Source organism: Ectobacillus ponti (assembly GCF_024294785.1).
Lineage (GTDB): Bacteria > Bacillota > Bacilli > Bacillales > Bacillaceae_G > Ectobacillus > Ectobacillus ponti.
Genome location: NZ_JANCLT010000001.1, coordinates 618479 through 675246, shown reverse-complemented (window position 1 = coordinate 675246; position 56768 = coordinate 618479). Strand labels below are relative to the sequence as shown.

Sequence of the window (56768 nt, the reverse complement as noted above, 5' to 3'; positions counted from 1 at the left end):
TTTATGTCGAAACACTCTGTTATATGTACACTTTGTGAAGTAAAACCGTATGTTTTTATAATTCAACAAGGATTTATATGTCTTTTGTAGAATAGTATTAAGTGAGTTGAAATTCTGTGTATTTGTGAGGTGAAAATTGTGGTTGTAACCCATCCTACAGATTATGAGTTGCATCTGTTCCATGAAGGCAGCTTGTATGAAAGCTATCAAACCTTTGGCGCACATGTAACAACAGAAGATGGAGTCAAGGGCACTCGTTTTTCTGTTTGGGCTCCCCATGCAGTGTCAGTCAGCATTGTCGGCAACTTTAATGCATGGAATGGTGAACAGCATATGATGCAGCGCCTGGAGGACCATGGCAGCTGGACTCTGTTCATTCCAGGGATTCAGGAAGGTGAACTGTACAAGTATGAAATCCATACGCAGAGCGGAAGCAGGCTCTTAAAGGCAGATCCGTACGCGCGATTTGCAGAACTGAGGCCGCACACCGCTTCTGTTGTATATGATATCACCAGCTACAAGTGGAACGATCAAAAATGGATGCGCAACAAAAAGCGGAAGAGTGTATACGAGGAGCCGCTGGCAATTTATGAATTGCATTTTGGTTCCTGGAAGAAGAAAGAAGATGGCTCATTTTATTCCTACCGGGAAATGGCCGATGAACTTATTCCTTATATTTTACAGCATCACTTTACCCATATTGAAGTTATGCCGCTGATTGAGCATCCATATGACCGTTCCTGGGGCTATCAGGGAACAGGCTACTATGCACCGACGAGCCGTTACGGCACGCCGGAAGATTTCATGTACTTTGTAGACCAGTGCCATCAGTATGGCATCGGTGTCTTGCTGGACTGGGTGCCGGGCCACTATTGCAAAGATGCACACGGCCTGTACCTGTTTGACGGCGAACCGGTTTATGAATATCAAGACTTGGCCGTGCGTGAGAACCCGGTGTGGGGAACGGCCAACTTTGACCTTGGCAAGCCGGAAGTGTGCAGCTTCCTCATTTCCAATGCGCTGTTTTGGATGAAGTATTATCACATTGACGGGTTCCGCGTGGATGCAGTAGCAAACATGCTGTACTGGAGCCCCGGCGGCGTATTCCAAAAGAATGGGCATGCAGTTGCCTTTTTGCAGAAGCTGAATGAAGCTGTGTTTGCTGCAGACCCGCAGGTCCTTATGATTGCCGAGGATTCTACGGATTGGCCGCTGGTCACAGCCCCTGCATATGAGGGCGGACTGGGCTTCAATTATAAGTGGAACATGGGATGGATGAATGACGTGCTGAAGTACATGGAATGCGCTCCTGAGTACCGCAAGCACATTCATGACAAAATTACATTTTCTCTGCTGTATGCCCATTCCGAGAACTTTGTCCTGCCGCTTTCTCACGATGAGGTGGTCCATGGCAAGAAATCGCTGTTGAACAAAATGCCGGGCGACTATTGGCGCAAGTTTGCCCAATTGCGCCTGTTATATGGCTATCTGATGGCGCATCCGGGCAAGAAGCTCTTGTTCATGGGCGGAGAGTTCGGCCAGTTTGATGAATGGAAGGATATGGAGCAGCTGGATTGGGGACTGCAAGAGTTTGAGATGCACCGGCTTATGCAGGAATACTTTCAGGAACTGTCCGCTCTGTATAAGCGCTTAAAGCCGCTGTGGCAGCTGGATCACAGCACGGAAGGCTTCCAATGGATTGATGCCGACAATCATCATCAGAGCATTTTCTCCTTTATCCGGAGAGGCAAGCAGGAGGATGATTTGCTTATTGTGGTGTGCAATTTCACCGAGCATGTCTATCACGGCTACAAAGTCGGGGTGCCGACCTGCAGCACATATACTGAAATTCTGAATAGTGACGCTGCTGTGTACGGCGGTTCCGGCCAGGTGAACAAGAAGCGGCTGATGGCAACCAATGAGCCGTACCATAATCAGCCTTCATATGTGGAAATGACAATACCGCCGTTTGGCGTCAGCATCCTAAGACCAGTGAAAACGCGAAAGGGGAACAAGACAAATGGGGAAGAAAAAGTGCGTAGCAATGCTGCTGGCCGGGGGAAAAGGGAGCCGTCTCAGCTCATTAACGAAGAATCTGGCAAAGCCGGCGGTGCCGTTCGGGGGTAAGTACCGCATCATTGATTTTGCGCTCAGCAATTGCACAAACTCCGGAATTGAAACGGTCGGCGTACTGACACAATATGAGCCGCTTGTACTGAACTCCTATATCGGAATCGGGAGCGCATGGGATCTGGACCGTAAAAATGGAGGTGTAACAGTATTGCCGCCATATGCGGAGTCTTCCGGTTTGAAGTGGTATACAGGAACAGCCAGCGCCATTTATCAGAACATGAGTTATTTACGGCAATATGACCCGGAATACGTATTGATTCTTTCCGGCGACCATATTTATAAGATGGACTATGCTGACATGCTTGATTATCACATTGAACGGGATGCTGACGTGTCCATCTCTGTCATTGAGGTGCCATGGGAGGAAGCAAGCCGCTTTGGCATTATGAATACAAATGAGGATATGGATATTGTGGAATTTGATGAGAAGCCGCAATTCCCAAAAAGCAATCTTGCATCCATGGGAATTTACATCTTCAAATGGTCCATCCTTAAGGAATTCCTGGAGATGGATGCGCGGAATCCAGAGTCCAGCAATGACTTCGGCAAGGATGTTATTCCTATGCTGCTGGAGGAGAACAAAAAGCTTGTGGCTTATCCGTTCCAGGGATATTGGAAGGATGTCGGCACAGTGAAGAGCCTGTGGGAAGCGAACATGGATTTGCTGAAGGATGACTCTACACTGGATATGTATGACCGGGAATGGCGCATCTATTCCGTGAATCCGAATCAGCCGCCGCAATACATTGCACCTTGCGCGGAGGTGGAGGAATCATTAATCAACGAAGGCTGCATTGTAGAAGGACGGGTGCAGCACTCTGTACTGTTCCAAGGGGTATCAGTCGGGGAAGGAACCGTTATTAAAGATTCGGTGGTCATGCCAGATGCGCGAATTGGTAAGAATGTCACCATCGAACGGGCTATTGTGGCTTCCGGGATGGTCATTGAAGACGGTGCGGTTGTACGTCCGTTGAAACACTATGAAGATGTCATTCTCGTTGCTGAGGAAAATTAAAAAGGGGAGTAAAGAGATATGAATGAGTCCATGCTGGGGATTATTAACGCAACAAATGATTTTACTTCTTTGGGAAATGTAACGGCGCACCGTTCACTGGCTGCGCTCCCGTTCGGCGGCCGCTACCGTCTCATCGACTTTATGCTGTCAAACATGGTTCACTCTGGCATTCAGAGCGTGGCAATCTTCACCGGTTATGAAAACCGCTCATTAATGGACCATCTCGGCTCCGGCAAGCAATGGGACTTGGACCGCAAGCGCGATGGATTATTTGTCTTTACCCCGAACTGCCAGCTCGAGGAGGAGGAGTTTGGCTCCTTCAGTCATCTTGCGAGAAACTATGATTATTTTAAACGCAGCCGCCAGGAATATGTGGTGGTTACGAATGCAAATATCATAGTGGCCATGAATTTCAAACCGATTCTGCACCGCCACATCGCTACGGGTGCGGATATTACGGAAGTACAGCATGCGGGGCGTTCCCTGCAAACATACATTTTGAAAAAGCAGCTGCTTATGAGTCTGTTCGAGCAGTATAAAGATCAGGGCTATTATAAGCTGTGCGATATTATTATGGAGAAGCGTCATGAAATGCATATCCATTCTTACGAGTTCACCGGCTATACGGCTGTCATTGACTCCATTGACAGCTACTATTCCAGAAGCATGGATTTGCTGCGGCCGGAGGTGTGGCAGCAGGTATTTCAGCCGCAGGCGCCTGTGTTCACGAAGGTCAAGGATGAACCGCCAGCACGCTACCGGAGCTGCTCCAAGGTGCGGAATGCGATAATCGCCAATGGCAGCATCATTGAGGGGACAGTGGAGGGCAGTATTGTATTCCGGGCGGTAAAGGTTGGTGCCGGTACAGTCATTCGCGGCAGCATCGTTATGCAAAAGAGTCAAATTGGGAATAACTGTATACTGGAGCACGTGATTTTGGATAAAGATGTGAAGATTGAGGATGGCACAGTGCTGATTGGAACACCAGAAGCACCATACGTTGTTCAAAAAGGAATGGTACAAGGAGCGCTGATGAAATCGTGAATATTTTATTTGCAGTTTCGGAATGTGTGCCGTTCATTAAGTCCGGCGGCTTGGCGGACGTGGCGGGCGCACTCCCGAAGGAACTGAAGCGGCTTGGACTCGAGGTCCGGGTTATGCTTCCGAAATATGCATTGATCCCTGAACAATACCTGGCCGAGGCTGAGCTGCATGCGGTACTTACAGTGCCGGTTGGCTGGCGCAAGCAGTATTGCGGCATCTGGAGGCTTGAGCGTGAGGGGATTATCTACTATTTCCTTGATAACGAGTATTACTTTAAGCGGGATTCCCTGTACGGCCACTATGATGATGGAGAGCGCTTCTCCTTCTTCTCCAAGGCTGTGCTGGAGGCGATTTCCTATTTGGATTTTGTGCCGGATGTGCTGCATTGCCATGATTGGCATACAGCCATGGCCAACTACCTGCTGCGGGCACAGTATGCGCAGCATGAACCGTATGAGAATATCAAAACCGCCTTTACGATTCATAACCTGCAATTTCAGGGAATCTTCCCGCAGGAGGTTATGCATGACCTGCTGAGCCTGGGATATGAGCATTTCACCAGTGAACGGCTGGAATTTTACGATTGCGTCAACTTCATGAAGGGCGGCATCGTTGCATCAGACGCAATCACTGCCGTGAGCCCTACATATAAGGAAGAAATCCAGTATCCGTATTTTGGCGAGAAGCTGGATGGCTTGCTGCGCAAGCACAAGGATAAACTGGTCGGTATTGTCAACGGCATTGATGATACCTTCTATAATCCGCGCACAGACAAGGAAATTGAAGTGACATATGATGAGGACAGCCTGGAGCAAAAGCAGCGAAATAAGTATGCATTGCAGCGGCACTTCGGTTTGCCGGAACGCGCGGATGTGCCTGTCATTTCCATGGTCACCCGTTTGACTGCGCAAAAGGGAATTGACTTAGTACGCCATGTGTTTCACGACATTATGCAAGAGGATGTGCAGTTGGTGATCGTTGGCTCGGGTAATGCGGAGTATGAATACTTCCTACGGGAAATGGCTGACCAATATCCTGATCAGGTAAGAGTATTCATCGGCTTTAACGAAGCACTGGCTCATCAGGTATACGCAGGCTCTGACCTGTTCCTGATGCCGTCGCTGTTTGAGCCATGCGGACTGGGACAGCTGATTGCCCTGCAGTATGGAACTCTTCCGATTGTACGGGAAACCGGCGGCTTAAATGATACGGTGCAAGCCTACAATGAAGTGACAGGCGAGGGGAATGGCTTTAGCTTCACGAGCTTCAATGCGCATGACATGCTCCATACAATTCACAGGGCTGTTCAGGTATATCATGATACAGAAGCATGGGAAGCGCTTGTGCAGCGGGCCATGAAACAGGATTACAGCTGGAGGCAGTCAGCCCTGCAGTATAAAGAGTTATATGAGCAATTGACAGGAAACGCATAACACAGAGGAACGAACACGGCCAGAGGAATAGAAGGAGACCGTGTTCGTTTTTCGTAAGGGGGAAGAAGATGTTCACCAGTGTAGAGCGCTTTAAAGCGGCATTTTTGGAGAAGCTGGAGACAATGTATGGCAAGAGCTTCCGTGACTCGACCGCCCGGGACCAATACCACACTCTGGGCCATATGGTGCGGGAGCATATCAGTTCGCGTTGGATTGCAACCAATGAGAAGAACCGGACGGATAATAATAAACAGGTATACTATCTGTCTATTGAATTTCTGCTGGGGCGTCTGCTTGGCAGCAATCTGCTGAACCTGGGCATTCATGAAGTGTGCGAAGCAGGGCTGCGCGACCTTGGCATTGACCTGCAGGACTTGGAGGAAAGTGAGGCTGACGCGGGCTTGGGAAACGGCGGCCTCGGCCGCCTCGCAGCCTGCTTTTTGGATTCTCTGGCATCCTTGAGCCTGCCGGGCCATGGCTGCGGCATCCGCTACAAGCACGGCTTATTCGACCAAAAAATTGTGGACGGCTATCAGGTTGAGCTCCCGGAGCAGTGGCTGCGCCACGGCAATGTTTGGGAAGTGCGCCGGCACGACCAGGCGGTGGAGGTGCACTTTTGGGGCAGCGTAGAATCGCTTCGGTCAGGTGACCGTCTGGAATTCCGGCATATCAACAGTGAAGCCATTATGGCTGTGCCGTACGATATTCCAGTTGTCGGATACGAGGCGGTGGCAGTCAATACGCTCCGTCTTTGGAATGCAGAGCCGCTGCCCTTTCCGCCAAATCAAAAGAACGTGCTGGACTATAAGCGCGAGACGGAAGCAGTCTCCGAATTCCTGTATCCGGATGACACACATGATGAGGGGAAAATTCTGCGCCTGAAGCAGCAATATTTCCTTGTGTCCGCAAGCCTGCAAAATATTGTCAAGCAGCACCGGGAACGGAACGGCTCACTTCGCAATCTGCATGAGAAAATAGCAATCCATATCAATGACACGCATCCGGTGCTGGCCATTCCCGAGTTGATGCGCATTTTGCTCGATGAGGAAAAAATGAGCTGGGAGGATGCTTGGCATATTACAGTCCAAACCATTTCCTACACCAATCATACGACCCTGTCCGAGGCTTTGGAGAAATGGCCCATCCGCATTTTCCAGCCCCTGCTGCCGCGCATCTACATGATTGTAGAGGAAATCAATGAACGCTTTTGCCGGGAGCTTTGGGATCGTTACACATATGATTGGAAACGCATCGAGGATATGGCTATTATTGCCCACGGGCTGGTGAAAATGGCGCACCTGGCAATTGCCGGCAGCCACAGCATCAACGGGGTGGCACACATTCATACAGAGATTCTAAAGCAGCGGGAAATGCGGCTCTTTTACGAATTTTATCCAGACCGATTCAATAATAAGACAAACGGCATCACGCATCGGCGCTGGCTGTTAAAGTCAAATCCGGAATTGTCCGGGCTGATCGCGGATACGATTGGAACGGGATGGATTCATGATCCGGCAAAGCTGCAGGACTTGCTGGCATATAAGGGAGACCCGGCATTTCAAGAGCGCTTCTTCCGGGTGAAGCAATTCCGGAAAGAGCTGCTGGCCAAACGGATTGAAGAGCAAACCGGCATCCGTGTGGACACAAACTCGATTTTTGATGTGCAGGTCAAGCGTCTTCATGCGTATAAACGGCAGCTGCTCAATGTTTTGCATATCATGCACCTGTACAACCGCTTGAAGGAGGACGGGGGCTACACCATTCATCCGCGCACCTTCATCTTTGGCGCCAAGGCGTCCCCTGGCTATTATTATGCAAAAAAGATTATTAAACTCATGAATGAGCTGGCGGAGAAGGTAAACCATGATCCGCAGACGCGCGACCGGCTGAAGGTCATTTTCCTGGAAAATTACCGGGTGTCGCTGGCGGAGGAAATCTTTCCGGCCGCCGATGTGAGTGAGCAAATTTCCACGGCAAGCAAGGAAGCTTCCGGCACAGGCAATATGAAGTTCATGATGAATGGAGCCGTCACGGTTGGCACACTGGATGGCGCAAACGTGGAAATCCGGGATGAGGCAGGTGCGGAAAATGCTTTCATCTTCGGTTTGACAGCGGAGGAGGTGCTGCGGTACTACCAAAACGGCGGCTACCGCTCCAGTGATTACTACCATCATGATAAGCGCATCAAGAAGGTTGTGGATCAGCTGGTAAATGGCTTCTTTCCGAATGCGGACGCGGAAGAATTCGAAACGATTTATGATTCTCTCATTATACAAAACGATGAATATTTTGTGCTGCGCGACTTTGCGCCATATGTGGATATCCAGGAGGAGGTGGGCCGGGCCTATCAGAACCGGCAGCGCTGGCTGGAGATGAGCATTGCAAACGTGGCGAAATCCGGCTACTTCACCAGCGACCGTACGATTCAGCAGTATGCAAACGAAATCTGGGGGATCCAGCCCATACAATTGTATAGATAACAAGAAAAGGAGCGCCTGCTTAGGTGCTCCTTTTCAACTGGGCTCATCTCCATTTCTCCACCTCCGACCGGTATGTAAAAATTTCATGGTTTTTGATAATGGAGCCTTGGTTTGCCGCAAAGGTGATAACGCGGTTGACGTGGAAGTATTCCCACTGTGCTTCAATTTGTTCCAGCAGAATCTTGCGCGGAGGCAGCAGCGGAACGATATCAAACAAGTTAACCAGGCGGGTGCTGTTGGCCACCTGCAGGTTATAATAGTTGCGAAAGGCGATGTCGCCGACTTTAGGGGCGCCGAAATTGAACATAATATAATCCTTGAACTTTGTGTTCACACGAGCATCCAAAGCATGCAGGACAGCCAGGGCGCCGCCCAGGCTGTGCCCTGTAACGAGAAGTGTCTTGTCAGCGGGGAGATGAACAAGGCTTTCCATAATGGAATCCCGGCAGGATTCATAGATAGAGAGAAAGCCGTTATGTACAAATCCGCTGTTCGCAGTATATGGGTATTCGCGTTGATTGATAAGGGAGTCAGCAATCCAGTCCGGATCGGATTGTGTGCCGCGGAATGCTACAATTACGTACTGGTCCGACTCCAGGATAAAGCCGAACCAAGTAATGGTGTCGATGGCTTTCGCCTGAAAGCCCTGCACGAGACCGAAGCCGTCAGGGAGAGGGAAAATGCCGTTTTGCTGATATTGTGTATAAGCGAGGATGCAGCAGTCCGCTGAAAGCAGGGCCAGCTCTTTCGTTGTCGCCATAGGAGATCCTCCTTGGTTTTTCGTCTACCCTGCAATATATGAGGAGGAAAGCTTGATTCATGCGCCGGCGGTGTCCCCGTGCGGGCGTACGCCAAAAAAGCCCGGCGCTGGCGCCAAGCCTTATGAGAAGCTGGGAGGAAGAAACCACACTCCGACTGCCATGGAGAGGAAGGCCAAGCCGGCAATAAGCATTGTCAACCGCAGAGCGGAGGAATGGTGCTTCGGGAGCAGCAGTCTATAGAGCTTATGCAATCCCGCAAACAGCCAGCCGGCCATAATAAAGAAGCCAGTTGCATCAGCGCTTTCATTTGTTTCCCTGTAAAACTGCTCCGGCATCCTGGAGAAGGCAAAGTACAGGGCAATGGCACCCAATATGCCTGCGATGAGAGATGTTCCTATGGGCATTGAAAGATTCATACGAAGGCTCCTTTGCAAATCAGGAGCCGGCCCTTAAAAAGCCAGCTCCTGCACCTGCCATGCTTAGTCGTTGCCATCCAGAAGACGGCCGATGCCGCCGAGGATGCTGCCTTCCTCCTGCCGCACGCCTCCTGCACCGGCAATCCGCTGTGCCAAACGGCTGAGCGTCAAGGATTGAATCCAAACCGTGCCCGGTCCTGACAATGTCGCAAAGAACAAGCCTTCGCCGCCAAAGAGGGCTGTTTTGACATTGCCGACAAATTGGATGTCATAGTGCACATCCTTTGTCATGGCTACGAGGCAGCCTGTATCGACGCGGAGCCGTTCACCCGGCTGCAGCTCGCGTTTATAAATGGTGCCGCCGGCATGCATAAAGGCAAGTCCGTCACCTTCAAGCTTTTGCATGATAAAGCCTTCGCCGCCGAAGAAGCCCGCACCGAGCTTTTTCGTAAATTCCACCCCGACAGAGACACCCTTGGCGGCACAGAGGAACGCATCCTTCTGGCAAATGATTTTCTCGCCATATTCCCGCAGATCAACTGGTACGATTTTACCAGGATACGAGGCTGCAAAGGAGACATGCCGCTTTTGGCCGCTTGTGTTCGTAAATACGGTCATGAACAGGCTTTCACCGGTCACCATGCGCTTGCCGGCGCCAATCAGCTTGCCGAACAGCCCTTTCTGGCCGGCACCGTCACCAAAAATGGTTTCCATTTCAATGCCTTCCTCCATCATCATCATAGCGCCTGCTTCGGCTACTACACTTTCACCCGGATCCAGCGCCACCTCGACGAATTGCATGTCGTCGCCAAAGAGCTGGTATTCAATTTCATGCGCTTTCATAGCTTCACCCCATTTGTATGTAATGCTTCCATTATATAGGGAAAATCATTGCAGGAACATGGCGTTTCTGTCAATTTTTCCAAAGAATATGGGAAGTTTAGGTTTGACGAATCCCTTGTCTGCATGCTATAGTAAGGTTACTATTGAACTGCATATCTTGGTACGGAATAAAGCAAGTCCTTGGACGAAGTGTCTTCGCGTATGTTAGACGATCTTTATCTCCCTCTTCAGTATGTAGAGTAAATAGTTTCACTTTTTTGTTCAATATTAGGAGGTAAGACAATGCAAGCAGGTAAAGTAAAATGGTTCAACAGCGAAAAAGGATACGGCTTCATCCAAACTGAAGGTGGAAACGACGTATTCGTACACTTCTCTGCAATCCAAGGCGACGGCTTCAAAACTCTAGAAGAAGGTCAAGAAGTTACTTTCGAAGTAGTAGAAGGCAACCGCGGACCTCAAGCTGCTAACGTAGTTAAGAAGTAAGCAGATATAGAAAGACATCTCACTTGTGAGATGTCTTTTTTACTAGATAGAGAGCTTCCTAGAGATTCCGGCAGATCTGCAGAAGATCAGCAGGCTCATGGGCGATATAATCCGGTTTGGATGCTTCCACCGCCTCATGGGCATCGTAGCCCCAACTCACCCATGCAATTTGGACTCCTGCCTTCTTACATGCCGCAATATCCCGCTGCTCATCACCCACATACAAAACCTCAGAGGCCCGCAGGCCGTGTTCCTTTAAAAAACGCTTCAGCAGCCGGTCCTTGCCGAAGACAAGGCTCGACGTCAAAATCAACGGGATATCCACGCCATGCTTTTGCAGCAGCCCGCGAATGTTCTCCGGGGCATTGGAGGACAGGACGGCAACTCCGCAGCCGTGCGCTTTCAATTCCCCCAGCAGCTCCGGCATGCCCGCAAACAGCTCTACATCCTTCGCGTGCCGCCGGTACAACCGGTACAATTGCGGGATGACAAGCGGCAGCTTATGCAGCGGAAAGTCCATCTGCCTGCTGCGCTCCTGCATGGAGAGCTTGCGTAATTCCTCAAGCCTGCCCATTTCAATTTTTTGATAGCCGCGCTGCTCCGCCAGCTCGTTCCAGGCAGCAATGAATGCATGCTTGGAGTCTGCCAGCGTGCCGTCGAAGTCGAACAGTACATATTGAAGCATGCTGCACTCTTCCTTTCACTCTAAAATCCGCTATGTGACAGCAATGAAGCCTTCCTGGTTCTTGGAAAACCCGCACTGCTCTTGTCTATTGTTGTGCTACAATGAAGAGAAGTCAAGAAATAATTTCCAAAATATGTGCTGTGGAGAGAGAATATGAGACATGACAAATTGCAACAAGCGGCTGCATTGTTTGGGGGAGATCATCTGCGGCAGCAGAGCGGGGGCTTCCAAAACGAAGTATATGCTTGTGATACTGAACAGGGCAGCTGTATTTTGCGCCTTTCCCGGCATAAGGAAAAGGCAGAGCTGCAGGGTGAGCTGGCTTTTATACAAAGCCTGAAGCACGGCGGTGTACGGGTAGCTGCACCCATTCTGTCTCGGCGCGGCTTGTTGCTGGAGGAAATCTCAGAGGACGGGGGAGTCCTCTATGCTGCAGCCTTTGAAACCGCACCAGGAGGCCCTGTCAATGTACATGACAGGGGCCAGTGGAGCAGCGGGTTATTCCGCAATTGGGGGAGAACGGTTGGGCGCATGCACAGGCTGGCAACAGAGAATGCCGCCCAATATGCCAGCCTGCCACGCCCAATCTGGCAAGCTGATCATGGAAGCCATGCCACAGCCCTTCCCTATGTCAGCACGATCAGTGAAAAGGCCGGGCTGGCATATGAGGGCATCCTCCGGCGCGTTGCCGCTTTGCCGCGCACCTTCGGAACCTTTGGGCTGATCCATAATGACCTGCATCAGGGTAATTTTTTCGTGGAAAACAGCCGGGTGACTATGTTCGACTTTGATGATTGCGCCTTCAGCTGGTTTGCCCAAGACATTGCTGTTTCGTATTATCATGCCATTTGGCAGGGGATTTCGGTTCACCCTGGCGATCAGGGCTTCCCGGAGAAGTTTTTGGCGGGTTTCTTCGCAGGATACCGGGAAGAGCATACACTGACTGCCGGTATGCTGGCTCAAATTCCTTTATTTCTGAAGCTGCGCGAGGGCTTTTTATACATGCTGTTCATGCAGCATTGGGATCAAGAGAATCTGCTGGACTGGCAGGCGTATACGCTGCAGGATTTGCGGCGGCGGATTGAGTGCGGGACAGCCTATACAGCTGTGAAATTTGAAGACCTTTTGTGAGCCGGTTTTCGGAAGAACAGAGGACTGCCTTGGAGCCTCGGGCAGTCCTCTGTTCATGCTCAAGCGTTTAAGCGGTAAATGGTCCAGGATAGGAAGGTGGCGAAGGAGGTCCAAAGAAAATAGGGAAGGAGCAGGACTGCTGCAGTGGCGGACAGGCGTTTGGCCAGGATGATGAGGAAGAGGGCGGTCAGCGCAACAAACAGACAATCGACTGTGGCAAGCAGCAAATCCTTTCTGGCAAATTGGAAATAGGAATAGGCTTGGTTGAACATATAGTTGATGAAAAAGACAAGATAGAAGGATTTCGGCTCCAGGCCGTACTTCCGATACACAATGATAACAGCCAGAGCGATCAAGCCGTACAAAAAGCCCCAAATCATGCCGATGGCGCGCCCGGACGGCGTCCAAGCCGGCTTCATGAGCGCGTCGTACCAGGCGCGGTCAATCGGGAACAGCCAACTGGCGAGAAAGAAAGCCATATATATAAGGACAAACAGCAAAACCGGTGATACTCGCATGATGAACCCCTCCTTGTTGTCCAATATATGCGCTGAATGGACAAAAAGCACTCCCGTAGGAATGCTTTGTCTAGCTGTCAGCGGCGCGGATAATAGCCATTCTCGGGCAGGTCGCCGCGGTAGGCGCGCTCTTCATAATCGTCTATCATATCCTCATACAGTTCATGGTCATCACCCGGGTATACCTTCGGGTTGTTGCCGTAAATATCCGTGCCGATGAAGTTCTCAAACGGCTCTACATACCCTTGCGGATCGCCGGATTCGATATACATGGAGTTGTAATGCTTGCTGTTGCGGCGGTCCATGTCAGACGGGGTTTCGGATGTGCCGTAGTTTGCCACGTCCTGCCAGCTGTCCTCCGCATCGTAGGCCACATTTTCATGCTGATTGTCCATATCATGTTTGCCGAATGGGGCGGAATACACTTCTTCTTCCACTGGATGCACATCCATGTTGAGCTTGTTGTGGGTATGCTCCACAAGCGTTGTGGCAGTCGGCAGCGCCTCAAGGCGTTCAAGCGGAATTTCTTCGCCGCACACTTCGCAGATGCCGTATGTGCCGTTTTCAATACGCTCCAAGGCATGGTTTACGTCAGCGAGGTGCTTTTCCCGGAATTCGATGATGCCAAAGTCCTTCTCGCGCTCGTAAAGCTCTGTGGCGAGGTCAGCCGGGTGGTTATCATACATCGACAGCTCGCTTGTGGAATCCTGCTCGCCGTCGCGGGTTCCATTTTGGTGTGTTTCAATGCTTTGCTCCAGCTCCTGTTTGTCCTTCAGGAGCATCGCCTTAAAATGCTCTAATTGCTGCTGAGAAAGCATGGTGTTCACCTTCCCTTTGCGGATTGTCATTCTCCCATAGTATGAGCAAGTTCGAAGACCGTTAGCCGCAAAAATAAAAACACGGCCAAAGCCGTGTTCTACATCAAATATTGAAGCAGCAAGCCGAGTGCGAACAGGAAGCCGAAAATAGTGTTTGTCTTCGCCGTTGCAACCATCGCCGGCATCATTTCCAACGGATGCTGCTTGCCGATGAAGCCTTTTACCGCGCTTACGGCCTTTGGAATGCTAAAGAATGTCACAAGCAGCCAAGGTGAAGCGATGCCGGAAAGAATTAAACCTGTTGTCCAGGCATAGGTGATGATGAACATGCCCGCCAGCACCATGATCGCATGCTTCTGTCCCACCAAGATTGCCAGGGTTTTTCGGCCGCTCTCCCTATCGCCATCAAGGTCGCGGATGTTATTGGACAACAGAATCGCACCAATCAGGATGGAGGACGGGATGGATAGTAGGGTGACCTCCCGCGGCACAGCTCCTGTCTGAATAAAGAAGGCGATTCCGATGATGACAACGCCCATGAAAAAGCCGGCTGTCAGTTCGCCAAACGGTGTGTAGGCAATCGGCAGCGGCCCGCCTGTATACAGATAAGCGACCGCCATACAAACCAAGCCGATGGCAGCCAGCCACCAGCTGGAGTTCATGCAGATATACACGCCAAGCAAAATGGCTGCTCCGAAGAAGCTGTACGCCAGATAAAGAACAGTGTTTGGCCGCACGCCTTCGCGCACGATCGCGCCGCCGATGCCGACAGAGCCTTCATGGTCCAAGCCGCGCTTATAATCGAAGTATTCGTTAAACATGTTCGTTGCCGCTTGTATGAGAATGCAGGCAAGAAGCATGATAAGGAAAAGGGGCACATGAATAGTCCCGTATACAATCAGTGCATAGGCAGTCCCGATGAATACCGGGACAAATGCTGCGGTAAGCGTATGCGGCCGCAATAAATTCCACCAAATCCGCCGTCCCTTTTGCGGGGCCGGCTTCAGACCGGGGAAAGAGGGATTCGTTTCTGCCTTTATACCCATAAGAATCCTCCGTTCATACAAAAATCAAACAAGCCTGCATGCAGGAAAAGCGGTGTGGTGTGCCGACAGTTCTCTTCTGTGAGCCCATTCTGTTTGCAGACCATTGCTAAAGATTGACACGTGTTTTCATTGGGGTGTATCTTAAACTCAAGGGTAATATTCACCCAAAGCAAGGGAGAGATGATGATGATTCGCACAGAGCATCAGGGACTGTTGCAATCCCTCTTGGCTGCTGTACAGCGAGCGACACATGACCAGCCGGTACTTGTCAGTGCCGTCACCAAGGTAGACTGGATAGATCCATTGTTGTTCTATGCGGCAGGCCGCCGTCTTGGCTACCAAGAGAGATTATATTGGTCTGATCCGGAGCAGCGGATCGTATTTGCAGGAATCGGCTCTGTTTTTACTATAGCAAGTGATCTGCAAAAGCGCTTTCCATATGCACAAGAAACGTGGCAGCGCCTCCTTGACAATGTCATTGTAAACGGGCCTGCTTCTTTATTCGGCACTGGTCCGCTTCTGTTCGGCGGGTTCTCATTCGACCCGCTGCGTGAGAAGACAGAACTGTGGTCCGCCTTTGCGGATACAGTCTTAGTATTGCCAGCCATGCTGCTCACAATGAAGGAAGGAGAATCTTGGCTGACCATCAACCGCTTCGTACGCGCAGGAGAAGATGCGACCCATATATATAAGGAAATGACGCAATTGGAGGAACAGGCACTCGCATTTGGCAATGGCACACTGTCCGAAGCGTGTTCCGCCGTGGAGCAGGTGCGGGAGGTGCAGCCGGCCGCCTGGATGGACAGCATTCATAGAGTGAAGGAAGAAATTCGCAAAGGCCATGTACAGAAGGTCGTGCTGGCCCGTGAGCTGCAGCTGACAATGGAGCATGAGCCGGATACGGTGGCCGTACTGCAGGCGATGCGGATTGGCCAGCCGGACTGTTACATTTTTGCGTTTGACTATAACGGAGCTTGCTTCCTTGGGGCAACGCCGGAGCGGCTTGTGAAAAAGGAAGGAAACAAATTCACTTCCATGTGCCTTGCAGGCTCCATCGGCAGGGGCAAAACGCCGGAAGAGGACGAGCGAAATGCCGCCGCATTGCTGGCGGATGAGAAAAACCTTGTGGAGCACGCGTATGTGGTGGAAATGATCCGGGATGTGCTGGAGCGTCTTTGTGAAGCTGTCAACATTCCCCAGACGCCGGGTGTCATGAGGAATAAGAATCTCATTCATTTGCACACGCCGGTGGAAGCAGAAGGCGACTGCAGCCTGCTTACAATGGTCGAGCTGCTTCATCCGACGCCGGCTCTCGGAGGCACGCCGCGTGAAGAGGCGCTGCGGCTGATCCGTGAGAATGAGCAGCTGGACCGCGGCTTCTATGCCGGGCCGATCGGCTGGATCGATTATGAAGGGAATGGAGAGTTTGCGGTTGGCATACGCTCCGCTTTAGTTTCAGGAGAACAGGCATCCTTATTTGCGGGCTGCGGCATTGTCGAGGACTCTGACCCGCTCTTGGAATATGAAGAGACGAAGATGAAGTTCAAACCGATGCTGTCTGCGCTGGGAGGATACAAGAAATGAGCTATACAGAAGGATTAACATATTATCTTGGGGCATTTGCCGATGAGCTTGTCCGCCTGGGGATTCAGGACATCGTCATCAGCCCCGGGTCCCGTTCCACACCGCTGGCACTCTTGTTCGCCGAGCATGAGGGAATGCGGACCTATTTGCATGTGGATGAGCGGTCAGCGGCCTTCTTTGCCTTGGGCATTGCCAAAGCAAAGCAGCAGCCTGTGGCACTGTTATGTACATCCGGCACGGCGGCTGCCAACTACATGCCGGCAGTGAGCGAAGCCTTTCACGCCCGGGTGCCGCTTCTCGTGCTGACAGCAGACCGGCCGCATGAGCTGCGCGATGTGGGCGCCCCTCAGGCCATGAATCAAATCAATCTGTTCGGTTCGTTTGTAAAAGGCTTTGTTGAGATGGCGGTGCCGGAAGCGAGTGAAACGTTATACCGATATGTCCGCACAACTGCCGCCAGAGCAGCGGCCCTGCTTCAGGGCGCTCCGCACGGGCCTGTTCATTTGAACTTCCCGTTGCGCGAGCCGCTTGTGCCAGACTTTTCGCTGCCGAACATGTGGGATGGCGGAAGGGGTGTAAGAACCGCTTCTTATACAGCTGTCCGGCATGGTGAAGCCGGCATGGCCGACAGCTACCTGAAGGAGTTGGGCAGCCGTCTGTCCGGGCTGGAAAGAGGTCTTATTGTCTGCGGCGATCTGCCGAAGAAGGGCTTTGCCGAAGCGGTGGCAGAACTGGCGGCAGCCAGCCGGTATCCCATTTTGGCCGACCCGCTGTCACAGGTGCGCAGCGGGCCGCATGACAAGGAGCAGGTGCTCGATTGCTATGATACGGTGCTGCGCCACGAGCAGGTAAAGGAATGGAAGCCGGAAGTAATCATCCGCTTTGGGGCCATGCCGGTGTCGAAAGCGCTCACCCAATATATGCAAAAGCATGCGGATGCCCTGCATATTGTCGTTGATGAGGGAGGCAGCTGGCGGGATCCGTCCCATATTGTTGCGGAAATGGTATATGCAGAGGAAATTGCCTTCTGCCGCGCGCTTGCAGGGCAGCTGCCAAAGCGGGAGGAGTCCCCGTGGCTGCAGCGCTGGCAGCATGTGAACAGCACGGCCAAGGCAGAGCTGCGCCAGGTGGAGGCAAAGGAAGAAGCCTTTGAAGGAAGAGTCATTACAGAAGTGGCAGCGGCATTGCCGGAGCAAGCCGTGCTGTTCGTCGGCAACAGCATGCCGATTCGGGATACGGACACCTTCTACTTCAATACGGACAAATCGATGAAGGTAATGGCCAATCGCGGCGTCAATGGCATCGACGGCCTTGTTTCCACCGCGCTCGGCCTCAGTACAGCGGGGCAGCCGCTTCTGGCCGTGCTAGGCGATTTATCCTTTTACCACGATTTGAACGGCCTGTTGGCAGCCAAGCTGCACAACTTGAATGCCACCTTTGTGATTGTCAACAATGACGGGGGCGGCATCTTCTCCTTCCTGCCGCAATATGGCGAGAAGAAGCATTTTGAGTATTTGTTTGGCACACCGCTTGGCTTGGACTATGAGCATGTGGTCAAGATGTACGGCGGCTCCTTCCGCAGGGTGCAGGCATGGGAGGATTTCCGTGCAGGCATTGGGGACGCGCTTGCGGAGCAGGGGCTCAGCGTTGTGGAAATCCATACGGACCGTGAGCACAACCTGCAGGCGCACCGCGCGCTGTGGAGCAGGGTGATGACGGCCATTGACCAGCATTTGGAGGAGCAATGAAGCGGCTGATCCGCGGTGTCCAGTATGAGTATGAGGTGTGCGGAAGCGGGGAGGCGCTGCTGCTGCTGCATGGCTTCACCGGCAGCAAGGAAGCATGGCGCCGCTTTTCCGCTTCCTGGTCCCGGTCGTATCAGGTCATCATGCCGGATTTGCTGGGGCATGGGGGAACGGATTCCCCTGCGGCGGCGGAACGGTACGACATAGGGCAGGCAGCCGCCGATTTGGCAGCGCTGCTGGACCATCTGGGGATTAAGCGGGTTCATGTGCTCGGCTATTCCATGGGCGGCCGGCTGGCCATTGTGTTTTCGGCTATCTACCCCGACCGGGTTGCCTCCTTGATTTTGGAGAACTGCACGGCCGGTTTGGAGGCGGAGGCTGACCGGCAGAACCGCCGTCAGCAGGATGAACAGCTGGCAGCCTTCCTTGAACAGCAAGGGATTGCTGCATTTGTGGATAAATGGGAGCAGGTTCCGCTGTTTGCTTCGCAGGAGCAGCTGCCGCAGGAGCAGCGGGAGCAAATCCGGAAGCAGCGGCTGCAAAACAATCCAGCCGGTCTCGCAGGCAGTCTGCACGGGATGGGCACAGGAGCACAGCCGTCCTACTGGGCTGCTCTGCCCGATTTCCGTATGCCGGTCCTGCTGATAAGCGGCGAGTATGATATAAAGTTCCAGGGAATCCTGGCCCGTATGCAGAAGCAGTTGCCCCAAGCCCGGCTTGTACAAGTTTCTGGCGCCGGGCATGCAATTCATGTGGAACAACCGGAAAAGTTTGATACAATAGTAAGTGAGTTTTTGCAAACACTATAAACAAAAGGAGGATGTTACAATGGCTTTTGAATGGGTACAGCAAGGCAAGTATGAAGATATCATCTATTCTACATACAACGGCATCGCCAAAATTTCCATCAACCGTCCTGAAGTACATAATGCATTCCGTCCAAAGACGGTATCCGAAATGATTGATGCGTTTGCGCGTGCGCGTGATGATGCATCTGTGGGAGTTATTATTTTGACAGGGGAAGGCGGCAGAGCATTCTGCTCCGGCGGCGACCAGAAGGTGCGCGGCCATGGCGGCTACGTGGGCGAAGATGAAATTCCGCGTCTGAACGTGCTGGACCTGCAGCGTTTGATCCGCGTCATTCCCAAGCCGGTCATCGCGATGGTGGCAGGCTATGCAATCGGCGGCGGCCATGTGCTGCATATCGTGTGCGATCTGACCATCGCAGCGGACAACGCTGTATTCGGCCAGACTGGTCCGAAGGTGGGCAGCTTCGATGCAGGCTACGGCTCCGGCTATTTGGCACGCATCGTCGGCCATAAGAAGGCGCGTGAAATCTGGTACCTGTGCCGTCAATACAATGCACAGGAAGCCCTGGACATGGGTCTTGTCAACACAGTCGTGCCGCTTGAGCAGCTGGAAGAGGAAACAGTGAAATGGTGTGAAGAGATTCTGGAAAAGAGCCCGACAGCCATCCGCTTCCTGAAGGCAGCCTTCAACGCGGACACAGACGGTCTGGCAGGCATCCAGCAATTCGCAGGCGACGCAACGCTCTTGTACTACACAACAGACGAAGCGAAGGAAGGCCGAGATGCCTTTAAGGAGAAGCGCAAGCCTGACTTCGGCCAGTTCCCAAGATTCCCTTAAAGAAAAGCGGAGGGGAATCGCCCGGCTCACCGAAGGGTGGTTCTGACACCCAAAAGGCGCTTCTTGCCTTTTATGGTGGCTGGTTCTCCCTGGCAGTGAGCCAGTCCCCGTAGCTGGACATAAAGAAAAGCGGAACCGGCAATAAAGACTCGATGCTCACGTATCGGGTCTTTTTCCCATGGCACAAAAAAAGCCCGCCACAGGAGCGGGCGCTGCATTTCGTATAGGGTCGAGTGCAGACAATCTATATAAAGAGGGGTAGCTTTACTATAGCCCTTCGATGTGCACCTCATGTGAACAGCATGTGTTATCAGCATGAAATTTTTTGCGGAAAAAGGAGGAAGGAACATGGAGATTATGCCAAACTGGCTGCGGCAACGCGCCTTTTTGACGCCGGACCGGATCGCGCTTGAAACAGAGACGGAGCGGCTGACCTTTGGGGAACTGCATGAGCGGGCCGCAAATCTTGCGGGAGGCATGCGCGCGGCCGGGGCAACAAAGGAGCGGCATACAGCGCTGCTTATGGACAACAGTGTGGAAATGGTTGTCGCCCTGCACGCACTCACGTATATCGGCACACCGATTGTTCTGTTGAATACAAGGCTCTCGCGGGAGGAATGGCAATGGCAGCTGGAGGATGGGGATGCTGCTCTATTGATTGCCGGTGCGGCCTATAAGCAACAGCTGCAGGGGGCGGCAGTGCCCGTTTACACGCTTGCCGAACTGCCTGATGGCCCTGCGGAAAGCAGAGAGCACTTCACGCTTGGAGAAACGATGACAATTTTATATACATCCGGCACAACCGGCAAACCCAAGGGAGTCATGCATACATATGGCAACCATTGGTGGAGTGCGGTCGGATCGGCCCTGAATCTCGGACTGCGCGAGGAGGATTGCTGGCTCGCTTGTCTGCCGCTCTTCCATGTCGGCGGATTATCCATTTTGCTGAAAAGCGTTATTTACGGCATGCGGATTGTGCTGCTGCAGAAGTTTGAGGCGGCAGCAGTGAACCGGCTGATTGCAGAGAAAGAGGTTACGATCATGTCGGCGGTGGCGAAAATGCTTACAGATATGGTGCGTGAGCTGGGAGAAGGGCGGTATCCGGACTCGCTGCGTTGTATGCTGCTTGGCGGGGGGCCGGCACCGCTGCCATTGCTGCAGGCGTGCACAGAGAAAAGCATCCCCGTCTATCAAACGTATGGCATGACGGAAACCTCTTCGCAAATTTGCACCCTGTCGGCAGACTATATGCTGACAAAGGTGGGCTCGGCCGGAAAGCCTCTTTTTCCGTGTGAGCTGAAGGTTTTGTCGGATGGGCCGCATATTGCCGGGGAAATTGTCGCACGGGGACCGAATGTGGCGCCGGAGTATTATAAGCGGGGAGAAACGAGTGCAGACGGATGGCTGTACACAGGAGATATCGGGTATTTGGATGAAGACGGCTTTTTGTATGTGCTGGACCGGCGCAGCGATCTGATTATTTCCGGCGGGGAGAATATTTACCCGGCCCAGATTGAAGAGGTGCTGCTGTCCCATCCGGCGGTTGCAGAGGCTGGCGTTGTGGGCAGGGAGGATGCAGCCTGGGGGCAGGTGCCGGTGGCATTCGTCAAGCTGCAGGCGGATGTGAGCGAGGAAGAGTTGTTGTCCTATTGCCGCGGGAAGCTCGCCAAATACAAGGTGCCCAAGGCCGTTCATTTCGTGGAGAAGCTGCCGCGCAATGCGTCAAAGAAGCTGCTGCGGCGCGAGCTGAAGCGGATGATCGGGGAATTGCCATGAACGTTCAGCAAGCCATGCTATATGTAACCGAAATGGACTTGGTTGTCCCGTTTGCAGCAAGCTACGGTGTGTACCGCAAGCGGGAAAGCATCGTCGTGGAGCTGCGGGATGAGGACGGACGGTCCGGCTGGGGCGAAGTGGTGGCCTTTTCCGAGCCATGGTATACGGAGGAAACGGTAAGAACAGCGCTGCATATGCTGCAGGACTTCCTCATTCCGGTCCTTTTACAGGCTGACATATCCCACCCTGCAGAAGTGCCGGGGCTTTTTTCACACGTGAAGCGCAACCACATGGCGAAGGCGGGGCTGGAGGGAGCAGTGTGGGACTTGTATGCACAGTGGCAGGAGCAGTCGCTGGCACAGAGCCTGGGTGCGGCGCGGAGAGAGATTGAGGTCGGTGTTGTCATTGGACTGGATGAGCCTATGAAGATGGCGGCGGCAATTGAGCGCTATGCGGCTGACGGCTACCGGCGCTTTAAGGTGAAAATCAAGCCGGAAAACGACTATGCCCTGCTGCAAACCATTCGCCGGGCATTTCCGGACCTCCCGCTTATGGCTGACGCCAATTCGGCTTACACGCTGCGGGACATGAAACAGCTGCAGCGGCTGGATGATTTCCAACTGATGATGATTGAGCAGCCGTTGGCTGACAATGATTTTCTTGATCATGCTGTGCTGCAGCAGGCCATCCGGACACCGGTCTGTCTTGATGAGAGCATCCATACGCTTGAAGATGCCCGTATTGCTTTGCAGCTCGGCAGCTGCCGCATCATCAATATTAAGGCAGGGCGTGTCGGCGGCTTGACTGAGGCAGTGCGCATTCACGACTATTGCCGGGAGCATGGCGTTCCGGTGTGGTGCGGAGGCATGGTTGAAATGGGCATTTCCCGCGTGCAGAATGTGGCGCTGGCAGCACTGCCGAATTTCAGCATTCCCGGAGATATATCTGCTTCCTCGCGTCATTGGCAACGGGATATTATTGTCCCTGAGGTGACACTACAGAACGGGAAGGTGCGTGTTCCCGCGGGGGCTGGCCTGGGGCATGCAGTTGACCGGGAGCAGCTGAAGAAGATCACAAAGCAGTTCATCAGCATGTAACGGAAGCGGACGGAGGGGACTGACTTCGGGCTTACCGACAGTCCGTCCCCTCTTGCTTAGTGCAGCTTTACGCTTTGCCACCGCGCCAGCAGCTCTGCTTCCCGCTGCAGGCTGATGCCGGCTTTGCGCTGTCCGGCCGGCCGCCTGAGCTGCCAGGCCAGTGTGTCGCGGATTGTCTCTGTGAGCGGGCGGAAGGACAGACCGGCAGCGACTGCCTGCTCTACATTCATGGAAAATGCACCTTTCCACGGCGCTGTCTCTCCCGGCAGAATCTCCGTTTCAGGCAGCCAAAGCGGCATGTCAATCCACGGGGCGACCTCCTGCTGCATGAGAAAGGCTTCCTGAGCCCAAATGAATTCGGCATCACTGGCACTGGCTTCTTTACAAGTCTGCAGCAGCTGCCCCATCGTACAAGCCTCTGCCGGGCTTGTGACGTTGTAGGTGCCGGCGCGCCGCTGTTCGGCCATATTCAAAATCCAGGCTGCCAGATCACGCACATCAACAATCTGCACCGGCCGGTCCGGATTGCCGGGGCAAAGGACGCGCCCTCCTTTATGTACACGCTGCAGCCAATAGGAAAGCCGGTCTGTGTAATCCTCCGGCCCTACAATCTGTCCGGCGCGGACTGTCAGTACCTTGCCCGGCATCCGCTTCTCTGCTTCGTGCTCGCACAAGGCTTTTAATGCGCCGTAATGCTCGTAGATGGGGCCGGCATTGTCTTTCGTTGCTTCCTCAGCCTCTTCATCTGTCATCGTGACAAGCTCATAGGATTCATCAATATCATACGGAATCCAGTCCTTATAGACAGAAATGCTGGATATGTATGTGTAGTGGCCGATATTCCCGCCGAGCACCTCTGCAATCTTGGTGATGACACGCGGAACAAAGCCGCATGTATCAATGACTGCATCCCATTGCCGCCCTCTCAAAGCCTCCAAGCTCCCATCACGGTCACCGAGAAGCTGCTCCACACCCGCAAACGGAGCAGGGTGGTTCCCGCGGTTAAACAGCGTTACTTCATAGCCGCGCTCCAGGGCTTCCTTCGCCAAGTGTTTTCCTAAAAATCGCGTGCCGCCTAAGATTAAAACCTTCACGTGTATCCCCCCTTCTCTAAAGAATATACTGGGAAAAATTTGAAATTCCTGCGAGATTGAAATAATACATACTTGACTTGTTTTTGGTAACAGACAAATAATAGACAAAAGGGGGAATTGCTGATGAGATTATTAGACCAAATTTTGACGCACAACGAACAGTTTGTGGAGAAGAAGGAGTACGAACAGTTCCAGACAGATAAGTATCCCGACAAGCGTCTTGTCATCGTCTCCTGCATGGACACGCGTCTTGTGGAGCTGCTGCCGAAGGCCATGAACATACGGAATGGCGATGTGAAAATCATTAAGGTGGCGGGAGCTGTCATCTCGCATCCATTCGGCAGTATTATGCGGAGCATTTTAGTGGCGGTTTACGAGCTGGGAGCTGACGAAGTGTGCGTGGTCGGCCATTATGATTGCGGCATGGCCAGCATCAAGGCCGACAGCACGATTGCAAAAATGAAGGAGCGGGGCATTTCCGAAGAGAAGCTCCATACTCTTCAATATTCCGGCATCGACCTGGAAAAGTTCCTGCACGGGTTTTCCTGCGTGGAAGAGAGCGTGCAGCACAGTGTGGACATTATCCGCCAGCATCCGCTGATGCCGGAGGGCGTGCCTGTCCACGGCTTGGTCATCGATCCGAAAACAGGCAAGCTGACAACGGTTGACAAAGGCTACGGGGCTTAAGTCTCCGGCTTGTCCGGCACGGGGTCAAAGCCGCCGGGATGGAAGGGGTGGCATTTCAGGATGCGCTTCAGCGCAAGCCAGCCCCCCTTCCAGGCACCGTGCTTTTGCACTGCCTCAAGCCCGTAATGAGAACAGGTCGGATAGAAGCGGCACGTAGGCGGCTTCAGCGGTGAAATGATACGCTGATAAAAACGGATGATGGCGATGAAAACAATTTGCATAAGCTGTGTCTCCTTTCCGTGGAGCATCTTTTTCGTTGAGATTTGCCCCGGTATGCCATAATATTGAAAGGGCGTCCTGCTTTACGGGCGGAATGCTTCAGTATATCATATTACGTATATCGGAATTATCTATTTTGAATGATAAGGGAGCGATACAAATGCCATCAGTCGAAAGCTTCGAACTCGACCATAATATTGTAAAAGCGCCGTATGTGCGCCACTGCGGCGTCCATAAGGTGGGCAGCGACGGTGTTGTCAACAAGTATGACATCCGCTTTTGCCAGCCGAACAAGCAGGCGATGAAGCCGGATGCCATCCATACACTGGAGCACCTGCTGGCCTATAACCTGCGCAAGCATGTGGAAAAGCATAATCACTTCGATATCATTGATATTTCTCCGATGGGCTGCCAGACAGGCTTCTATCTTGTCGTGAGCGGCACGCCGACTGTGGGCGAAATCATTGATTTGCTTGAGGACACCATGAAGGATGCCGTACAGATCGAAGAGGTGCCGGCAGCGAATGAAACACAGTGCGGCCAGGCGAAGCTGCATGATTTGGAAGGCGCCAAGCGCCTCATGAACCACTGGCTGTCTCAGGACAAGGCCGAGCTGGAAAAGGTGTTTGGATAAGAAAGAGGGGAGCCCCCTCTTTTTTCTTTTAGCTGTTTCACTTGTGCGGCTTTTTGGTGCTGTTGCCCTTCATAACCGGACTGTCCTCCGCCCGGTCCACCGTGTGCTTGTAGGAATAGCCTTTTCCGATGGTGAGCACAGACAGCAGCAGCACGATAATTACGACGACCACCGAAATGACAAGAACCTTGAACATCATGGCCGAACCCCTCCTTTTCCTCATCGTACCACGTTTTCTACATATTTTTCAAAGCTGCCGCGCAAACTAGGCACAAAAACAAGAGGTGCGCCATGGCAAAGAAAACATATTATGTATCCATCGCAGGCGGGGAAATTTCACAGGTGAAGACCGCCAATACATACAGCTTTGAAATTCAGGCAACAGATGCGGAAGTTGAGCAGCTGCGCGCCTATTTCAATGAGGCTTACGGTGCCGACTGGAAGTCCTTCTGGAGAGCGCATGTTCCATTTCTGGAGTACCATCATGACCCGCAGAACGATGAATATGAAGACCGGCTGCAGAAGGCGTATAAGCTCATTTACGATCTGACAGATAATGAAACGCAGGAAATGATCGCGCAAATGGGAATCATTAACGGCTTGTAAGCAATGAGATTGGGCATAGAGAGGAGAATGTGCTACAATTTGTGGTAACGAAGTGTTTGCCGCAAGGACAGGGGAGCATGTGCATGTATACGTTCAAGGACTATTATCATAACAAAGTGGAGCTTTCATTTCAGCCGCAGCCATTTTCGGCAGAGCCAAAGCATGTGTGGGTGATTTGCCGGTACCGCGACCAATGGCTGCTCACGCATCATCTACGCCGTGGGCTGGAATTTCCCGGAGGCAAGGTGGAGCCGGGCGAAACACCGGAGGAAGCAGCTGTCCGGGAGGTGCGCGAGGAAACAGGCGGGATTGTGTCTCATTTGGAGTACCTCGGCCAATATAAGGTTTCGGGCAAGGATAAAATCATTATTAAAAATATTTACTTTGCAGTCATCAGTGATGTGCAGGAGCATACGCACCACGACGAAACAAAGGGCTCTGTGCTGTTGGACGAGCTGCCGGCTAACTTGAAGGATGACAAGCGGTTCAGCTTCATTATGCGCGATGATGTGCTGGTGCACAGCCTCGTGCATGTTCCAGACAATGCAGGAAGATGAAAAGAGCTTATTCAATGGCAGCAATGCCAGTTGAATAGGCTCTTTTTATTATTTGAATGTTTGCGAAATCCTTTCTTATTTCAGCAGGAATCGCTATGATGAAGGTGGAATGCTCTTTTTTAGCAGGCAAGAGGCCTGAAGAGATAGGAGCTGAGATGTCCGTTCGCAGGACAGAAGGGAGGCCAAGCAGTGAAGCTCGGAGATATGGACCGGAAAATTTTGGAGCTGCTGATGCAGAATGGGCGCATGTCCTATGCAGACATCGGCAAGGAGCTCAATATGTCCCGCAATTCCGTTCGTGATCGCGTACAGCAAATGATGGAGAAGGGGATTATTGAAAAATTCAGTGTAGTCATCAATTCAGAGGCAGTCGGCCGCAATGTCTCCGCATTTTTTGAAGTGGATTGTGAACCGGCATACTTGGTCAAGGTGGCGGAAAAGCTGGCCAATAACCCGAATGTAGCCAGCTGTTATCAAATGACCGGTCCGAGCACCTTGCATATGCATGTGCTCGTAGAGGACTTCCCGTCGCTGGAATCCTTCATCAATAACGAATTATATGGCATCGAAGGCATCAGCCGTGTGGAAAGCCATATTCTGCTCCGCCGCTTTAAAAGCCGGACAGGACTTAAACTCTAAAAACCTCCTGCAGCCTCGCAGGGGGTTTTTATTTGTCAGAAAATATGTGATTTTCTAAAAATGGGGTTTTCTTTTTGGAATTTATGGGATATAATCATCACTAAATCAATAGTGCGAATGTTATAAAAAATCACTGAAAAGCATGACAATCGCATGTTGATTTCAAATTGTATCAGCTTTTGTAATGGATTATTCTTTATAGGGGCTGCAAACATAAGCTGAGGGGGGAATCAATTGGTTGCTTTGATTGTAAGGCGCATTCTGCAGCTGCTGCTGCTGCTTGTGGGCATTTCCTTCATCGTTTTCATGAGCATGCATATTGCGCCGGGTGATCCCGCGAGCATGATTGCGGGGCCGACAGCGACAAAAGAAGAAATTGCCAATATTGAAGCAAAGCTCGGATTGGACAAGCCGGTGCTGGAGCAATATGCTTCCTACATGAACGGCATCATCCATGGAAACTTCGGTTACTCGTTCCAGACGAAGCAGCCGGTTGAAGAGGCAATTGCCTCGAGGTTTCCGAATACTTTGACTTTGGCGATTGCGAGTATTATAATCGCGATCCTGATTGGGGTAAGCGCGGGAATTATCTCCGCCATGAAACAGAACACCTGGCTGGATGGGGCTGCAACAGTTGCATCGCTTGCGGGAATTTCTGTTCCAAATTTCTGGCTGGGCGCCATCTTGATTCTTGTTTTCGCTGTTAACCTGCAATGGTTTCCGGTAGGCGGTCTGACCGCTCCGCCATGGACGCTGGAAGGGCTGCAGCAGATTGCGCTGCCGGCCATCACGCTTGGCACGGGCTCAGCTGCCATGATTGCCAGAATGAGCCGTTCCTCCATGCTGGAGGTCATCCGTGCGGATTATGTACGGACAGCAAGAGCGAAGGGGCTGAAGGAGCGTACGGTGATTCTGGTCCACTCTCTTCGCAATGCCCTCATTCCGGTTGTCACTGTTATCGGCATGAACTTCGGGCTATTGCTCGGAGGCGCCATCATTACGGAGCAGGTGTTTGCCATTAATGGAGTCGGCCGTCTTGTTGTCGAAGCCATTGCGGCACGTGATTTTCCAATGGTACAGGGAGTCGTGCTCTTAATCGCGGCACTGTTTGTCATCATTAACCTGCTGGTGGATATTGTCTACATCTTTATCGATCCGCGTATCAGCTACGATTAAGAAAGGAGGAACCCAATATGGATGCACAAGTGGTGAAGGCAACGCCATCGCAGCCGCTTGCGAAAAAGAAGCGGGAATTTGCGGTGTGGAAGCGCTTTGCGAAGAACAAGGTTGCGCTTGTTGGTCTGGCCATTATCATCGTGCAGGTGCTGCTGGCTGTATTTGCGCCATTGCTTGTCCAGCACAGCCCGGTCAAGCAGAACCTGAATCTATCAGAGCTGCCGATCGGATCACCTGATCATATTTTGGGAACAGACAACTTTGGCCGCGACCTGTGGAGCCGCATTGTATACGGCTCACGTATTTCCCTTTTTGTCGGGCTCGGAGCCGTAACGCTCGGCCTGCTGGGCGGGGTAACACTTGGTCTGCTGGCCGGCTACTATCGCCGCCTTGACGGCATTATCATGCGTTTTGTCGACCTGCTGTTCGCCTTTCCCGGCATTTTGCTGGCGATGCTCATCATCGCCATTCTTGGCACAAGCCTTGTCAACGTGGTCATCGCAATCAGCATTTGGTCCATCCCGTCCTGTGCCCGCATTGTGCGGGGGAATGTTCTCTCCATTAAAAAGCGGGAGTACATTTTGGCGATGAAATCCGTTGGGGCCAGCGATACACGCATCATTTTCCGCCATGTACTGCCGAACTGCATGGATTCTATTATCGTTTTTGCAACGATGCGTATGGCAACTGCGATTCTTTCTACCTCTTCGCTCAGCTTTCTTGGTCTTGGCGCCCAGCCGCCGACGCCGGAGTGGGGGGCCATGATTGCTGCAGGCCGCGAATTCATGTGGACGTCACCGCATCTCATTATTGTTCCGGGTATTGCCATCATGCTTGTCGTGTTTGCCTTCAACGTCGTTGGAGATGCCTTGCGCGACGCGCTTGATCCAAATATGAATCTAGAAAAATAACAGGGGGAATTTCAGTGGGTAAAAGGTCATTTACGGTATTGGCATCAATGTTTGTATCTGCTTCTCTCGTTTTAACAGGCTGCGGCGGCAGCAAAACAGCGTCCACCGGGGGCTCGGGCGCTCCTGCAAAAAATAAAGCGCAGGAAATTACATATGCGATGACATCCAAGGTTGTCGGCATGTCGCCAACGCTGACGAACGACTCTGTTTCATCCAATGTAATCAATCAAGTATACGAAACGCTGTTCCAGCGTGATGCAAAGACAATGGAGCTGAAGCCGCTGCTGGCAGAATCCTATGAAAATCCGGATGAAAACACCTGGGTCATCAAGCTGAAGAAGAACGTCAAATTCCAGGATGGCACGCCATTCAACGCCGAGGCCGTCAAATATACCTTCGATAAGCTGAAGGATCCAAAGACAGCCGCACCGCGCGCTTCCCTGCTGAAGCCAGTTTCCTCCATTGAAGTGAAGGATGAGTATACAGTCGTGCTAAAAACAGCAAAGCCGTATGGTGCCATGATTGCCGCTTTGGCTCATACAAATGCTTCCATCATCAGCCCGACAGCTGACAAGAAGCAGGACTTGATGACAAATCCTGTTGGTACAGGCCCGTTCAAGTTTGTGAAGAAGGAAAATGGCGATGACATCGTTCTCGAAAAGAACAAGGATTACTGGAGAGACGCAGCCAAGCTGGACAAAGTGACATTCAAGGTTGTGCCGGATGCCAACACAGCTGTTTCCATGCTGCAGACAGGCCAGGTACAGTTCATTGACGGCCTTTCCTCCGACACGCTGCCGCGCATCGAGAAGGTAAAAACGATTGAAACGATGAAGAAGAAGGGTACACCTGTGTACTACGTCGTCTTCAATACAACAAAGGAGCCAATGAGCAACCTGAAGTTCCGCGAGGCAGTATCGTATGCGATTGACACAGAAAGCTACATCAAAAAGCTGAATGGACTCGGCTATGCTTCCAAAGGCTTCATGGGCCCTGAGCTGTTTGGCTATGACAAGTCCATTGAAGAAAAGGGCATCAAGTATGACGCTGCGAAGGCAAAGGAATTGGTGAAGGAAGGAAACTTCGGCGGCAAAGAAATCAAGCTGTTGGCAGCCAATACATCTGCTTACATGAAAATGGCAGAGGCTGTGCAGGCACAGTTCGCTGAAGCTGGCTTGAACGTAAAGATTGAAACAATCGAATGGGGCGCTTACCTCGACAAGACGAAAAAGGGCGAGTTTGAAATGGCGCTGTCCGCTTGGTCCAACGTAACAGGCGACGGCAGTGAGTTGTTCTATCCGCGCTTGCATTCTGACAGTGTAGGATCTACAAATCTTGGACAATACAAAAATGCTGAGATGGATAAGCTGATCACAGAGTCCCGCACAACTGTCAAGCCGGAGGAGCGCAAAGAGAAGCTGAAGGCAGTCAATGAATTGGCGGCAAAGGAACTTCCTGTGTTCCCAATCTATCACGGTGTCGTAAGTGCAGCATATGACCAATCCGTCACTGGCATTGAAATGGACGCAACAGGCCAGTGGACACTATACAAAGCATACAGAAAGTAGGGATTCCATGTCCGTTCTGCAAGTACAAGATCTTGTGACGAACTTCAAAACGGCAAAAGGAACCGTAACCGCAGTGCAGCACGTCTCGTTCTCTCTTGAGAGAGGCGAGACGCTCTGCATCGTCGGGGAATCCGGCTGCGGCAAAAGCATCACGGCCCTTTCCATCATGGGGCTGTTGGCGCAAAACGCCCAAATTCCAAACGGTTCTGTGCTATTTAACGGAACAGACCTGCTCAAGCTGAGCGCTGATGATATGCGGAAAATCCGCGGTAATGAAATCTCCATGATTTTTCAGGAGCCGATGACAGCACTGAATCCCGTATTTACGGTCGGGTTTCAGCTGCGCGAGCCGCTCATGCTCCACCAGCGCCTGTCGAAGCGGGAAGCGCATGAGAAGGGAATTGAACTGCTGAAGAAGGTCGGGATTCCGGCGGCGGAAAAGCGGATGAATCAATATCCGCATGAGCTGAGCGGCGGGATGCGGCAGCGTGTCATGATTGCCATGGCTCTTGCCTGCAACCCAAAGCTGCTGATTGCGGATGAACCGACAACAGCCCTGGACGTAACAATTCAAGCGCAAATTTTGGACCTGCTGAATGATTTGAAGCAGGAATTCGATACAAGCATCATTATGATTACACACGACATGGGTGTGGTGGCCGAGATTGCGGACCGTGTGATTGTCATGTACGCGGGGCAGATCATCGAGCAGGGAACGACAGAAGAAATTTTCACAAACCCGCAGCATCCATATACGAAGGGACTGCTGGCTTCCGTTCCGAATGTGGATGATGAAGAGTTTGAACTGAAGCCAATTCCGGGGTCGCTGCCAAACCTGCATGAGAAGATAACCGGCTGCAAATTCCGTCCGCGCTGTACCTATGCGGTCGAGGCCTGCAAGGTGAACGAACCGCCAGTCTACGAGCAATCCCAATCACATACTGTCAAATGCTGGCTGCAGGAGGTGTAGCATGTCCGAAGCACAAGTATTGTACCGTTTGGAAAATGTTAAGAAATACTATCCGATCAAGGGCGGTCTGCTGAAGCATACCATCGGCAGCGTAAAAGCGGTCGATGGTGTGACCCTGGAGATTTATGAAGGGGAAACACTCGGGGTAGTAGGAGAATCCGGCTGCGGAAAATCCACCTTTGGCCGGACAATTCTGGGGCTGGAGGAGCTGACGGAAGGCGAAATGACCTTCCGCGGAAAAGAGATGAGTTCCCTGTCTTCCCAAGATGCAAAAGCCTTAAAGAAGGAAATGCAGATGATCTTCCAGGACCCGTACGCTTCCTTGAATCCGAAGCAGCGCATCGGCCACGCGATTGAAGAGCCGCTGCTGATCCATACGCAGATGTCAGCGAAGGAGCGGCGCGAAGAAGCAATCCGTTTGCTGCAGGAGGTCGGGCTGAAGGAAGAGCATTATGACCGTTTTCCGCATGAGTTCAGCGGCGGGCAGCGCCAACGGATCGGGATTGCCCGCGCGTTGGCCATTAAGCCGTCCTTTATTGTCTGCGATGAGCCGGTTTCTGCTCTCGACGTATCCATTCAAGCACAGGTCATTAAGCTGCTTCAGGACCTGCAGAGCAAGCACAATCTCACCTATCTGTTTGTTTCACATGATTTAGGAGTTGTCCGGCATTTGTGCGACCGGGTGCTTGTGATGTACTTGGGCCAAGCGGTGGAGCTGGCGCCTGTGCAGGAGCTGTACAAAAAGCCGATGCATCCATACACAGAGGCATTGCTGTCGGCCATTCCACGTCCGGTTGTCGGAAAAGCGCGCCCGCGCGTGAAGCTGACAGGCGATATTCCAAGCGCAACAAATCCGCCATCCGGCTGCCCGTTTCATACGCGCTGTCCGATCGCGTCGGAGAAATGCCGGCAGGAGCGTCCGGAGTGGCGTGAGGTGGACGCAGGCCATTTTGTTGCCTGTCACGAAAGATGAAGAGAATGACAGGAGAAGCTGCCTGTCATTCTTGCTTTATACAAGATAAGAAAGTGTGGTTTAGGCGGAACGTGTCCGCTTTTTGTAAGCCGCTGAGGAAGGGAAGGAAGAAGGATGACGCTGCAATTTGATTCACTATATGCACCATACACATCACAGCGAAACGTGGTATATGCGAAAAACGGAATGGTGGCGACTTCGCAGCCGCTGGCCGCTCAGGCAGGGCTGGATATTTTGAAAAAAGGCGGGAATGCCATTGATGCCGCAATCGCGACAGCCGCCTGCCTGACAGTGGTGGAGCCGACGTCCAATGGAATTGGCGGCGATGCCTTTGCGCTCGTTTGGACGAAAGGCGAGCTGCATGGCCTGAATGCCAGCGGCCCGGCGCCAAAGGGCATTTCCATTGCCGGAGTCAAGGATGCGGGCCATGAGCAAATGCCAAAGTTCGGCTGGACACCTGTTACAGTCCCAGGAGCGCCGGCTGCGTGGGCGGAGCTGTCCAGACGCTTCGGCCGCCTGCCGCTGATTGAGGTGCTGCAGCCGGCAATTGACTATGCCGCAAACGGCTATCCGATTTCACCAACGCTTGGGAAGTTTTGGAAGCGGGCGCATGACATTTTCCGGCAGGTGCTGGACGGGGAAGAGTTCACCGCTTGGTTTGAGACCTTTGCGCCAAAGGGAAGAGCGCCTGAGGTTGGGGAAATCTGGTCTTCGCTTGATCATGCCGATACACTGGAAGAAGTTGGCCGTACCAATGGAGAAAGCTTCTATCGCGGTGCACTGGCCGATAAAATGGCCGCTGCTTCAGCGGCGCAGGGCGGCTACCTGACGAAGGAGGATTTGGCGGCATTCCAGCCGGAGTGGGTACAGCCGATCAAGGTGTCCTACCGCGGCTATGATGTGTGGGAAATTCCGCCGAACGGACAGGGTATTGTGGCTTTGATGGCATTGAATATTTTAAAAGGCTTTGAGTTTGCAAGCAAGGAAACAACGGACACCTACCATAAGCAGATTGAAGCGATGAAGCTGGCGTTCGCCTGCGGCAAGGAGTACGTCACAGACCCGCAGCATATGTCCGTAACGGCAGAAGAGCTGTTAAGCGATGCGTACGGCCAGGATCGCCGGGAAGCGGTCGGGGCAACAGCCTGCACGCCGGCTCCGGGCAAGCCGCCAAGAGGCGGTACGGTGTACCTTGCGACGGCGGACGGGGAAGGAAATATGGTTTCCTTCATCCAAAGCAACTATATGGGCTTCGGCTCCGGTGTTGTCGTGCCGGGTACAGGCATTGCGCTGCAAAACCGCGGCCACGATTTCAGCCTGAATCCGGAGCACCCGAATGCGCTGGCAGGCGGAAAGAAAACCTATCACACGATTATTCCGGGCTTCCTGACAAAGGACGGCGAGGCAGTCGGGCCATTCGGCGTCATGGGCGGCTATATGCAGCCGCAGGGACATGTGCAGGTTGTCATGAACACCATTGATTTTCATTTGAATCCGCAGGCGGCACTCGATGCGCCGCGCTGGCAGTGGCTTGAAGGCAAGCGCGTGGAGGTGGAAACCGGTTTTCCGATGCACATTGCCCAGGAGCTGGTACAGAAGGGGCATCAAATTGAAGTGGCGCTGGAATCGGGGAAATTCGGCCGCGGCCAAATCATTTGGCGCAACCCTGAAACAGGCGTCTTAATGGGCGGAACCGAATCCCGGACAGACGGCGCCATTGCCAGCTGGTAAGCGCCGATGAAGCAAGCAGACATTTTTGTGGCTTTTTTTCGCAGCGGTATTCTGGGCTATGGCGGCGGACCCTCCATCATCCCGCTCGTCCATAAGGAAGTCGTTGACCGGTTCCAATGGATGACCTCAGAGGAATTCGGTGATGTGCTGGCAATCGGCAATACGCTGCCGGGCCCCATCAACACGAAGATGGCGGGCTACATCGGCTATCGTGTCGGCGGCATATTGGGCATGCTGAACGCGATCCTTGCCACTGTCCTGCCGACCATTATTATGATGATCATCTTGCTGACGACCCTGACAGCCTTTAAGGATTTGAAATGGGTGCAGGGCATGACGAAGGCCATCGTACCTGTGGTGGGTGTCATGCTGGCGGTGCTGACGTGGCAATTTCTGCAGGGGGCATTGTCCGGCTTGAAATGGCCGCTTACCTCCTTTCATGTCCTGGCAGGCCTGGGGCTTATTCAGTTCTTGCATGTGCATCCCGGCATTGTCATCATTGCACTGCTGCTGTTTGCGTTAGTGAAACCGGGCAAGCGGACCTTGCCGAAAAATAAAGGGAAGGGGATGCCCGCATGATCTACTGGCACATTTTCTGGGCATTCTTCAGCACCAATATGCTCGGCTACGGCGGCGGGCCAGCGACCATTCCGTTGATCCAAAATGAAGTGGTGAACCGGTACGGCTGGCTGACCCTGCAGCAGTTCAATGAAGTGCTGGCAATGGGCAATGCCTTGCCGGGCCCGATTGCCACGAAAATGGCCGGCTATATTGGATATATGCAGGGAGGCATACTCGGCTCATTCCTGGCTGTGTTTGCCACTGTTGCCCCGTCGCTCATTCTCATGATTGCGCTGATGGGACTGCTGTATAAGTTCCGCAACTCGCCGCGGGTGAAACGGATGACCTTGTATGTCAAGCCGACGATTGCGGTCCTGCTCGGCCTGATGGCCTATCAGGCCTTTCATGATTCCTACCTGAAGATCGGCATGCTGCAAATGCTGTTTCTGGCGGTCGGCAGCTACGTGCTCATGGAGCGGATGAAGGTGCATCCGGCCCTTGTTGTGGCAGTCACACTTCTATACGGCGCCATCAATTTTTAACAGCAGAAGCTCCAGAACCGGAGCTTCTGTTTTTTTGTGAAACAAGAAGCCGCAGCCATCAGCGGCTGCGGCGGTGCATTATGGAAGAGGGCTATGCTCCCAAGCTTTGAGCAGCCTGTTGTGAGTTCACCTTCACCTTCGGGGAGCGCTGTCTCGTCTCCAGACGCTTTGCTAGAAGGGACAGCGTATAGTTGACAGCAAAGTACATCACGGCTGTAAGTAGGAAGATTGGGATAATATAGTTTACATTTTGTCCATTCACAATTTGTGCGTTATGTGTTAATTCCGGCAATGCAATAATTACGGCAAGAGACGTGTCCTTTAAAAGGGAAATGAACTGGCTGACAATCGGCGGCACCATACGGCGAAGCGCCTGCGGCAAAATGACGTGCTGCATGGTTTGCACATAGGTGAGACCTGACGAGCGCGCCGCCTCGATTTGCCCCCGCTCAATGGAAAGCAAGCCGCTTCGGACAATCTCAGAGAGCATGGCTGCTTCAAAGATAGTGAGAGCAGCAATGGCTGCCCACTTGATTTCCAGCTTGATGCCTATCTCGGGAAGGGCGAAGTAGGTGAAGAAAATAATGAGAAGAAGCGGCAGATTTCGAATGATCTCTACAAGAACTGCTAACGCAGCGGATACAACCGGAATTTTGGCATACCGGAGAATGCCGACAATGCTGCCAATCGCAAAGCTGAGCAGAATGGAGATGAATGCAACCTCCAGTGTAACAAGAAACCCGTCTAACAGGAACTGAAAGTTCCCCCATGTGTAAGCGCCTTTAAAATCCATCACACTGCCTCCTTAGTGGCTTCTGGCAAGCCGCCGTTCTACATATCCGACACCAAGACTCAGCGGAACGGTGAGGAGTAGGTAAAACAACGCCACGAAAATATATACGTCAAAGGTAACAAAGGTTTTCGATGCAATTAAATCACCAAAGTACATTAAGTCGGTTCCGGCTACGACCGCAAGGATGGATGAGTTTTTGACAAGATTGATAAATTGGTTGCCAAGCGGCGGAATGACAATTTTAATAGCCTGGGGCAAAATGACATGATACATCGCCTGGCTGTAGGTTAACCCTGATGAACGCGCTGCTTCGAGCTGTCCTTTTGGCACAGATAAGATGCCGGCGCGGATGGCCTCGGCAATAAAGGCTGCTGTATAGATGGACAGGCCGATGGTTCCAGCAGCGAAGCCGCTCAGACGTATATTGAAAACAGGCAGGCCAATAAAGAAAATGAAGGTGATCAGAATAAGAGGGATGTTTCGAATAAATTCAACGTAAGCAGCGCCAAGCCAATTGAACACCCGAATCGGGGCAATGCGCATAACAGCAATCAGCGTTCCAAGCACGAAGCTGGCAGCTAATGCAATGAGGCTGGCAATGACAGTATTTTGAAACCCCTCGAGATAGGAGTCCATGTTTTCAAACAAGATTGAGAAATCCGGCATAGCCGTCGCTCCTTTCTGTGTATAAAAGCAAACAGGATGAGAAGCTCATCCTGTTTGCCCCCATATTATTCCTTTGGCTTTTCACCAGTCCACTTTTCGTAAATCTTTGCATACTCCCCGTTGTCCTTCAGCTTCTTTAAGGTCTCATTAACTGCCTTCTGCAGGTCTGCTTCACCCTTCTTCACTGCAATGCCGTACGGCTCATCTGTGAAAATATCACCGGCAATGATGTAATTCGGATCCTGCTTTTGCATCCCGTATAAGATGGCGTTGTCAGTTGTTAACGCGTCTCCTTGCCCTGCTTTCAGAGCAGTGAATGCTTCACTGTAATTTTCAAACTCAAGGACAGTTGCCTTCGGTGCTTTCGCCCGGATGTTTTGAGAGGACGTGGAGCCCTTAACTGCCAGCACCTTTGTCCCTGCTTTGATATCTTCCACGCCTTTGATGCTGCTTCCCTTTTTCACCAGAAGAGCCTGTCCTGCTTTGAAGTATATGTCGGAGAAATCGACCTCCTTCTTACGCTCCTCTGTAATCGTCATCGTCGCAACAATCATGTCGATATCGCCATTTTTCAGCATGGGAATACGAGTCTTCGATGTTACTTCCTTGAGCTCAATTTTTGATTCATCGCCGAGAATATCCTTTGCGATTTTCTTGGCAATGTCCACGTCGAAGCCTTCCACCTTGCCGGATTTTGGATCCTTCAAGCCGAACTGGTTTGTATCGTACTTGACCCCGACAACGAGCTTGTCGCGCTTTTTAATGGCTTCCAGTGCAGTTGCTGCCGTTGTATTTGTCTCTTTTGCTGTTTCCTTTGCGCTGCCGCAGCCGACAAGACCGACAAACAGGCAGGAAAGAATGGCCCCTGTAAATAACTTTTTCAGCTTCATAAGCTCCCCCTTACAACATTAATGATTTAAAACACGGCTGAGAAATTGGCGCGCGCGCTCTTCACGCGGATTGGCAAAGAAGTCAGCCGGTACAGCCTCCTCAAGAATGCGTCCTTCATCAACAAACAGAATCCGGTCCGCTACCTCACGGGCAAAGCCCATCTCGTGTGTCACAACAACCATTGTCATTCCTTCCTTCGCCAGGGCCTTCATCACATCGAGCACTTCCCCGATCATTTCAGGGTCAAGAGCGGATGTCGGCTCATCAAACAGCATGATTTGCGGCTTCATCGCAAGACCGCGTGCGATGGCGACACGCTGCTGCTGCCCGCCTGAGAGCTGGGACGGGAAGGAGTTTGCCTTGTCAGCAATGCCCACCTTGTCCAAATAGAACAGGGCGGTTTGCACAGCTTCTTCCTTCGGTACGCCAAGCGCCTTAATGGGAGCCAACGTGATGTTTTCCAGCACTGTTTTATGCGGATATAAATTGAAGTGCTGAAATACCATCCCGATTTTGCGGCGCAGTTCATTGATGTTCGTGCTTTTGTCATTCACCTTTACATCATTTACAAGCAGTTCGCCTTCGGAAATCGCCTCGAGATAATTCATGCAGCGGAGCAAGGTGCTTTTACCGGAGCCGGAGGGACCGATAATCACAACAACCTCTCCCTTGCTGATATGTAGATTAATATTCTTTAAGACATGGAAACTGCCGTAATACTTGTTCACATCCTTAAACGTAATCAGAGAACTCCCTCCTTATGCAGAAGCCGTTCGGTTTAATTGGTATTTATATCCAGTTAAATTATATAATTGAATGAATATACAAGTCAATATAATATTACATATTTACCAAATAAAGTTAATTTTAAGTTTAATAAATAGATTGGATAGAGCATATAGCCTGCAGCTCAAAAGGCTTTACAAAGTCCCCGCGGAGAAAAAGCCACAGCCATCAGCGGCTGCGGCGGTTCATCAATTTCTCCAATGACTCTACCAACACATACATCAGCGTGGCAAACACGCAGGTCAGCAGCACGCTCATCAGCACGAGGTTGAAGTTGAACACCTGAAAGCCATAGCTGATGAGGTATCCCAATCCTTGCTTGGAAACAAGGAGTTCCCCAAAAATCACCCCAACCCAGGCGAGGCCGACATTCACCTTCAGCGTGGAGATAATAATTGGGAAGGAGGACGGCAGGACAACCTCCTGAAAGCTCTGCCGCTTGCTTGCACCAAAGGTCTGCAGCACCTTGAGATAGTTGGCATCCACTTCACGGAAGGCGGAATAGATGACCAAAATGGTGATGATGACGGAAATGATAACTCCCATGGCAATGGCGGAGGAGACATTGGGACCAAAGATGACGATGACAATTGGGCCGAGGGCGACCTTCGGCATCGCATTCAGCACGACGAGATACGGGTCCAGTACACGGGACAGGAAGGGAATCCACCAGAGAATGGCGGCTGCAAGTGTGCCAAGCAGCGTGCCAAGCAGGAAGCCGGCCAATGTTTCCAAGACAGTGGCCCACATATGCGCATACAGGGAGCCGTCAGCCAGCTTTTCGAGGAACAGCTTCCAGATGGCAGAGGGAGAGCTGAACAGCAGCGGGTCAATCCACTCCAGGTGGCTGGCAAGCTCCCAAAGGGAGAAGAAGGCAGCCAGGAGCAGCACCTGCAGAAGGACCACGAAGCGCTTTGTCCGGGCTTCTCTCTTGCGGTACACACGGTGAAGCAGTGATAAATCCAGCACTTTATCCTTCAAGGCTCTCCAGCTCCTTCCAGATGGTTTGAAACAGCTTCGGGAACTCCGGGTGCTGCCGGGCATGAAAGGGCGAGAGAGCCCGGATTTCTGCCGGCACCAGAAATGTCCTGGCAATCCGTCCCGGCTTGGCGCGGAGCAGGAAAATGCGGTCGCTCATGGCAATGGCTTCTTCAATATCATGCGTCACCAGAATGGAGGTTTTGCCGTACTGCTTCAGGAGCGTGCAGACCAGCTCCTCCAGCTTGATTTTCGTTTGATAATCCAACGCCGAAAATGGCTCATCGAGCAGCAGCATTTTCGGATTCACGGCCAGTGTGCGTACAAGGGCAGCCCGCTGCCGCATGCCGCCTGACAGCTCAGACGGATACAGCTGTTCGACGCCGGCAAGGCCGACCTGCTTCAGGAGAGAAAGAGCACGGGCCTTTGTTTCGGCATTCAGCGTACCTGTGATGCGCAGACCGGTGACAATGTTTTCTTTAATTGTTTTCCATGGGAACAGGTAGTCCTGCTGCAGCATATAGCCGATTGAGGAAGTCGGCTTTGTGATGCGCTCGCCGTCAATTGTAACCCGCCCCTCCAAGGGCTGGAGCAGGCCGGCGATGGCCGAGAGCAGCGTTGTTTTGCCGCAGCCGCTTGGGCCGAGAAAGGAGATAAATTCCCCTTCCTCCGCGTCCAGCGTAATGTCCGCCAGCACCAGACTTGCCTCATCGCGGTTGAAGAAGCAGTGGTACAGGTGCTCCACACTAAGAAAGCTCATTTACTTCCCAATCACTTTCTCCGCGATGGCCGTGTTCACCAGCACATCGTGGCCCACTTCTTTCGGAAGTTCCCCGGCTTCCTTCATGATGCTCTGCAGATTGTTCCACTCGTCTGTATCCAAAATCGGATTGGTCGCATAGGAGTTTTGTGTTTTATAGCGGTCAATCACCTTTTCCATAATGTCAGCCGGCGTGTCCTTGAAGTATGGCGTTACAGCAGCGGCAATCTCCTTGGCGCTGTGCGTATCCACCCACTGCTGCGCCTTGTAGATCGCACGCGTGAATTTCTCCGCTGTCGCGCTGTTCTTCTTCAGATAGCTTTCCTTGGCCATGAAGGAGGTGTACGGCACCTTGCCGGACTCCTTGCCGAAGGAGGCGACAATGTAGCCTTTGCCTTCTTTTTCGAAGATGCTGGCAGTCGGTTCAAAGAGCTGCACGAATTCTCCTGTTCCAGATGCAAAAGCATTGGCAATATTCGCAAACTCAACATTCTGAATCAACGTCAAATCCTTTTTCGGGTCAATGCCGTACTTCTTCAGCACATATTCCCCGGCCATTTGCGGCATGCCGCCTTTGCGTTGGCCCAAAAACACCTTGCCCTTCAGGTCGCTCCAGTTAAAGGAATCGAGCTTCTTGCGGGAGACGAGGAAGGTTCCGTCTGTCTGGGTCAGCTGGGCGAAATTGATGACAGGGTCCTTTGCGCCCTGGCTGTATACGTAAATCGTCGTCTCAGAGCCTACAAGAGCGATGTCGATGCCATTTGACAGCAGGGCTGTCATTGTCTTATCCCCGCCGGCTGTGGTCTGCAAATCCACATCCAGGCCTTCCTCCTTAAAGTAGCCGTTGGCAAGAGCCACATACAGCGGCGCATAGAAGAGGGAATGAGTCACTTCTCCGACACGCACCTTCTCCAGCGTCTTTTCCTTCCCGGTTGTCTCTTTCTTTGTACTGCAGGCGGCGAAGGTTACCAGGCTCAGCATACAAACAAGCAGCATGATGAACAGCTTTCGCACAAATGCACACCTCCTAAAAGTTCTACTACACTGTATGAAGGTGCCCAGGTTTGTGTGAATGCCCAGAGCAAATATGTTTGGATGTTGTTACATTCTGATTTTTGGATGGATGTAAATGAGGAGTTGGCATATGGTACAGGGGGAACGCAAATAAGCCCTCTGATACATGGATATCAGGAGGGCTCAGGCAGATGTAATACGCAGAAACAGCTTGCGGAGGAGATAACCGATGAGCAAGCCGGGGAGCAGGCTCGGCATCGGCAGCCAGACAGGCCCGAGCAGCACACCGAACAGCTTCAGGCGTGATGAATACATAAGCCCCACCGTAATGAAATAGGCGCCGAAGACAAAAGGAAAAAAAGCGTAGGGTGCTTTTGTCTGCGCGGCATCCCGATAGGCATCGTACATGGAAAACATATAGACGCACGGGTAAAACATAAGCCATTGGTAGTTGACAACACGGATAGCCTGCTCAATTTCTCCGAGGAAGCTGAGGCGGATCGCCGTATTGAAGTGCCCAAGCACATTTACAGTAAACTCTGCGAGCATGAAGAGAATGCCCTTTACAATTTTCCGGTTCAACAGTTGTCCGAATCCCGGAAAAGCAACACTCCAAAGAATGGCTTCCAGCGGCTTTGCGCGGTCCATAATGCAGTTCCTTTACTGCCACAAGGCAAAAACAAGGTGTACTGCTCTCATGGACAGAAATGGGGGTAAAGCGGTTGTCCTCTTGTTTGGGCGGGCAGATTGCATGCAGCGACCATACATGTGCAACACTCCTTTGTCATTTGTGTTAGGGATATTCTTATATAATATGTTTGGAATATAAGGGGCGGCAATTCCGTGAATGGCGGCTTTTGGGTTTTTGTCCGCCTGGGAATTTTCCTTGTATACCAACAGGATGGCAAAAAGCATCATGAATTATGCAGGATATGCAAAAAAGGAAGGACCCTTCGGGAGAAGAGCCCTTCCTGTTCATTATCCTTGCAGCGGTCCGCCAAGCTTTACTGTTTCTTCGGAAACGGCAGCAAATTTGGTGAAGTTCTGTTTGAATTGGCCGGCCAAATCCAGCGCCTTCGCACGGTAAGCTTCTTTGTCCGCCCATGTTCTTTCCGGCATCAGCACTTCATCCGGCACACCAGGGACATGAAGCGGAATTTCCAGTCCGAAAATTTCATCCTTCACTGTTTCCACGTTGTCCAGTTCACCATTCAGGGCAGCCTGCACCATTGCACGTGTGTGCGACAGGTTCATGCGGCGGCCGACTCCATACTCGCCGCCAGTCCAGCCTGTGTTCACCAGGAACACCTTCGCGTTGTGCGCGTCGATTTTTTCGCCTAGCATTTCCGCATAGCGGGAGGCATTCAGCGGCAGGAACGGTGAGCCGAAGCAAGTGGAGAAGGTCGCCTGCGGGCTTGTAATGCCGCGCTCTGTGCCTGCCAGCTTGCTTGTAAAGCCGCTCAGGAAATGGTACATCGCCTGTTCCTTGGTCAGACGGCTGATTGGAGGCAATACGCCAAACGCATCAGCTGTCAGGAAAATGATGGTATTCGGATGGCCGGCAACGCTCGGCAGCACGATATTATCAATGGCACTGATCGGGTAAGCGGCACGCGTATTTTCTGTCAGGCTTGTATTCTTGTAATCCGGCACTCTTGTATTCTCATCAAGCACAACGTTCTCCAGCACAGAGCCGAAGGTGATGGCATCGAAGATTTGCGGTTCCTTCTCGCGGGACAGGTCCACGCATTTTGCATAGCAGCCGCCTTCAATATTAAATACGCCATGGTCAGACCAGCCATGCTCGTCATCGCCGATCAGCTTGCGGTTCGGGTCCGCGGACAGGGTTGTTTTGCCCGTGCCGGACAGGCCGAAGAACAGGGCTACATCGCCTTCCTCGCCGACGTTCGCGGAGCAGTGCATGGACAGAATGCCTTGCTCTGGCAGCAGGTAGTTCATGATGGAGAAGATGGACTTCTTCATTTCACCGGCATACTCTGTGCCGCCGATCAGTACGATGCGTTTTTCAAAGGACACAATAATGAACGTTTCGGAATTTGTGCCGTCCAAAATCGGGTCTGCCTTAAAGGTCGGTGCAGATACGATGGTAAATGCAGCTTCATGTGTTTTCAGCTCCTCCGCGCTTGGGCGGATGAACAGCTGGTGCGCAAACAGATTATGCCAGGCAAATTCATTCACAACCTGGATCGGCAGGCGATACTTATGGTCTGCGCCTGCGAAGCCTTTAAATACGAAAATCTCTTCTTTTTCCTTTAAGTATTCCAAAACCTTTGTGTACAGGTTGTTGAAAACAGCCTCGGAAATTGGCTGGTTCACGCTGCCCCAGTCAATTTTGTCTGTAATAGAGGTCTCGTTGACAATAAATTTATCCTTAGGCGAACGTCCGGTATATTTGCCTGTTGAAACAGAAACAGCGCCTGTCGCCGTCAAATTGCCTTCTTGTCTCATTAATACCTTTTCCACGAGCTGCGGAACGCTGAGCTGCAGCTGCGCATTGCCGCCGGCCAATAGTTCATTTAACTCGATTTGGACATTCACAGTACTCATACTCGTTACCATCCTTTAATTAGATTTATGAAAGATTCTCCCAATCCCATAAAAAGTATAACATAATTATCTAAATAATGTATACTATTTCTTCGGAATTGTTTGTGCTCCTATACATACTATACAGTATTTTCTTCGACAAACTTCTATAAATGTTGATATCGCTTACAGTAGGATAAAGATTTGAATTCCTCATTTTCATCATGCCATAATGTGTCAGTCATTTTCTGTCGAAACGTGTGAATATTCGTTGACAAATTGGTTACGTTTCTATACTATATCTTTTGGACGGATACTCTCTTATCCCGAGCTGGCGGAGGGACAGGCCCGATGAAGCCCGGCAACCTGCACGAAAGTGAGAAGGTGCTAACCTGATGCAAGGCCGCAGAAGCCTTGAGCGATAAGAGTGAAAGGCAACATGCAAATTCAACCTTTCCCTCAGCGGGAAGGTTTTTTATTTTGAGATATGGGAATTGTAAGAATGTCGCCCAAACGTGGCATTACGAGAGATGAGTTCCGTACACGATAGATTAAGGGAGGTTTATTTAATGACAAAGAAGCGTCATCTGTTTACGTCCGAGTCCGTAACTGAAGGACATCCGGATAAAATTTGTGACCAAATTTCCGACTCCATCCTGGACGCAATCCTGGAGAAGGATCCAAACGCACGCGTAGCTTGCGAAACAACAGTAACAACAGGTTTAGTATTGGTAGCTGGTGAAATTACGACTTCTACATACGTAGATATCCCCAAGATCGTTCGTGAAACGGTTCGTGAAATCGGCTATACACGCGCGAAGTATGGCTTTGATGCAGAGACTTGCGCTGTATTGACATCCATCGATGAGCAGTCCGCTGACATCGCGATGGGCGTGGATAAGGCCCTGGAAGCGCGTGAAGGCTCCATGAGCGACGAAGAAATCGAAGCAATCGGCGCAGGCGACCAAGGTCTGATGTTCGGCTTTGCCTGCAACGAGACAAAAGAGCTTATGCCTCTGCCGATCTCTCTGGCACATAAGCTGTCCCGCCGCCTGACAGAAGTGCGCAAGGATGACACACTGCCATACCTGCGTCCGGACGGCAAGACACAAGTAACAGTTGAGTACGATGAAAACGGCAAGCCGGTCCGCATCGATACAATCGTTATTTCTACACAGCACCACCCTGAAATTTCCCATGAGCAAATCGAGCGCAACATCAAGGAGTATGTGATTAAGCCTGTTGTGCCGGCTGAGCTGGTGGATGCAGATACAAAATACTTCATCAACCCGACTGGCCGCTTCGTAATCGGCGGACCACAAGGTGACGCGGGTCTGACAGGCCGCAAGATCATCGTTGACACATATGGCGGCTATGCTCGTCACGGCGGCGGTGCATTCTCCGGTAAAGATCCTACAAAGGTGGACCGTTCTGCGGCATATGCAGCCCGTTACGTTGCGAAAAACATCGTGGCAGCAGGCTTGGCTGACAAAGCGGAAGTACAGCTGGCATACGCAATCGGCGTAGCACAGCCTGTATCCATCTCTGTTGACACATTCGGCACTGGCAAGGTATCTGAAGAGGTACTGGTTGACCTGGTACGCAGCAACTTCGACCTGCGTCCTGCCGGCATCATCAAGATGCTTGACCTGCGCCGTCCAATCTACAAGCAGACAGCTGCTTACGGCCACTTCGGCCGCAACGAGCTGGACTTGACTTGGGAGCGTACAGACAAGGCAGAAGGACTGCGCCAGCAGGCTGGCCTGTAATCAGAAAGGAAGACCCATGCAGCCGCATGGGTTTTCTCTTGCAAAAAAAACCAGAATGAGACTGTTCTCATTCTGGTTTTTTTATTTATTCATAGCGCAGGGCATCAATCGGATTGAGCTTCGCCGCTTTTTGGGCCGGATAGACGCCGAAGATGACGCCGACCAGGATCGAGGTCCCGAAGGAATAGAGAATGGGAGCCATCGTGATGGATACAGCGAGCGATGCAAACTTCTCCAGCAGCAGCGACAGGGAGATGCCAAGACCAATGCCGATCAAGCCGCCCAGCACGCTCAGTGTAATGGATTCAATCAGGAATTGCTGCAGGATGGCGCGTCTGGTGGCACCGACGGCTTTGCGGATTCCGATTTCCCGCGTCCGCTCTGTAACAGACACGAGCATGATATTCATGATGCCGATGCCGCCGACCACGAGCGAGATGGCGGCGATGCCTGAGAGCAGGGCGGTCATGATGGAGGTGATGCCCTGTGCCGTGCTCAAAATTTGTGTTTGCGAGTTCACCTGAAAATCGTCATCCTGATTCGGCTTCAGGTGATGCTGCGAGCGCATGGTCATTTCAATTTCAGCCTGCGCCTGTGTCATGGCATCCGCTGATTTGGCTGACACATACACGGTGCGGATATTTTTTTGACTCAGCAGCCGGTTCATTGCCGTTGTGACGGGGATGATAATCCGGTCATCCTGATTCGTCATGCCTTGGCTGCCCTGCGCCTGCAGCACGCCGACAATCTTCATCGGCATATCATTCACTTGCAGGGTCTGTCCGATGGGATTGGCATTGGCATCTCCAAAGAGGGAACGGACCACCTCAGGGCCGATGACCGCCACATTAGCTTGTCCCTTCACTTCAAACTTGGTGAAGAATCTGCCGGACCGCACAGAGAAGCTGCGCACCTCCGGATAGGATTCGGAGGCTCCTTCAATGGTGGTGGCGTAGCTTTGGTTATGCCATACGACGGTGCCCTGCCGGCTGGTGAGCGGTGTGACACCGGCGATGGAGGGTTGCCCTGCCAGCGCATCCGCATCCTCCATCGTAAGTGTATTTAAAGAACCTGCCCCCATCTGCACGTTTCCTTGCCGGGCTTGTCCAGAGGTGACGATGAGCAGATTGCTGCCGAGACCGTTAATTTGCGACGCTACGTTGGCAGACGCCCCTTGACCGATGGAAACCATGGAGATGACCGCAGAGACCCCGATGATGATGCCGAGCATGGTCAGGATGGAACGCATCAGGTTCGTGCGGAGGCTGGACAGCGACATTTTCACGCTTTCCCAAAATTTCATCGTACAGCCTCCTTCTCCAGGCTGGCGATGCGCCGTCCGAGAACGGGTTCGTCACTGACAATTTGGCCGTCGCGGAAGCGGATGATGCGCTTTGCGTATTCAGCGATTTCCTGTTCGTGTGTGACAATCAGCACGGTTTTCCCCGCATCATTCAGCTCTTGAAAAATATGCATGATTTCCAGGCTCGTCCGTGAATCCAAGGCTCCTGTCGGTTCATCCGCCAAAAGAATGACGGGGTCATTGATCAGTGCCCGGGCAATGGAGACACGCTGCTGCTGTCCCCCGGACAGCTCGCTCGGTTTGTTATACAGCCGCTCGCCGAGCCCGACGCTCTGCAGGGCCCGGATGGCCCGCTCCCGCCGTTCCTTTACCGGGATGTTGGAATAGATCATAGGCAGCTCCACATTTTCCAGCGCGCTTTGCCGCGGCAGCAGGTGAAAGTTTTGGAACACAAAGCCGATTTTCAGATTGCGGACAAGAGCAAGTCCGTCATCCGAAGCCTCGGAAACCGGCAGGCCCTCGAGCAGATAGTCTCCCGATGAGGGCTGGTCGAGACAGCCGATCATATTCATCATCGTGGACTTGCCGGAGCCGGAGGGCCCCATGATTGCGGCAAACTCTCCTTTGTTCACAGTCACGTTCACGCCGCGGAGCGCATAGATGTACTGATCGCCGAGCTGATACGTTTTGGTGATGTCTCTCAGCTGTATGACCGGCTTCATATTATTGTCCTCCTCTGCTTTGGCGGTTTGTGCCGCCGAAGCCGCTGCCGCCGAAGCCGCTGCCGCCGAAGCCGCCGAGGCTGCTGCGCTGCCCGTTCTGGCTGTTCTGCTGCGTGTTGAAGATGATGGCTACACGGTCGCCTTCTGCGAGGCCGGATGTGATTTCCACCTTGTCCGTGCTGTAGAAGCCGACTTCAACACTCTTAAAGCGAACACCGCTTGGCAGGCTGCGGCTGCCAGTGCCGCTGTTGTTGCTGCTGCGGGTGGCGCTGCTGTTCGTGCTGGCCGTCCCTTCCACAAGAACTCCGCTTTTTCCATTGAAATCACGAAGTGCCGCTGTCGGTATGTACAAGACGTTTGTATGCTTGCCGATTTCCACAGTTACGTTCGTTGTCATGCCCGGCTTCAATTCATGCCCGCTGTTATCCACTGTCAGCAGTACATTATAGGTGGTGACGCCGGACTGGGTTGTAGCGGCCGGAGAGATTGTGTCCACCTGTCCTGTAAAGGTTTTGTTGTCATAAGCACTCGTGTTGATGGCAGCTGTCATTCCCTTTTGCAGCTTGCCGATGTCGCTCTGGCTCACTTGGGCAGACACCTGGATTTGGGCTGCATCGGAGTTGTCGAGCACCAGGACAGGATTGTTGTTTGCCGGAGTCTCGCCCACATTTCCATTTACCGTGACCACAAGCCCATCCATCGGAGCCTTAATCGTAAGCGCATCCAAATCTGACTGGCTTTGCTGGAGCTGCGCCTTGGCTTGCTCCAAGTCAGCCTGGGCGGATTGAAGGTCTGCCTGGCTGGCCGGTGTTCGCAGCTGCTGCAGCTTCAGCTGGGCCAAATCATAGTCCTGCTGCGCCTGCTTCACGGCTGTGTCCGCCTGCTTTACGTCCTGGTCGGTCGCTTTACCGGCTGTATACTGCGCGTTTACTTGATCATATTTATCTTTGGCGCTTGCCAGTGCAAGCTGCGCCTTGTTGATGCTGATTTGCTGCATCCCCACATCCGGCGCAGCCGGGCCGGCTTTCAGCTTATCCAGGCGGGATTGGGCGGAAGCAACGGCTGCCTGGGCGCTTGTCACCTTTACCTTTGCACTGCTGTTATCCAGCACGGCCAGCGCCTGGCCTGCCTGTACGTGGTCTCCCACCTTCACATTCACGGCTGTCAGTTTGACATTGTTGCTGGCGGCATTGAGAGAAACCTGCTTGCCGGCTTGGACGGTGCCTGACGCAGATACCGTCTCGGCTACATCGCCGCGCTTTACCTTCATGTACTGCACCTGCTGCGAGGTGCTTGGCGCGCTGGTGCGGAATAACGTAAAGTAAACAACTGCGCCAATGATGATTGCAGCCGCCAGCAGCCACCACATCCATTTGCGGCTGCGCCTTGGCTTGAGAAGCACATCTTGATTTAAGGCCAGTTCTGACATATAAATCCCCCTTTTTCTGTAGATTGGAATATATTATAGTCGATGTGTGTGTCCACCATGTGTAGTTTTATCGGAAAAATATGAAAATCAGGATAATAAATTGATAGAAAGAGTCAAGTTCTGTCCGATCGTCTGATCAAGCCCGCCATAGACCGGCTTGATCAGGCGATGCCGTCACATTTGAGAAAAATGCTGCGGCAAAGCAGCAAATTCGGAAATGCTCCCTCTTGTTTCCATGAAATCACCTGTATCATAATGAAGAGGGGGGAGAGAAAGATGAAAGTTGGCTTAATGCGGCATTTTCGTGTGTGCCATGAGACGCTGGGCAAACGGTCCGTGGCACAGGATGAATTATTTCAATGGATTGCGGCCTATGATGCAGCTGCAGTGGAAATGAATTGGCCGGCTGGTTCCATGAATTGGCAGCAATGCTTTACCAGTGATATGCCGCGTGCGCTGGCAACAGCGGAAGCCTTTTGCCAGGGGGAAATCATCGCAACCGGCCTGCTGCGGGAGATTCCGGTGTACCCATTGTTCCGGCAAAACAGGAGGCTGCCCGGCTGGCTGTGGCTGCCCTTGCTGCGGTTGGCCTGGCTCTTCGGCCACCCGTCGCAGAGAGAAGGAAAGCAGGAAGTGGAGAGCCGGCTGGAGCTTGTGCTGGAAAGTATTGTGCAAAGCGGGGAGGATACGCTGATTGTCAGCCACGGGGCTCTGATGGTTGTCATGCAGAGGCTGCTGCGAAAGCGCGGCTTTCATGGACCGAAGCTCCGCCGCCCGGGAAACGGCGAACTGTACATATTTGAACGAAAAGGGGATGTTACATATGCTGGGCGAACTAAGAGAAGAACTGCTGCAAATTCGGGACAATGAGTATACGGTGCCGGCGGATACAGATGCCTATCCGTATGCACAGCTGCTGCTGGAATGTCTGGGCTCGGCAGATGCAGAGCTGCGGGATAAGCTCGCCTATACCACCTTGGCAAAGTGGATTTTGCGGGGCGAATTCCGCCATAAGGAGCTGCGCGGGCTGCTGCTGCAGGCGCTGAGCCCGAACGGTTTGTTTTTTCAAATCGGGGAGGCCGGCACAGATTCTGTATTTAAGCGGGCTTTTTCTGTACTGGTTGTGCCGCTCGCTTTACGTGTGCATGAGCGGGATCCGTTCCTGTCAGAGGAGCAGCTGGAAAGCACAGCCGAGCAGGTTATAGAGTACATATATCTGGAGCAGGATGTGCGCGGCTATGTGCCGGGGAAAGGCTGGGCGCACAGTGTGGCGCATACAGCGGATGCGCTGGCGGCTTTGGCGCGTACGCTGCCGGACGGCAGTCTCATGCCGGCCATGCTGGATGCAATTCTGTACGCGGTGAGCCGGGATGATCTGATCTATGCGCATGGCGAGGATGAACGTCTCGCTTCGGCTGTTTTGGCCCTGCGCCAGGCAGACGCGCTGGCGGATGACCAGTGGAAGGCTTGGCTGCTGGAGTTTGCGGTGCTGGAAACAGATTGGTTTCCGGAGCGGGATTACATCATTCTCAATCGAAAACTGCTTCTGCGCAGCCTGTACTTCCGGGCAGACGAAGGGTTTGCGGCTCTTTGTCTGGATGGTTTGCAGGCCTTACAGCAATTGGAGCATGGATAAGCAGGGCGCCGGATGCAAATCCGGCGCTTTTTTTGATGAGGTAACGCGCATACTAAAGCATGGAGGTGGGTCCATGTTTTTGCGGCATAAGCTGGTGGAAATAGCAGGAGAATACGAGGTTGTTTTATATTTAGAGCCGTTCACCATGGAGCTTGCGGCGGAATTGGGAGCAGGAAAGGAAGCCAGACACAGTATTCGCGAGGCGGCCCTGCGCTATATAAAGGATAAGCTGCCGCATGCCAAGATTGCCAGTGTGGCCATCATGGCAGGATCCTTTTTGGTAACGGCTTTTCCTATGCAAAAAGCTTCAGCCCATGAGGCGGACTTCAATATGAGCTACCTGTTTTTCGGCGGGACAAACACATACATTCAGCAGGTGGACCGGACAAAAGGGAATCTGAACACCGTTGCGCCGAGCTATTTTAATATAAACAGCGACGGCACGCTGCAGGTCGGGGAGGAATGGGACCCGCGTATGGTGACGGAAATGCATAATCGCGGCATACGGGTGGTCCCGTTTCTGAGCAACCATTGGGACCGGGCGCTCGGCCGCACTGCGCTTGCCAACCGGGAGCAGCTGTCAGGGCAAATTGCGGATTTTATCGTGCAGCATAACTTGGACGGCGTCAATGTTGACATTGAGAATGTGACGGAAGCAGACCGGGATGCGTATACCGACCTGGTGCGCCTGCTGCGGCAGAAGCTGCCGGCAGGGAAGGAAGTGTCCGTTGCCGTCGCGGTGAATCCGGAGGGTTGGAACACAGGATGGCAGGGCTCATATGATTACGCGGGTCTGGCGCGGTATGCGGACTACCTGATGCTGATGGCTTACGATGAAAGCTATCAGGGCGGGCCGGCAGGGTCTGTCGCCAGCTATTCGTGGGTGGAAAGGTCCATTCAATATGCGCTGGGACAAGGTGTCGCACCGGAGAAGGTTGTGCTGGGACTGCCGTTTTTCGGGCGGTATTGGAAGGAAGGGGCGGTAACGGGCGGCTATGGCATGCCGGCGCATCAGGCTGAGGAGCTGGTGAGGCAGTACGGCGGCACCGCTGTTTTTGATCCTGTCACCCGGACGCCAATGGCGACCATCACGATTCGAGAGGGAGATCAGCTGCCGGTCGTATACGGCCGTACCATGACTCCGGGCACATACCACATTTATTATGAAAATGCCGAGTCCATCCGCGAAAAAATACAGCTTGTTCATCAGTATAATCTGAAGGGGACCGGCAGCTGGAGCCTTGGCGGGGAGGATGTGGCGGTTTGGGGCTCCTACAAATCCTGGATGATGACACATAACAATGAGGCCGTGCCTGTAGCAGCGGCTCCGCGTCCAGCGCCGTCTCTTGTGCCGCCGGCTGCCAAGCCTGCAAAGGGCTACCCGCTTTTGAAATATGGCGTGAAGGGAAAAGCGGTATCGGATTTACAGAATGCCCTGAAGCAAAACGGCTTTTACAGGGGGGCGGTCAATGGAGCATACGACAGCGGCACAAGAAATGCTGTAATCAGCTTTCAAAGGAAATATAAGCTGGCGGCAGACGGCATCGCCGGCACACAGACGCAAAGCAAGCTGTATGCGCTGAAGCCGCCGGCTGCCAAGAAATTGTCCTATCAGACGCTGAAGGCGGGAAGCCGCGGGACAGAGGTGAAGAGACTGCAGGAAGCGCTTCATAAGCTCGGCTACCTGCGTGAAGCACCGTCTTCCTATTACGGAGCAAGCACAAAGGCTGCGGTTACCGCTTTTCAGAAAAAGCAACGGCTGGCGGCAGACGGCATTGCCGGGGTGCAGACACAGACGAAGCTGTACAGTCTGGTGAAATAAAAGCAGGGTGAGAGTTGCATTATGAACTAAGCGGACAGCGGATTGCTGTCCGCTTTTGCTTTTACATATTTTAGGAAAAAATGGAAAATGGGGTTGCAAAACTGACACTTGTGTCATTATAATAAAAGTGACATATGTGTCAGTTTTAGGAGGGAAAGCAATGACGCCAAAGATTTCGGAAGCCGAGAAGGAGCAGCGCCGGTCGCAAATTATAGGAGCGGCCATGGAAGTATGTAAGCGCAGAGGCTATGAAGCGGTAACCATGAAGGATATTGTGGAGGAAACAGGAATGAGCCGGGGATGGGTGTATCTGTATTTCTCCAGCAAGGAAGAGATTTTCCGCGCGTGGATGGAGGAGAATGACAAGAGGATTTTGGCGCAGCTGGAGCAAATCCTGCAGGAAGCGCCGTCCATCTGGATGGCAATTGAACACATGTTCCAAACACAGGCGCAGGCGATGGAGGAGCCCGACGACCGGCTGGGTCGCGCCATTTATGAGTACTTTTTGGGAGGGCTGGACCACGCGGAACGCAAGGAATATTTGGCACAGCGTTATGTGCGCATGCAGGAGGCGACGGAGGCCTTGTTTGAAAAAGGGAAGCGGACAGGGGAATTTTCTCCAGAGGTGGACGCTCTATCAACTGCCAAGGTGATGCTGATTTTCTTTGACGGATTGGCTTTGCATATTCAAGGAGTGGGGCCCGCGCTTGTGCAGCCGCGCAGACAATTGGAAATGTTTCAGGAAAGCATGCGGCTTCTGTTGGGCGTTGCATCTTATCGTAAAGGGGAATGAACATGGAGATCTTTCAAAATCGTACGTTTACAAAGCTGTTTTTGGCAATGTTCACTTCACAGCTCGGATCAACCATCGGCAATATGGCCTTTGCCTTTTATCTGCTGGAGCATTTCAGCAGCAAGCCGTATTATGCGACGCTTGCAGAAATGATGTATGCAGCGCCGGCGCTGCTCGTATTTTTCCTGGTCGGTGTGCTGGCTGACCGGATGGATCGCAAGCGCATTGCGGAAAGCTCGGATTGGATTCGGGCCGGACTGACCGTGCTGCTGCTGGCGGCAGTATTGTCCCACTCGCTGTTTTTCATTTTCCTCATCTTGTTTTTGCGCAGCGCCGTCACGAAATTCTTTGGTCCGGCGGAGACAGGGATTTTGCAGGGCATTTTGGATCAGGAGCAGTATATGCAGGCTTCCGGGCTGAATCAAAGCGTAATGGGTGTGTTCATGCTGTTTGGCGTCGGCCTCGGCGCCTTGTCCTATCACTACTTGGGCATCACCTGGTCTGTTGTGATAGACGGCATCAGCTTCGTCATCTCTGCTTTGCTGATCCGCAGCTGCCACATCAGCGAAGCGGTGCGGCGTCCAAACGGAAAAACGCACTTCAGGGATATTAGCTTCCAAACGATCTTCACAGACTTCAAGCAAGGCATCCTCTACATCAAGAGCTACAAGCTGCTGCTTTCCATCCTGTTTGCCTTTTTCGTATTCGGACTTGTCAACGGGGGCTTTGCAGTCCTGCCGCTGTTTACCATGAAATATAAGCTGGCACCCGGCCACTATGAGCAATTCGCCTCTCTCTTTTCCATCTTTCTCGGTGTTGGCTTTGTGGCAGGCAGTGCCATCAGCAGTAAAGTCATTGAAAAGCTGCAGCCGCATCGGGTGCTGATTCTGGGAATCTTCCTTACCGGCATTTTGACTTTCGTTGTCGCAACGATGACAAACGTATGGCTGTACCTTGTATGTATTGGTATCACGGGCTTGCTGCTGGCGCCGGTGAATGTGGCGCTGGGGGGCTGGATGAATGAGCTTGTGGACCCAAAAATGATTGGCCGTGTAAACGCCTGGGTAGATCCATTTATGACATTGGCCCACACATTTGCGCTCGGTCTGATTGCGGTTGCCTTTCCGGGCTTTGTCAGCATCGATGTGCTGTACTACGTATTAGGCGGACTGTTGCTGTTCGTTTCCTGCTATTACTTGCTTGTGCTGCCAAAGCTGGTGCAGCAGCCGGCAGCACAAGCAAAGGGGCAGCTGGACGCGCAGTCTTAAGCAAAAGTTAAGAATCTCCAGATATAGTAATTCACAGAGAAAAAAACGAGTCTGGAGATGAGAGCAATGAAGAAGATCAATTATGTCAAATTCACGCTCGACCTGCTGATGGCGGTCACAATGGTACTGCTGTTCAATAAGCGGGTGCTGGGCGGCCTGACCTTCCATGAAATTGCGGGGTTGGGCCTTGCCGTCGCATTCCTCACCCACGTCCTGCTGAACGTGCAGTGGGTCAAGCGGGTGACGCTGAAGCTGTTTGATAAGAAGCTGCCATGGGGCACACGGTTTGGGTATTTGCTGAACCTGCTGCTGCTGGCGACCATGACCTTTATTATGGTGAGCGGCATTTTTGTTTCCCGGGTGGTGTTCCCAAATATTCAGGTATCCAATGAGCGCTGGTTTCAAATGCTGCATATTTCCCTTTCCTTTTTCGTGCTTGCTTTGATCGGCATTCATGTCGGCCTGCACTGGAAATGGGTGGTGAACGTTTGGAATAAGATGCTGTCTGTGAAGGCACAGCCTTGGTTTGGCATGGCGGCGAAGCTTGCAACAGTGGCATTGCTGCTGTTCGGCGGCTACGAAATGTACACTACGAACTTTGTGTCCCGTCTGGCCAGCACAGGGTCCATTCTGACAGGGCAGACATCCGGCGGTATGGAAGGCGGCATGAAAAGCGACCGCCCGGCCATGGCGGCGAATGGACAGATGCCTGCGGGCGGCTTCCATAGAGATGGCGGAGAAGGCTTCCATAAAGAGGGAGGCGAAGGGGGCGGACAAAGTGTCAATCCTCTCGGCGTCATCACAACATATACCGGCATTATGGGTGTGTTCGTGATTATTACCTACTATCTGACAAAGCTGCGCTCCCGCAAAAAAGCGCGGGCTGTATAAAGAGAAAGAGCCGGTCTGCGTATTTCACAGGCCGGCTTTTTCTGCGAAGACAAACATTGCAGGAAGGGTCGCCATGTCTGCTATAATGAAGAAAATGACACGGAGGCAGGACCGATGGAGGATTTTCTTTCGCATGTACCGGAGCGTGAGCGGCTCGTCTATGAGCAAATGCGGCAGCTGCCGCGGCCCGAGAAGCAGGCGCTGTGGGAGCTCATCCGCCTGGCCAATCGGGAGGGGACAGCGGTGCATCCGTACGGCAGCAGGGAAATCGGAAGCCTGCTGCGGCGCGGGCTGCTGCTGGAGATGCCGTACCGGGGAGCGGGCATTTCGGTGAAGGTGATTCCGCAGGCGCCTTATTTGCTGCGGCAGCTGCGGAATTGGACCGCGCATAAATAGAAGAAGGCAGCTCGTTCAAAACGGCTGCCTTTTTCTCACTTTTCCGCTGCCCGCTCCAATAGAGCCTGCAGCTGTTCCTTCGCATTCTCTTTGCACAAGCCGCCGTGGTAGCAAACCACAGCATCCGGCTGCAGCCCGCTGAATTTCTGCAGAGACTGTACAGCTGTTTCCACATCGTGCGTCACCTGAGGGACCGGGCCCTGCAGCGCGCCGTTTGCGTACACCATGGCATCTCCTGTCACCAGTACCTGCTGTTCCTCAAGATATAAGCTGATATGGCCCAGCGTATGCCCTGGCGTGAAGATGGCACGGATGCCGCCGCAATACGGCAGTACCTGTCCATCCTCCAGCAGCTTGTCCACCCTTGCTTTCGGCGGATTGGCAAACATCGCGCGCACGTGCGGCGGCAGCTTCTCCAGCGCCCCAGGCGGCAGGGACTTCAGCAAGGGCCTTTGTCCTTCAATATACGGCTGTTCCAACGCGTGGGCATACACCTCGACTCCGCCGCCGGCAGCCTCCAGAATTGCCGGCAGACTGCCGATGTGGTCCAGGTCCTGATGCGTCAAAATGACGGCACGCAGCTGTTGAAACGGCACGCCTGCCTGTTCCATGGCCGCCTGAATTTGACCGAGCATACCGGGCAGGCCTGTATCAATCAGAATGGCATCCTTCTCGTCCCAAACAAGAGTGGGACAGTACACGGAAGGGCCATTGGAGCCTTGCGCATGCAGCTCCAGCATTTCTACTCCTTTTGTCACTCGCATTCTAGCTCTCCTTTAGG

General features: G+C 52.5%; 58 protein-coding genes and 1 riboswitch (1 of these 59 cut by a window edge). Of the genes, 34 read left to right on the top strand and 24 right to left on the bottom strand.

Annotation, left to right across the window (positions count from 1 at the left end):
• Positions 1-138 precede the first annotated feature (138 nt).
• The 5 genes from glgB (at position 139) to NK662_RS03445 (ending at position 8105) form a co-directional block, all read left to right on the top strand.
• Positions 139-2127, top strand: coding sequence for a 1,4-alpha-glucan branching enzyme (gene glgB / locus NK662_RS03465; RefSeq protein WP_254757372.1), 1989 nt, complete (start codon positions 139-141; stop codon positions 2125-2127).
• Positions 2021-3148: a glucose-1-phosphate adenylyltransferase gene (locus tag NK662_RS03460; protein WP_254757370.1), complete on the top strand. Its 1128-nt coding sequence runs from the start codon at positions 2021-2023 to the stop codon at positions 3146-3148. The genes glgB and NK662_RS03460 overlap by 107 nt, the downstream gene beginning before the upstream one ends.
• An 18-nt stretch (positions 3149-3166) precedes the next feature.
• Positions 3167-4192, top strand: coding sequence for a GlgC family sugar phosphate nucleotidyltransferase (locus NK662_RS03455; protein WP_254757368.1), 1026 nt, complete (start codon positions 3167-3169; stop codon positions 4190-4192).
• On the top strand, positions 4189-5625 hold the full coding sequence (gene glgA / locus NK662_RS03450; RefSeq protein WP_254757366.1) for a glycogen synthase GlgA: 1437 nt from the start codon (positions 4189-4191) through the stop codon (positions 5623-5625). The genes NK662_RS03455 and glgA overlap by 4 nt, the downstream gene beginning before the upstream one ends.
• Positions 5626-5693: 68 nt before the next feature.
• Positions 5694-8105: a glycogen/starch/alpha-glucan phosphorylase gene (locus NK662_RS03445; protein WP_254757364.1), complete on the top strand. Its 2412-nt coding sequence runs from the start codon at positions 5694-5696 to the stop codon at positions 8103-8105.
• A 43-nt stretch (positions 8106-8148) separates the two neighbouring features.
• Here the strand turns inward: NK662_RS03445 and NK662_RS03440 are convergent, their stop codons facing one another.
• The 3 genes from NK662_RS03440 to NK662_RS03430 form a co-directional block, all read right to left on the bottom strand.
• Positions 8149-8865 (bottom strand): lipase family protein, encoded by a 717-nt coding sequence (locus NK662_RS03440; protein ID WP_254757362.1) that lies wholly within the window; start codon positions 8863-8865, stop codon positions 8149-8151.
• 120 nt (positions 8866-8985) lie between these two features.
• Positions 8986-9282: a hypothetical protein gene (locus tag NK662_RS03435; protein ID WP_254757360.1), complete on the bottom strand. Its 297-nt coding sequence runs from the start codon at positions 9280-9282 to the stop codon at positions 8986-8988.
• Between the two features lie 63 nt (positions 9283-9345).
• Complete coding sequence (locus NK662_RS03430) at positions 9346-10125, bottom strand: TIGR00266 family protein (protein WP_254757358.1); 780 nt, start codon at positions 10123-10125, stop codon at positions 9346-9348.
• A gap of 282 nt (positions 10126-10407) precedes the next feature.
• Between NK662_RS03430 and cspD the strand changes: the two genes are divergently transcribed.
• Positions 10408-10608 (top strand): cold-shock protein CspD, encoded by a 201-nt coding sequence (gene cspD / locus NK662_RS03425; protein ID WP_254757356.1) that lies wholly within the window; start codon positions 10408-10410, stop codon positions 10606-10608.
• A 58-nt stretch (positions 10609-10666) separates the two neighbouring features.
• Here the strand turns inward: cspD and NK662_RS03420 are convergent, their stop codons facing one another.
• Positions 10667-11293 (bottom strand): HAD hydrolase-like protein, encoded by a 627-nt coding sequence (locus tag NK662_RS03420; protein ID WP_254757354.1) that lies wholly within the window; start codon positions 11291-11293, stop codon positions 10667-10669.
• A 153-nt stretch (positions 11294-11446) separates the two neighbouring features.
• Between NK662_RS03420 and NK662_RS03415 the strand changes: the two genes are divergently transcribed.
• Positions 11447-12424, top strand: coding sequence for a phosphotransferase enzyme family protein (locus NK662_RS03415; RefSeq protein ID WP_254757352.1), 978 nt, complete (start codon positions 11447-11449; stop codon positions 12422-12424).
• 59 nt (positions 12425-12483) lie between these two features.
• On the opposite strand, the gene NK662_RS03410 is transcribed toward NK662_RS03415, so the two are convergent.
• From NK662_RS03410 to NK662_RS03400, 3 genes are all read right to left on the bottom strand, one after another.
• Positions 12484-12942: a TspO/MBR family protein gene (locus NK662_RS03410; RefSeq protein ID WP_254757350.1), complete on the bottom strand. Its 459-nt coding sequence runs from the start codon at positions 12940-12942 to the stop codon at positions 12484-12486.
• Between the two features lie 77 nt (positions 12943-13019).
• Complete coding sequence (locus NK662_RS03405) at positions 13020-13760, bottom strand: yteA family sporulation protein (RefSeq protein WP_254757457.1); 741 nt, start codon at positions 13758-13760, stop codon at positions 13020-13022.
• A 98-nt stretch (positions 13761-13858) separates the two neighbouring features.
• On the bottom strand, positions 13859-14806 hold the full coding sequence (locus NK662_RS03400; RefSeq protein ID WP_254757348.1) for a 1,4-dihydroxy-2-naphthoate polyprenyltransferase: 948 nt from the start codon (positions 14804-14806) through the stop codon (positions 13859-13861).
• A gap of 186 nt (positions 14807-14992) precedes the next feature.
• On the opposite strand from NK662_RS03400, the gene NK662_RS03395 reads away from it, so the two are divergent.
• The 6 genes from NK662_RS03395 to menC all read left to right on the top strand — a co-directional run bounded on the left by NK662_RS03395 (position 14993) and on the right by menC (position 22655).
• Entirely contained in the window at positions 14993-16390 is a 1398-nt protein-coding gene (locus NK662_RS03395) for an isochorismate synthase (RefSeq protein WP_254757346.1), read from the top strand.
• The gene (menD, locus tag NK662_RS03390; protein WP_254757344.1) at positions 16387-18138 is read left to right on the top strand and encodes a 2-succinyl-5-enolpyruvyl-6-hydroxy-3-cyclohexene-1-carboxylic-acid synthase; all 1752 of its coding nucleotides are present in this window, start codon (positions 16387-16389) and stop codon (positions 18136-18138) included. The genes NK662_RS03395 and menD overlap by 4 nt, the downstream gene beginning before the upstream one ends.
• The gene (menH, locus tag NK662_RS03385; protein WP_254757342.1) at positions 18135-18944 is read left to right on the top strand and encodes a 2-succinyl-6-hydroxy-2,4-cyclohexadiene-1-carboxylate synthase; all 810 of its coding nucleotides are present in this window, start codon (positions 18135-18137) and stop codon (positions 18942-18944) included. The genes menD and menH overlap by 4 nt, the downstream gene beginning before the upstream one ends.
• A gap of 19 nt (positions 18945-18963) precedes the next feature.
• Positions 18964-19782, top strand: a complete 819-nt coding sequence (gene menB, locus NK662_RS03380; protein WP_254757340.1) for a 1,4-dihydroxy-2-naphthoyl-CoA synthase — start codon at positions 18964-18966, stop codon at positions 19780-19782.
• Between the two features lie 348 nt (positions 19783-20130).
• Positions 20131-21558 (top strand): o-succinylbenzoate--CoA ligase, encoded by a 1428-nt coding sequence (locus NK662_RS03375; RefSeq protein WP_254757338.1) that lies wholly within the window; start codon positions 20131-20133, stop codon positions 21556-21558.
• Complete coding sequence (menC, locus tag NK662_RS03370) at positions 21555-22655, top strand: o-succinylbenzoate synthase (protein ID WP_254757336.1); 1101 nt, start codon at positions 21555-21557, stop codon at positions 22653-22655. Before NK662_RS03375 ends, menC begins: the two co-directional genes overlap by 4 nt.
• A gap of 56 nt (positions 22656-22711) precedes the next feature.
• Here the strand turns inward: menC and NK662_RS03365 are convergent, their stop codons facing one another.
• Positions 22712-23749, bottom strand: coding sequence for an SDR family oxidoreductase (locus NK662_RS03365; RefSeq protein ID WP_254757334.1), 1038 nt, complete (start codon positions 23747-23749; stop codon positions 22712-22714).
• A gap of 123 nt (positions 23750-23872) precedes the next feature.
• Between NK662_RS03365 and NK662_RS03360 the strand changes: the two genes are divergently transcribed.
• Positions 23873-24436 carry a beta-class carbonic anhydrase gene (locus NK662_RS03360; RefSeq protein WP_254757332.1) on the top strand — a complete coding sequence of 188 codons (564 nt, stop codon included), beginning with the start codon at positions 23873-23875 and terminating at the stop codon, positions 24434-24436.
• Here NK662_RS03360 and yidD read toward each other — a convergent pair.
• Positions 24433-24657 carry a membrane protein insertion efficiency factor YidD gene (yidD, locus tag NK662_RS03355; protein WP_254757330.1) on the bottom strand — a complete coding sequence of 75 codons (225 nt, stop codon included), beginning with the start codon at positions 24655-24657 and terminating at the stop codon, positions 24433-24435. The genes NK662_RS03360 and yidD overlap by 4 nt on opposite strands.
• A 158-nt stretch (positions 24658-24815) precedes the next feature.
• On the opposite strand from yidD, the gene NK662_RS03350 reads away from it, so the two are divergent.
• Complete coding sequence (locus NK662_RS03350; RefSeq protein ID WP_254757328.1) at positions 24816-25289, top strand: S-ribosylhomocysteine lyase; 474 nt, start codon at positions 24816-24818, stop codon at positions 25287-25289.
• A 37-nt stretch (positions 25290-25326) separates the two neighbouring features.
• On the opposite strand, the gene ytzI is transcribed toward NK662_RS03350, so the two are convergent.
• The gene (ytzI, locus tag NK662_RS03345; RefSeq protein ID WP_254757455.1) at positions 25327-25485 is read right to left on the bottom strand and encodes a YtzI protein; all 159 of its coding nucleotides are present in this window, start codon (positions 25483-25485) and stop codon (positions 25327-25329) included.
• 95 nt (positions 25486-25580) lie between these two features.
• Between ytzI and NK662_RS03340 the strand changes: the two genes are divergently transcribed.
• The 11 genes from NK662_RS03340 (at position 25581) to NK662_RS03290 (ending at position 35523) form a co-directional block, all read left to right on the top strand.
• Positions 25581-25895: a hydrolase gene (locus NK662_RS03340; RefSeq protein WP_254757327.1), complete on the top strand. Its 315-nt coding sequence runs from the start codon at positions 25581-25583 to the stop codon at positions 25893-25895.
• 83 nt (positions 25896-25978) lie between these two features.
• A complete protein-coding gene (ytkD, locus tag NK662_RS03335) occupies positions 25979-26452 on the top strand; it encodes an RNA deprotection pyrophosphohydrolase (protein WP_254757325.1) in 474 nt (157 codons plus the stop codon).
• A gap of 189 nt (positions 26453-26641) precedes the next feature.
• Complete coding sequence (locus NK662_RS03330; protein WP_254757323.1) at positions 26642-27091, top strand: Lrp/AsnC family transcriptional regulator; 450 nt, start codon at positions 26642-26644, stop codon at positions 27089-27091.
• Positions 27092-27325: 234 nt separating this feature from the next.
• On the top strand, positions 27326-28267 hold the full coding sequence (locus NK662_RS03325; protein ID WP_254757321.1) for an ABC transporter permease: 942 nt from the start codon (positions 27326-27328) through the stop codon (positions 28265-28267).
• A 17-nt stretch (positions 28268-28284) separates the two neighbouring features.
• Positions 28285-29178 carry an ABC transporter permease gene (locus tag NK662_RS03320; RefSeq protein ID WP_254757319.1) on the top strand — a complete coding sequence of 298 codons (894 nt, stop codon included), beginning with the start codon at positions 28285-28287 and terminating at the stop codon, positions 29176-29178.
• A 14-nt stretch (positions 29179-29192) separates the two neighbouring features.
• Entirely contained in the window at positions 29193-30746 is a 1554-nt protein-coding gene (locus NK662_RS03315; RefSeq protein ID WP_254757318.1) for an ABC transporter substrate-binding protein, read from the top strand.
• A gap of 7 nt (positions 30747-30753) precedes the next feature.
• Positions 30754-31716: an ABC transporter ATP-binding protein gene (locus NK662_RS03310; RefSeq protein ID WP_254757317.1), complete on the top strand. Its 963-nt coding sequence runs from the start codon at positions 30754-30756 to the stop codon at positions 31714-31716.
• Position 31717: 1 nt separating this feature from the next.
• Positions 31718-32689 carry an ABC transporter ATP-binding protein gene (locus NK662_RS03305; protein ID WP_254757315.1) on the top strand — a complete coding sequence of 324 codons (972 nt, stop codon included), beginning with the start codon at positions 31718-31720 and terminating at the stop codon, positions 32687-32689.
• Positions 32690-32803: 114 nt separating this feature from the next.
• Complete coding sequence (locus NK662_RS03300; protein WP_254757313.1) at positions 32804-34420, top strand: gamma-glutamyltransferase family protein; 1617 nt, start codon at positions 32804-32806, stop codon at positions 34418-34420.
• A gap of 6 nt (positions 34421-34426) precedes the next feature.
• A complete protein-coding gene (locus NK662_RS03295; protein ID WP_254757311.1) occupies positions 34427-34999 on the top strand; it encodes a chromate transporter in 573 nt (190 codons plus the stop codon).
• Positions 34996-35523, top strand: a complete 528-nt coding sequence (locus NK662_RS03290) for a chromate transporter (protein WP_254757309.1) — start codon at positions 34996-34998, stop codon at positions 35521-35523. The genes NK662_RS03295 and NK662_RS03290 overlap by 4 nt, the downstream gene beginning before the upstream one ends.
• A 91-nt stretch (positions 35524-35614) precedes the next feature.
• Here the strand turns inward: NK662_RS03290 and NK662_RS03285 are convergent, their stop codons facing one another.
• From NK662_RS03285 to pckA, 9 genes are all read right to left on the bottom strand, one after another.
• Positions 35615-36316, bottom strand: a complete 702-nt coding sequence (locus NK662_RS03285) for an amino acid ABC transporter permease (protein WP_254757307.1) — start codon at positions 36314-36316, stop codon at positions 35615-35617.
• A gap of 12 nt (positions 36317-36328) precedes the next feature.
• Positions 36329-36982, bottom strand: a complete 654-nt coding sequence (locus tag NK662_RS03280) for an amino acid ABC transporter permease (RefSeq protein ID WP_254757305.1) — start codon at positions 36980-36982, stop codon at positions 36329-36331.
• A gap of 65 nt (positions 36983-37047) precedes the next feature.
• Positions 37048-37872: a transporter substrate-binding domain-containing protein gene (locus NK662_RS03275; protein WP_254757303.1), complete on the bottom strand. Its 825-nt coding sequence runs from the start codon at positions 37870-37872 to the stop codon at positions 37048-37050.
• Between the two features lie 18 nt (positions 37873-37890).
• On the bottom strand, positions 37891-38619 hold the full coding sequence (locus tag NK662_RS03270; RefSeq protein WP_254757453.1) for an amino acid ABC transporter ATP-binding protein: 729 nt from the start codon (positions 38617-38619) through the stop codon (positions 37891-37893).
• Between the two features lie 208 nt (positions 38620-38827).
• A complete protein-coding gene (locus tag NK662_RS03265) occupies positions 38828-39556 on the bottom strand; it encodes an ABC transporter permease (RefSeq protein WP_279663470.1) in 729 nt (242 codons plus the stop codon).
• A 73-nt stretch (positions 39557-39629) separates the two neighbouring features.
• Positions 39630-40397 (bottom strand): ABC transporter ATP-binding protein, encoded by a 768-nt coding sequence (locus NK662_RS03260; RefSeq protein ID WP_254757301.1) that lies wholly within the window; start codon positions 40395-40397, stop codon positions 39630-39632.
• Positions 40398-41393, bottom strand: coding sequence for an ABC transporter substrate-binding protein (locus tag NK662_RS03255; RefSeq protein WP_254757449.1), 996 nt, complete (start codon positions 41391-41393; stop codon positions 40398-40400).
• Positions 41394-41594: 201 nt separating this feature from the next.
• The gene (locus NK662_RS03250; protein WP_254757299.1) at positions 41595-42059 is read right to left on the bottom strand and encodes a hypothetical protein; all 465 of its coding nucleotides are present in this window, start codon (positions 42057-42059) and stop codon (positions 41595-41597) included.
• Positions 42060-42389: 330 nt separating this feature from the next.
• Positions 42390-43979 carry a phosphoenolpyruvate carboxykinase (ATP) gene (pckA, locus tag NK662_RS03245; RefSeq protein WP_254757295.1) on the bottom strand — a complete coding sequence of 530 codons (1590 nt, stop codon included), beginning with the start codon at positions 43977-43979 and terminating at the stop codon, positions 42390-42392.
• A 297-nt stretch (positions 43980-44276) separates the two neighbouring features.
• A riboswitch (SAM riboswitch) is annotated at positions 44277-44386 on the top strand.
• 141 nt (positions 44387-44527) lie between these two features.
• On the opposite strand from pckA, the gene metK reads away from it, so the two are divergent.
• The gene (gene metK / locus NK662_RS03240) at positions 44528-45727 is read left to right on the top strand and encodes a methionine adenosyltransferase (RefSeq protein ID WP_254757293.1); all 1200 of its coding nucleotides are present in this window, start codon (positions 44528-44530) and stop codon (positions 45725-45727) included.
• Positions 45728-45812: 85 nt separating this feature from the next.
• Here metK and NK662_RS03235 read toward each other — a convergent pair whose 3' ends face one another.
• From NK662_RS03235 to NK662_RS03225, 3 genes are read right to left on the bottom strand one after another with little or no spacing between them, the layout of a single operon-like run.
• A complete protein-coding gene (locus NK662_RS03235) occupies positions 45813-47030 on the bottom strand; it encodes an ABC transporter permease (protein WP_254757291.1) in 1218 nt (405 codons plus the stop codon).
• Complete coding sequence (locus NK662_RS03230) at positions 47027-47752, bottom strand: ABC transporter ATP-binding protein (protein WP_254757289.1); 726 nt, start codon at positions 47750-47752, stop codon at positions 47027-47029. Before NK662_RS03230 ends, NK662_RS03235 begins: the two co-directional genes overlap by 4 nt.
• Before the next feature lies 1 nt (position 47753).
• A complete protein-coding gene (locus NK662_RS03225) occupies positions 47754-49181 on the bottom strand; it encodes an efflux RND transporter periplasmic adaptor subunit (RefSeq protein ID WP_254757287.1) in 1428 nt (475 codons plus the stop codon).
• Positions 49182-49457: 276 nt separating this feature from the next.
• Here NK662_RS03225 and NK662_RS03220 point away from each other — a divergent pair, with 276 nt between their 5' ends.
• From NK662_RS03220 to NK662_RS03190, 7 genes are all read left to right on the top strand, one after another.
• Positions 49458-50051 (top strand): histidine phosphatase family protein, encoded by a 594-nt coding sequence (locus NK662_RS03220; protein ID WP_254757285.1) that lies wholly within the window; start codon positions 49458-49460, stop codon positions 50049-50051.
• Entirely contained in the window at positions 50005-50817 is an 813-nt protein-coding gene (locus NK662_RS03215) for a DUF2785 domain-containing protein (RefSeq protein ID WP_254757283.1), read from the top strand. The genes NK662_RS03220 and NK662_RS03215 overlap by 47 nt, the downstream gene beginning before the upstream one ends.
• Before the next feature lie 73 nt (positions 50818-50890).
• Entirely contained in the window at positions 50891-52639 is a 1749-nt protein-coding gene (locus NK662_RS03210; protein ID WP_254757281.1) for a peptidoglycan-binding protein, read from the top strand.
• Positions 52640-52799: 160 nt separating this feature from the next.
• A complete protein-coding gene (locus NK662_RS03205; protein WP_254757279.1) occupies positions 52800-53432 on the top strand; it encodes a TetR/AcrR family transcriptional regulator in 633 nt (210 codons plus the stop codon).
• A 2-nt stretch (positions 53433-53434) separates the two neighbouring features.
• Positions 53435-54700, top strand: a complete 1266-nt coding sequence (locus tag NK662_RS03200) for an MFS transporter (RefSeq protein ID WP_254757277.1) — start codon at positions 53435-53437, stop codon at positions 54698-54700.
• 66 nt (positions 54701-54766) lie between these two features.
• On the top strand, positions 54767-55591 hold the full coding sequence (locus NK662_RS03195) for a DUF4405 domain-containing protein (protein ID WP_254757274.1): 825 nt from the start codon (positions 54767-54769) through the stop codon (positions 55589-55591).
• Between the two features lie 114 nt (positions 55592-55705).
• Complete coding sequence (locus NK662_RS03190) at positions 55706-55987, top strand: hypothetical protein (protein WP_254757272.1); 282 nt, start codon at positions 55706-55708, stop codon at positions 55985-55987.
• Between the two features lie 35 nt (positions 55988-56022).
• On the opposite strand, the gene NK662_RS03185 is transcribed toward NK662_RS03190, so the two are convergent.
• Positions 56023-56751: an MBL fold metallo-hydrolase gene (locus tag NK662_RS03185; protein WP_254757270.1), complete on the bottom strand. Its 729-nt coding sequence runs from the start codon at positions 56749-56751 to the stop codon at positions 56023-56025.
• Position 56752: 1 nt separating this feature from the next.
• Positions 56753-56768, bottom strand: the end of a protein-coding gene (locus NK662_RS03180) for a GNAT family N-acetyltransferase (RefSeq protein WP_254757268.1). It continues 554 nt past the right edge of the window; only the last 16 of its 570 coding nucleotides appear in the window; its start codon lies beyond the right edge, outside the window; the stop codon is at positions 56753-56755.

Coding starts and splice junctions, on each gene's coding strand:
- NK662_RS03190 (WP_254757272.1), top strand. CDS start 55,706: ATGGAGGATTTTCTTTCGCATGTACCGGAGCGTGAGCGGCTCGTCTAT.
- NK662_RS03400 (WP_254757348.1), bottom strand. CDS start 14,806: ATGGGTATAAAGGCAGAAACGAATCCCTCTTTCCCCGGTCTGAAGCCG.
- NK662_RS03195 (WP_254757274.1), top strand. CDS start 54,767: ATGAAGAAGATCAATTATGTCAAATTCACGCTCGACCTGCTGATGGCG.
- NK662_RS03405 (WP_254757457.1), bottom strand. CDS start 13,760: ATGCTTTCTCAGCAGCAATTAGAGCATTTTAAGGCGATGCTCCTGAAG.
- NK662_RS03410 (WP_254757350.1), bottom strand. CDS start 12,942: ATGCGAGTATCACCGGTTTTGCTGTTTGTCCTTATATATATGGCTTTC.
- NK662_RS03360 (WP_254757332.1), top strand. CDS start 23,873: ATGAGATTATTAGACCAAATTTTGACGCACAACGAACAGTTTGTGGAG.
- NK662_RS03285 (WP_254757307.1), bottom strand. CDS start 36,316: ATGGATTTTAAAGGCGCTTACACATGGGGGAACTTTCAGTTCCTGTTA.
- metK (WP_254757293.1), top strand. CDS start 44,528: ATGACAAAGAAGCGTCATCTGTTTACGTCCGAGTCCGTAACTGAAGGA.
- menB (WP_254757340.1), top strand. CDS start 18,964: ATGGCTTTTGAATGGGTACAGCAAGGCAAGTATGAAGATATCATCTAT.
- NK662_RS03215 (WP_254757283.1), top strand. CDS start 50,005: ATGCTGGGCGAACTAAGAGAAGAACTGCTGCAAATTCGGGACAATGAG.
- cspD (WP_254757356.1), top strand. CDS start 10,408: ATGCAAGCAGGTAAAGTAAAATGGTTCAACAGCGAAAAAGGATACGGC.
- ytzI (WP_254757455.1), bottom strand. CDS start 25,485: ATGTTCAAGGTTCTTGTCATTTCGGTGGTCGTCGTAATTATCGTGCTG.
- NK662_RS03290 (WP_254757309.1), top strand. CDS start 34,996: ATGATCTACTGGCACATTTTCTGGGCATTCTTCAGCACCAATATGCTC.
- NK662_RS03460 (WP_254757370.1), top strand. CDS start 2,021: ATGGGGAAGAAAAAGTGCGTAGCAATGCTGCTGGCCGGGGGAAAAGGG.
- NK662_RS03260 (WP_254757301.1), bottom strand. CDS start 40,397: ATGAGCTTTCTTAGTGTGGAGCACCTGTACCACTGCTTCTTCAACCGC.
- NK662_RS03375 (WP_254757338.1), top strand. CDS start 20,131: ATGGAGATTATGCCAAACTGGCTGCGGCAACGCGCCTTTTTGACGCCG.
- NK662_RS03185 (WP_254757270.1), bottom strand. CDS start 56,751: ATGCGAGTGACAAAAGGAGTAGAAATGCTGGAGCTGCATGCGCAAGGC.
- NK662_RS03420 (WP_254757354.1), bottom strand. CDS start 11,293: ATGCTTCAATATGTACTGTTCGACTTCGACGGCACGCTGGCAGACTCC.
- NK662_RS03280 (WP_254757305.1), bottom strand. CDS start 36,982: ATGCCGGATTTCTCAATCTTGTTTGAAAACATGGACTCCTATCTCGAG.
- menC (WP_254757336.1), top strand. CDS start 21,555: ATGAACGTTCAGCAAGCCATGCTATATGTAACCGAAATGGACTTGGTT.
- NK662_RS03430 (WP_254757358.1), bottom strand. CDS start 10,125: ATGAAAGCGCATGAAATTGAATACCAGCTCTTTGGCGACGACATGCAA.
- NK662_RS03295 (WP_254757311.1), top strand. CDS start 34,427: ATGAAGCAAGCAGACATTTTTGTGGCTTTTTTTCGCAGCGGTATTCTG.
- menD (WP_254757344.1), top strand. CDS start 16,387: ATGAGCTATACAGAAGGATTAACATATTATCTTGGGGCATTTGCCGAT.
- NK662_RS03310 (WP_254757317.1), top strand. CDS start 30,754: ATGTCCGTTCTGCAAGTACAAGATCTTGTGACGAACTTCAAAACGGCA.
- NK662_RS03305 (WP_254757315.1), top strand. CDS start 31,718: ATGTCCGAAGCACAAGTATTGTACCGTTTGGAAAATGTTAAGAAATAC.
- NK662_RS03350 (WP_254757328.1), top strand. CDS start 24,816: ATGCCATCAGTCGAAAGCTTCGAACTCGACCATAATATTGTAAAAGCG.
- NK662_RS03205 (WP_254757279.1), top strand. CDS start 52,800: ATGACGCCAAAGATTTCGGAAGCCGAGAAGGAGCAGCGCCGGTCGCAA.
- NK662_RS03395 (WP_254757346.1), top strand. CDS start 14,993: ATGATTCGCACAGAGCATCAGGGACTGTTGCAATCCCTCTTGGCTGCT.
- NK662_RS03300 (WP_254757313.1), top strand. CDS start 32,804: ATGACGCTGCAATTTGATTCACTATATGCACCATACACATCACAGCGA.
- NK662_RS03235 (WP_254757291.1), bottom strand. CDS start 47,030: ATGAAATTTTGGGAAAGCGTGAAAATGTCGCTGTCCAGCCTCCGCACG.
- ytkD (WP_254757325.1), top strand. CDS start 25,979: ATGTATACGTTCAAGGACTATTATCATAACAAAGTGGAGCTTTCATTT.
- NK662_RS03275 (WP_254757303.1), bottom strand. CDS start 37,872: ATGAAGCTGAAAAAGTTATTTACAGGGGCCATTCTTTCCTGCCTGTTT.
- NK662_RS03320 (WP_254757319.1), top strand. CDS start 28,285: ATGGATGCACAAGTGGTGAAGGCAACGCCATCGCAGCCGCTTGCGAAA.
- yidD (WP_254757330.1), bottom strand. CDS start 24,657: ATGCAAATTGTTTTCATCGCCATCATCCGTTTTTATCAGCGTATCATT.
- NK662_RS03415 (WP_254757352.1), top strand. CDS start 11,447: ATGAGACATGACAAATTGCAACAAGCGGCTGCATTGTTTGGGGGAGAT.
- NK662_RS03200 (WP_254757277.1), top strand. CDS start 53,435: ATGGAGATCTTTCAAAATCGTACGTTTACAAAGCTGTTTTTGGCAATG.
- NK662_RS03455 (WP_254757368.1), top strand. CDS start 3,167: ATGAATGAGTCCATGCTGGGGATTATTAACGCAACAAATGATTTTACT.
- NK662_RS03255 (WP_254757449.1), bottom strand. CDS start 41,393: ATGCTGCTTGTTTGTATGCTGAGCCTGGTAACCTTCGCCGCCTGCAGT.
- NK662_RS03220 (WP_254757285.1), top strand. CDS start 49,458: ATGAAAGTTGGCTTAATGCGGCATTTTCGTGTGTGCCATGAGACGCTG.
- menH (WP_254757342.1), top strand. CDS start 18,135: ATGAAGCGGCTGATCCGCGGTGTCCAGTATGAGTATGAGGTGTGCGGA.
- NK662_RS03440 (WP_254757362.1), bottom strand. CDS start 8,865: ATGGCGACAACGAAAGAGCTGGCCCTGCTTTCAGCGGACTGCTGCATC.
- NK662_RS03225 (WP_254757287.1), bottom strand. CDS start 49,181: ATGTCAGAACTGGCCTTAAATCAAGATGTGCTTCTCAAGCCAAGGCGC.
- NK662_RS03340 (WP_254757327.1), top strand. CDS start 25,581: ATGGCAAAGAAAACATATTATGTATCCATCGCAGGCGGGGAAATTTCA.
- NK662_RS03250 (WP_254757299.1), bottom strand. CDS start 42,059: ATGGACCGCGCAAAGCCGCTGGAAGCCATTCTTTGGAGTGTTGCTTTT.
- NK662_RS03230 (WP_254757289.1), bottom strand. CDS start 47,752: ATGAAGCCGGTCATACAGCTGAGAGACATCACCAAAACGTATCAGCTC.
- NK662_RS03445 (WP_254757364.1), top strand. CDS start 5,694: ATGTTCACCAGTGTAGAGCGCTTTAAAGCGGCATTTTTGGAGAAGCTG.
- NK662_RS03210 (WP_254757281.1), top strand. CDS start 50,891: ATGTTTTTGCGGCATAAGCTGGTGGAAATAGCAGGAGAATACGAGGTT.
- NK662_RS03435 (WP_254757360.1), bottom strand. CDS start 9,282: ATGAATCTTTCAATGCCCATAGGAACATCTCTCATCGCAGGCATATTG.
- pckA (WP_254757295.1), bottom strand. CDS start 43,979: ATGAGTACTGTGAATGTCCAAATCGAGTTAAATGAACTATTGGCCGGC.